Annotated in this window: 49 protein-coding genes and 1 pseudogene (2 of these 50 cut by a window edge); 17 read left to right on the forward strand and 33 right to left on the reverse strand. The window is 42.4% G+C overall.

What is annotated here, in order from left to right; genetic code table 11:
* The 7 genes from GBI66_RS11095 to GBI66_RS11125 form a co-directional block, all read right to left on the reverse strand.
* A protein-coding gene (locus GBI66_RS11095) for an MFS transporter (protein ID WP_151716127.1) crosses the window boundary here: on the reverse strand, positions 1-1,006 show its 5' portion. The gene continues 218 nt to the left of window position 1, outside the view; only the first 1,006 of its 1,224 coding nucleotides appear in the window; its start codon is at positions 1,004-1,006; its stop codon lies off the left edge, out of view.
* A gap of 308 nt (positions 1,007-1,314) precedes the next feature.
* On the reverse strand, positions 1,315-2,526 hold the full coding sequence (locus GBI66_RS11100; RefSeq protein ID WP_151716128.1) for an NAD(P)/FAD-dependent oxidoreductase: 1,212 nt from the start codon (positions 2,524-2,526) through the stop codon (positions 1,315-1,317).
* A 27-nt stretch (positions 2,527-2,553) separates the two neighbouring features.
* Positions 2,554-3,486: a VOC family protein gene (locus GBI66_RS11105; RefSeq protein ID WP_151716129.1), complete on the reverse strand. Its 933-nt coding sequence runs from the start codon at positions 3,484-3,486 to the stop codon at positions 2,554-2,556.
* An 11-nt stretch (positions 3,487-3,497) separates the two neighbouring features.
* Positions 3,498-4,262: an SDR family oxidoreductase gene (locus GBI66_RS11110; RefSeq protein WP_151716130.1), complete on the reverse strand. Its 765-nt coding sequence runs from the start codon at positions 4,260-4,262 to the stop codon at positions 3,498-3,500.
* A complete protein-coding gene (locus GBI66_RS11115; protein ID WP_151716131.1) occupies positions 4,255-5,322 on the reverse strand; it encodes an aromatic ring-hydroxylating dioxygenase subunit alpha in 1,068 nt (355 codons plus the stop codon). The genes GBI66_RS11110 and GBI66_RS11115 overlap by 8 nt, the downstream gene beginning before the upstream one ends.
* 17 nt (positions 5,323-5,339) lie before the next feature.
* Positions 5,340-5,639 (reverse strand): recombinase-like helix-turn-helix domain-containing protein, encoded by a 300-nt coding sequence (locus tag GBI66_RS11120; RefSeq protein ID WP_004772875.1) that lies wholly within the window; start codon positions 5,637-5,639, stop codon positions 5,340-5,342.
* A 25-nt stretch (positions 5,640-5,664) separates the two neighbouring features.
* Positions 5,665-5,970, reverse strand: a complete 306-nt coding sequence (locus GBI66_RS11125; protein ID WP_004772876.1) for a non-heme iron oxygenase ferredoxin subunit — start codon at positions 5,968-5,970, stop codon at positions 5,665-5,667.
* Between the two features lie 268 nt (positions 5,971-6,238).
* On the opposite strand from GBI66_RS11125, the gene GBI66_RS11130 reads away from it, so the two are divergent.
* A complete protein-coding gene (locus tag GBI66_RS11130) occupies positions 6,239-7,051 on the forward strand; it encodes an IclR family transcriptional regulator (RefSeq protein WP_123774846.1) in 813 nt (270 codons plus the stop codon).
* 62 nt (positions 7,052-7,113) lie between these two features.
* Here the strand turns inward: GBI66_RS11130 and GBI66_RS11135 are convergent, their stop codons facing one another.
* The 5 genes from GBI66_RS11135 to GBI66_RS11160 all read right to left on the reverse strand — a co-directional run bounded on the left by GBI66_RS11135 (position 7,114) and on the right by GBI66_RS11160 (position 12,582).
* Positions 7,114-7,920, reverse strand: coding sequence for an SDR family NAD(P)-dependent oxidoreductase (locus GBI66_RS11135; RefSeq protein ID WP_151716132.1), 807 nt, complete (start codon positions 7,918-7,920; stop codon positions 7,114-7,116).
* Positions 7,921-8,033: 113 nt separating this feature from the next.
* On the reverse strand, positions 8,034-8,489 hold the full coding sequence (locus tag GBI66_RS11140) for an SRPBCC family protein (RefSeq protein WP_151716133.1): 456 nt from the start codon (positions 8,487-8,489) through the stop codon (positions 8,034-8,036).
* Between the two features lie 239 nt (positions 8,490-8,728).
* Positions 8,729-9,001 (reverse strand): hypothetical protein, encoded by a 273-nt coding sequence (locus tag GBI66_RS11145; RefSeq protein WP_151716134.1) that lies wholly within the window; start codon positions 8,999-9,001, stop codon positions 8,729-8,731.
* Between the two features lie 825 nt (positions 9,002-9,826).
* A complete protein-coding gene (locus GBI66_RS11155) occupies positions 9,827-11,275 on the reverse strand; it encodes an NAD-dependent succinate-semialdehyde dehydrogenase (protein WP_151716136.1) in 1,449 nt (482 codons plus the stop codon).
* Positions 11,272-12,582 (reverse strand): 4-aminobutyrate--2-oxoglutarate transaminase, encoded by a 1,311-nt coding sequence (locus GBI66_RS11160; RefSeq protein WP_151716137.1) that lies wholly within the window; start codon positions 12,580-12,582, stop codon positions 11,272-11,274. Before GBI66_RS11160 ends, GBI66_RS11155 begins: the two co-directional genes overlap by 4 nt.
* 162 nt (positions 12,583-12,744) lie before the next feature.
* On the opposite strand from GBI66_RS11160, the gene GBI66_RS11165 reads away from it, so the two are divergent.
* On the forward strand, positions 12,745-14,253 hold the full coding sequence (locus GBI66_RS11165) for a PLP-dependent aminotransferase family protein (RefSeq protein WP_151716138.1): 1,509 nt from the start codon (positions 12,745-12,747) through the stop codon (positions 14,251-14,253).
* Between the two features lie 99 nt (positions 14,254-14,352).
* On the opposite strand, the gene GBI66_RS11170 is transcribed toward GBI66_RS11165, so the two are convergent.
* A complete protein-coding gene (locus GBI66_RS11170) occupies positions 14,353-14,820 on the reverse strand; it encodes an Lrp/AsnC family transcriptional regulator (RefSeq protein ID WP_151716139.1) in 468 nt (155 codons plus the stop codon).
* Positions 14,821-14,940: 120 nt separating this feature from the next.
* On the opposite strand from GBI66_RS11170, the gene GBI66_RS11175 reads away from it, so the two are divergent.
* On the forward strand, positions 14,941-15,801 hold the full coding sequence (locus GBI66_RS11175) for a DMT family transporter (RefSeq protein ID WP_151716140.1): 861 nt from the start codon (positions 14,941-14,943) through the stop codon (positions 15,799-15,801).
* A 33-nt stretch (positions 15,802-15,834) separates the two neighbouring features.
* Here the strand turns inward: GBI66_RS11175 and GBI66_RS11180 are convergent, their stop codons facing one another.
* The 3 genes from GBI66_RS11180 to GBI66_RS11190 all read right to left on the reverse strand — a co-directional run bounded on the left by GBI66_RS11180 (position 15,835) and on the right by GBI66_RS11190 (position 20,333).
* On the reverse strand, positions 15,835-17,226 hold the full coding sequence (locus tag GBI66_RS11180; RefSeq protein ID WP_151716141.1) for an amino acid permease: 1,392 nt from the start codon (positions 17,224-17,226) through the stop codon (positions 15,835-15,837).
* Positions 17,227-17,326: 100 nt separating this feature from the next.
* Positions 17,327-18,889, reverse strand: coding sequence for a CoA-acylating methylmalonate-semialdehyde dehydrogenase (locus GBI66_RS11185; protein ID WP_151716142.1), 1,563 nt, complete (start codon positions 18,887-18,889; stop codon positions 17,327-17,329).
* Positions 18,890-18,950: 61 nt separating this feature from the next.
* Entirely contained in the window at positions 18,951-20,333 is a 1,383-nt protein-coding gene (locus GBI66_RS11190) for an aspartate aminotransferase family protein (protein WP_171494302.1), read from the reverse strand.
* A gap of 96 nt (positions 20,334-20,429) precedes the next feature.
* Between GBI66_RS11190 and GBI66_RS11195 the strand changes: the two genes are divergently transcribed.
* Positions 20,430-21,350, forward strand: coding sequence for a LysR family transcriptional regulator (locus tag GBI66_RS11195; RefSeq protein ID WP_151716144.1), 921 nt, complete (start codon positions 20,430-20,432; stop codon positions 21,348-21,350).
* A gap of 68 nt (positions 21,351-21,418) precedes the next feature.
* Here the strand turns inward: GBI66_RS11195 and GBI66_RS11200 are convergent, their stop codons facing one another.
* From GBI66_RS11200 to GBI66_RS11225, 6 genes are all read right to left on the reverse strand, one after another.
* Complete coding sequence (locus tag GBI66_RS11200) at positions 21,419-22,786, reverse strand: MFS transporter (RefSeq protein WP_151716145.1); 1,368 nt, start codon at positions 22,784-22,786, stop codon at positions 21,419-21,421.
* Between the two features lie 90 nt (positions 22,787-22,876).
* Positions 22,877-24,163 (reverse strand): DcaP family trimeric outer membrane transporter, encoded by a 1,287-nt coding sequence (locus GBI66_RS11205; RefSeq protein ID WP_151716146.1) that lies wholly within the window; start codon positions 24,161-24,163, stop codon positions 22,877-22,879.
* Positions 24,164-24,412: 249 nt separating this feature from the next.
* Complete coding sequence (locus GBI66_RS11210) at positions 24,413-25,153, reverse strand: cyclopropane-fatty-acyl-phospholipid synthase family protein (protein WP_151716147.1); 741 nt, start codon at positions 25,151-25,153, stop codon at positions 24,413-24,415.
* A gap of 23 nt (positions 25,154-25,176) precedes the next feature.
* Positions 25,177-26,169, reverse strand: coding sequence for a biotin synthase BioB (gene bioB / locus GBI66_RS11215; RefSeq protein WP_151716148.1), 993 nt, complete (start codon positions 26,167-26,169; stop codon positions 25,177-25,179).
* 86 nt (positions 26,170-26,255) lie between these two features.
* On the reverse strand, positions 26,256-27,950 hold the full coding sequence (locus GBI66_RS11220; protein ID WP_151716149.1) for an AMP-binding protein: 1,695 nt from the start codon (positions 27,948-27,950) through the stop codon (positions 26,256-26,258).
* A gap of 113 nt (positions 27,951-28,063) precedes the next feature.
* Positions 28,064-28,681, reverse strand: a complete 618-nt coding sequence (locus tag GBI66_RS11225; RefSeq protein ID WP_004808114.1) for a TetR/AcrR family transcriptional regulator — start codon at positions 28,679-28,681, stop codon at positions 28,064-28,066.
* 148 nt (positions 28,682-28,829) lie between these two features.
* Between GBI66_RS11225 and GBI66_RS11230 the strand changes: the two genes are divergently transcribed.
* The 5 genes and pseudogenes from GBI66_RS11230 (at position 28,830) to GBI66_RS11250 (ending at position 35,344) form a co-directional block, all read left to right on the forward strand.
* Positions 28,830-30,002, forward strand: a complete 1,173-nt coding sequence (locus GBI66_RS11230) for an isovaleryl-CoA dehydrogenase (RefSeq protein ID WP_151716150.1) — start codon at positions 28,830-28,832, stop codon at positions 30,000-30,002.
* 24 nt (positions 30,003-30,026) lie between these two features.
* Positions 30,027-31,628 (forward strand): carboxyl transferase domain-containing protein, encoded by a 1,602-nt coding sequence (locus tag GBI66_RS11235; RefSeq protein ID WP_151716151.1) that lies wholly within the window; start codon positions 30,027-30,029, stop codon positions 31,626-31,628.
* 9 nt (positions 31,629-31,637) lie between these two features.
* A pseudogene (locus tag GBI66_RS11240) lies at positions 31,638-32,472 on the forward strand (enoyl-CoA hydratase/isomerase family protein).
* Positions 32,454-34,445 (forward strand): acetyl/propionyl/methylcrotonyl-CoA carboxylase subunit alpha, encoded by a 1,992-nt coding sequence (locus GBI66_RS11245; protein WP_151716153.1) that lies wholly within the window; start codon positions 32,454-32,456, stop codon positions 34,443-34,445. The pseudogene GBI66_RS11240 and the gene GBI66_RS11245 overlap by 19 nt, the downstream one beginning before the upstream one ends.
* The gene (locus GBI66_RS11250; RefSeq protein WP_151716154.1) at positions 34,442-35,344 is read left to right on the forward strand and encodes a hydroxymethylglutaryl-CoA lyase; all 903 of its coding nucleotides are present in this window, start codon (positions 34,442-34,444) and stop codon (positions 35,342-35,344) included. The genes GBI66_RS11245 and GBI66_RS11250 overlap by 4 nt, the downstream gene beginning before the upstream one ends.
* A gap of 241 nt (positions 35,345-35,585) precedes the next feature.
* Here the strand turns inward: GBI66_RS11250 and GBI66_RS11255 are convergent, their stop codons facing one another.
* Positions 35,586-36,524, reverse strand: a complete 939-nt coding sequence (locus GBI66_RS11255) for a LysR family transcriptional regulator (RefSeq protein WP_032812072.1) — start codon at positions 36,522-36,524, stop codon at positions 35,586-35,588.
* 202 nt (positions 36,525-36,726) lie between these two features.
* On the opposite strand from GBI66_RS11255, the gene GBI66_RS11260 reads away from it, so the two are divergent.
* A complete protein-coding gene (locus GBI66_RS11260; protein WP_151716155.1) occupies positions 36,727-40,194 on the forward strand; it encodes an indolepyruvate ferredoxin oxidoreductase family protein in 3,468 nt (1,155 codons plus the stop codon).
* Positions 40,195-40,295: 101 nt separating this feature from the next.
* On the opposite strand, the gene GBI66_RS11265 is transcribed toward GBI66_RS11260, so the two are convergent.
* The 4 genes from GBI66_RS11265 to GBI66_RS11280 form a co-directional block, all read right to left on the reverse strand.
* Positions 40,296-41,219 (reverse strand): glyoxylate/hydroxypyruvate reductase A, encoded by a 924-nt coding sequence (locus tag GBI66_RS11265; RefSeq protein ID WP_151716156.1) that lies wholly within the window; start codon positions 41,217-41,219, stop codon positions 40,296-40,298.
* A complete protein-coding gene (locus GBI66_RS11270; RefSeq protein ID WP_151716157.1) occupies positions 41,216-41,971 on the reverse strand; it encodes a class II aldolase/adducin family protein in 756 nt (251 codons plus the stop codon). Before GBI66_RS11270 ends, GBI66_RS11265 begins: the two co-directional genes overlap by 4 nt.
* A gap of 82 nt (positions 41,972-42,053) precedes the next feature.
* Positions 42,054-42,842, reverse strand: coding sequence for a 2-(1,2-epoxy-1,2-dihydrophenyl)acetyl-CoA isomerase PaaG (gene paaG, locus GBI66_RS11275; RefSeq protein WP_151716158.1), 789 nt, complete (start codon positions 42,840-42,842; stop codon positions 42,054-42,056).
* Positions 42,843-42,886: 44 nt separating this feature from the next.
* On the reverse strand, positions 42,887-44,689 hold the full coding sequence (locus GBI66_RS11280; protein ID WP_151716159.1) for an acyl-CoA dehydrogenase C-terminal domain-containing protein: 1,803 nt from the start codon (positions 44,687-44,689) through the stop codon (positions 42,887-42,889).
* 302 nt (positions 44,690-44,991) lie between these two features.
* Here GBI66_RS11280 and GBI66_RS11285 point away from each other — a divergent pair, with 302 nt between their 5' ends.
* A complete protein-coding gene (locus tag GBI66_RS11285) occupies positions 44,992-45,441 on the forward strand; it encodes a PaaI family thioesterase (RefSeq protein ID WP_101663641.1) in 450 nt (149 codons plus the stop codon).
* 20 nt (positions 45,442-45,461) lie between these two features.
* Here the strand turns inward: GBI66_RS11285 and GBI66_RS11290 are convergent, their stop codons facing one another.
* Genes GBI66_RS11290 through GBI66_RS11315 form a run of 6 tightly spaced genes read right to left on the reverse strand, consistent with a single transcriptional unit; the run spans position 45,462 to position 51,914 of the window.
* Positions 45,462-46,679 (reverse strand): MFS transporter, encoded by a 1,218-nt coding sequence (locus tag GBI66_RS11290; protein ID WP_151716160.1) that lies wholly within the window; start codon positions 46,677-46,679, stop codon positions 45,462-45,464.
* Between the two features lie 17 nt (positions 46,680-46,696).
* Positions 46,697-48,013 (reverse strand): outer membrane trimeric porin-like protein DcaP, encoded by a 1,317-nt coding sequence (gene dcaP / locus GBI66_RS11295; RefSeq protein WP_151716161.1) that lies wholly within the window; start codon positions 48,011-48,013, stop codon positions 46,697-46,699.
* 36 nt (positions 48,014-48,049) lie between these two features.
* Positions 48,050-48,703, reverse strand: a complete 654-nt coding sequence (locus GBI66_RS11300; protein ID WP_151716162.1) for a 3-oxoacid CoA-transferase subunit B — start codon at positions 48,701-48,703, stop codon at positions 48,050-48,052.
* On the reverse strand, positions 48,703-49,371 hold the full coding sequence (locus GBI66_RS11305; RefSeq protein ID WP_151716163.1) for a 3-oxoacid CoA-transferase subunit A: 669 nt from the start codon (positions 49,369-49,371) through the stop codon (positions 48,703-48,705). Before GBI66_RS11305 ends, GBI66_RS11300 begins: the two co-directional genes overlap by 1 nt.
* 47 nt (positions 49,372-49,418) lie before the next feature.
* Positions 49,419-50,702 (reverse strand): MFS transporter, encoded by a 1,284-nt coding sequence (locus tag GBI66_RS11310; protein WP_195805479.1) that lies wholly within the window; start codon positions 50,700-50,702, stop codon positions 49,419-49,421.
* Between the two features lie 57 nt (positions 50,703-50,759).
* Positions 50,760-51,914 (reverse strand): acyl-CoA dehydrogenase family protein, encoded by a 1,155-nt coding sequence (locus tag GBI66_RS11315; protein ID WP_092705456.1) that lies wholly within the window; start codon positions 51,912-51,914, stop codon positions 50,760-50,762.
* 311 nt (positions 51,915-52,225) lie between these two features.
* Between GBI66_RS11315 and GBI66_RS11320 the strand changes: the two genes are divergently transcribed.
* The 6 genes from GBI66_RS11320 to GBI66_RS11345 all read left to right on the forward strand — a co-directional run.
* Positions 52,226-53,014 (forward strand): enoyl-CoA hydratase, encoded by a 789-nt coding sequence (locus GBI66_RS11320; RefSeq protein ID WP_151716164.1) that lies wholly within the window; start codon positions 52,226-52,228, stop codon positions 53,012-53,014.
* Positions 53,015-53,043: 29 nt separating this feature from the next.
* Positions 53,044-53,805, forward strand: a complete 762-nt coding sequence (locus GBI66_RS11325) for an SDR family oxidoreductase (protein ID WP_151716165.1) — start codon at positions 53,044-53,046, stop codon at positions 53,803-53,805.
* Between the two features lie 61 nt (positions 53,806-53,866).
* Positions 53,867-55,390: a 3-hydroxyacyl-CoA dehydrogenase gene (locus GBI66_RS11330; RefSeq protein ID WP_151716166.1), complete on the forward strand. Its 1,524-nt coding sequence runs from the start codon at positions 53,867-53,869 to the stop codon at positions 55,388-55,390.
* Positions 55,391-55,404: 14 nt separating this feature from the next.
* Complete coding sequence (locus tag GBI66_RS11335; protein WP_151716167.1) at positions 55,405-56,610, forward strand: 3-oxoadipyl-CoA thiolase; 1,206 nt, start codon at positions 55,405-55,407, stop codon at positions 56,608-56,610.
* A 109-nt stretch (positions 56,611-56,719) separates the two neighbouring features.
* Positions 56,720-57,562 (forward strand): IclR family transcriptional regulator, encoded by an 843-nt coding sequence (locus tag GBI66_RS11340; RefSeq protein ID WP_151716168.1) that lies wholly within the window; start codon positions 56,720-56,722, stop codon positions 57,560-57,562.
* Between the two features lie 63 nt (positions 57,563-57,625).
* Positions 57,626-57,671, forward strand: partial view of an MFS transporter gene (locus GBI66_RS11345; RefSeq protein WP_151716169.1) — the 5' portion only. Its footprint extends 1,148 nt past the window's final position; the window shows 46 of its 1,194 coding nt (coding positions 1-46); its start codon is at positions 57,626-57,628; the stop codon falls past the right edge of the window.

The following is a 57,671-nucleotide window of genomic DNA, read 5'->3' on the forward strand; positions in this document are numbered from 1 at the left end:
CTGCGACACCAAAGCCCCAAGCCATTGCGCTTAAAGACATCGCTGCGATCACGAGAATTGGGTCAGTCATAATCACCATGACATACATAAAGATACCTGCCACCAACAGGCCACTGAAAACCTGAACAGCACGGCGGCCTAACTTGTCCGAAAGGAAAGCACCGATCACTTCACCAATCAGCATGGCAATAAATGGAAGGCTTGAATAAACACCAAATTCTTTCAGGTTAAAGCCCTTGTCCTGAATCAGATAAGAAGGCACCCAGCTATTTAAGCCCCATAGATAGGTCATCAATGCGATATTGAAAATACACACCAACCAGAATGCACGATTCTGTAGTAGTACCTTGGTGTTATGAATGTGCCCTTTGAAATTGACGCGTTTGCTGGTCGACTCCAATTCAATGGTTTTCTTGAGCTGTAAATGACGTAAACCAAATGCAATCGCAAGTAATGCAATGACCGTTAAACCCGCCATCACGAAGAATGTGGTATGCCAATCATGCTTTGCCAATACTGCAGCAGTAATTGGAAAACCGAGGAATGCACCAATCGGGGTTCCTAATAAAAACATGGTCGAAGCACGTGCTTGCTGACGGTCGGTATAAGTTTGCTTCACGATGGCATACGCCAGTGCAAATAAGGGTCCTTCAGCTAGACCAAGCAAAACGCGCAGGATCAACATGCCTGTATAGTTGGTGGTAAAACCCATACAGAACATGAGCAAGCCCCATGATGCGACGCTCCAGAACAGCATTTTCTTCGGGTTAAAAATATCGCCAAGGAAACTCAAAAATACCGAAGAGAAGCCATAAGCCAACAAGAAGCTGGTCATGAGCCATCCGAGTTTTGCCTTGTCTTCTGCAATTCCCATCGCACCTTGGAAGTGCGGGTCAGCAAACAAGACCGCGATACTAATTTTGTCGAAGAATGCCAGAACGACACATACCATTAGGACAAAAGCAGGAACCCAATGCTTTAATCCACTTTTCTCTTCATTACTCATACTTCATTCCTTCGATTGAGTCATGAACCGGACCTAGGGTCTGTTGACATTTCACAGATGCTTGCGACAGCAGACATTTTTTAGACGGTACAAGGCAGGTTTTGTGAAACTTAGCCACTCTAAGTAAACAATACCTAACGCTGTAGCGGCAAAAAATGTCTCTGTCCCGTAGGGTTATGGCTAAAACTTCCCTAAACTTCGTTATGAAACTTGACAAGGGGATCGCCATTGCCTGCATTTCATGCCTTGTTTATGTCGTTTTAGCCGATAACGCAATGCATGGTTGAAATGTCAACAGACCCTAAGCTTTACGGTTTTAATTTCATTACATTAAATTCAGGGTCTGCTAATAATTTTGGGTCTAACTCGGTATTCGACTGCATCCAGCGCTTTGCCAGTTTGACCAGTTTTGAATCATTGATTGCGATCATGTTCAACAACCGGTTTTGATCATCTAAATACAAATAACTGCATTGATCATCTGCGCCTTTTCGAACCACGATCTGCTCGGTTTTCTCAGGTTGATAAGTACCTAAAATCTGAATATTGAAGTGATACTGATCTGACCATAACCACGGAATATCGCTATATTCGGTTTCAATACCCAGCATTGATTTTGCAGCGGCAATGGCCTGATTCTGTGCATTTGCCCATGATTGGATGCAATATCCAAGCCCTGGATGAATCGCAACATCACCTGCGGCATAAATATCTTGGTCAGAAGTCTGCCCAAAACAATTCACCACAATGCCATCCTTGACGTCCAAGCCTGCATTCACGCCAAGCTCTTTGGCAATATCAGCACCTGCACCTACAACCACACAATCAAACAGCTCGCTTGCATTCGGATGATTGACCACTTCAACTTTTTGCTGACCTGCTTCAATCAAATGCAGATTTTTACTGTCTAAATGAATCTGAGTACCCTGTTGCTCATGCATACTTTTCAGAAAAGCAGAGACATCAGGGCTGACACTACGTGCGCAAAGAAGATCACCGTATTCAAAAATATGAACTTCTTTACCCTGTTTACGTGCGGTCGCCGCAATTTCCAAACCGATCCAGCCACCACCAATCACGGCTAACTTTTGCGAATGCTGCAAGATTTCGGCTAAACGCTCACAATCCTGAACATTGCGTAACGTCACCACATTGGGAATAAACTGCCACGTATTCACAGGAACACGCGCACGGCTACCTGTGGCAATCAACAATTTGTCATAGGGTAAAACCTGACCGCTTTCCAGAACCACCTGCTTCTGCTGGCGATCTACCTGAGTAGCAACTGCTGGCTTGTGCCATTGGATATTAAAATCCTGCACCTGCTCTGGAGAAAACAGATGCAAGCTTTCATAAGTGGCTTCTTTTGAAAGTACCTGTTTTGACAATGGTGGGCGTTCGTAAAACACACGGTCTTCATTTGAGACCACATGAATTTCACCTGAATATCCATTCTGGCGCAAAGTACTGACTGCCCAACCTGCTGCTTGTCCTGCACCCACAATTACGATTCTTTCCATAGCTTGTTCTCCCTGCCTGATCTGTACTTATGCAGGTTTAACCTGACGACGGGTATGATCATCCAGACCGCCTTCAATCGCCCATTCTGTAAAGAGTTCCAGACGATGTTCTTCGATGCGTGGTTGCCATTCTTCGGTCAGATAATCATCATTGGTGTAATACTCAAACGCACCACCAAGCGGTGAATTGACATACCAGAAGTAAGCTGAAGAAATCGGATGACGTCCCGGACCAATGAAAGTCGACCAATCCGAACGGTTCATGTGCAATCCGCCACCAATCACCTCATGAATATCACGCACCACGAATGCGACGTGATTGAGTCCTGCAGGTTTATTTGGCACTGAAAGCAAGAACAGATCATGGTGGAAACCTTTACCGCGACAGCGTAAAAATGCACCACGATTGCGATAAGCATCTGATAAGAAGAAACCAAGTTTCTCACGATAGAAATTTTCAGTTTTTGCTAAATCAGGTGTGAAAAACACCACATGACCAATCGCAACAGGTTGTCCTTTTTCATATACAGGACTTGCTGCATTGACACGTTGCACATTGCCATATTGGTTAATGCCTTCTGTTTTTAATGCAGGCAGCTCTTGGGTAAAACTCTTTTGAAAACGGATGGTCATGCCATTTGGATCTATGCATTGCACCATATCCGTACTGGCTTGATAACCCTCCACATCATTCAGACGAAGTGCTAAATTTGCCAAATCCTGTGCAACATCATCTAGCCCCCAAGTCACTTCACGTAAAGTTGAACCTGACTCAATGGCTTTTGGTAAACGATGATCATCACAATCAAATAAGTAAATCTTGCTGCCATTTTGTGTCTGGTAAAGATCAGTGCCTTCAATATCTGACTGACTTTGCTTGAGACCGAAATCTGTCAAAAATTTATTCGAAGCAGCTCTGTCTTCAACGCCAAACTTTAAAATCTCAATCCCTGTAATCATGAGATTACTCCTTAATTAAAGACAAAACCGCCATTTACTGGAATATTCTGTCCTGTCACAAACGAGGACAAATCTGATAGTAAATAAAGGGCTGTTCCGTTCAAATCCTGTGGTAATTGCTGACGTTGAATCGCACGACCGTTGACATATAAATCATGGCGCTCTTGCGGCACATAAGCTGTTGCTTCAACCAAAGTTAAGCCTGGTGACAACGTGTTAATACAAATATTGAATGGTCCAAGTTCTCTCGCCATGGAACGCGTCATTGCAGTCAAGGCACCTTTGCTCGCAACATAGGCCATGAGGTTGGGAGCACCCCACAACGCTGTATCCGAAGCGACATTAATGATCTTGCCTGCACTGGACTGTTTGAGATAAGGCACCGCAGCCTTGGTTACTAGCCAAGTCCCTTTCACATTAATGTTCATGACACGATCCCAAAGATCTGCGTCATAATCCATCATGCTTTTACCGCCAACATTGGTTGCAAGTGCGGCACAATTCACTAAACCATCCATTCCGCCCATGCGCTCAGCTGCTTGCTGAACTGCTTGCTGGATCGAGTCAGCATTTGCTAGATCAATGTTTACCGCATCGACCTTTAAGCCTTGTGCTTGCAAAGTAGCAGCTTCTTCTTGTACCAGATCAGTCAAGATATCAGCCATGACCACTTGAGCGCCTGCTTCCGCAATCGCTTGTGCAAAGTCTCGACCCAAGCCTCTTGCCGCACCTGTGACAAGGACTTTTTTGTCCTGTAACAATGCGACATTAACCATGAACTTCTTCCTGCATTTCAATACGGTTTGAGGTATTGAGTGCTGCAATTTTCTTTAACTGTTTTTCCGCTTCTTTTTTCATTAAACGGCGTAAACGAGAGAGTCCGACATCATGTTGATAAAGGAATTCGTGTTGACGGGCATTCGGTGCAAGATTTTCTAAAATAATGCGATCCTGTTCCAATACATCCCAATGCAATTTTTCTAAATGGTTGCGGTAAAGGAAGCGCCAGACATTACGTTGCCAGCCACTGACTTTACGACAGCGCCAGAAAAATACACGGGTATTGTTGGCATCAATTGGCGTTGCATAACCCACGATCCAAAACTCGCCGCCTGGGCCAAAGTCTTTACGATACGGAATCGAGAGACGTAACCAGCTTGCACCCGTATTGGCATATTCAACCCAGTCAAAATTCACCCCAACCTGGCCTTCTTTCTCAAAAACAAAACCATTTGGCGTTGAACGGTGTTTCATTTCCGCAGTACGGTCGCCCTCTGCCATTGAGTGTGAGGTGCAATGCAAATAGCTACCGTGCATCGGATCCATGACATTATCAATCGCATACTGATGATTTACTTTCCAGTCCGCCTGACATAAGAATGAACTCCATTCTTCACTTGCCAGTTGTTCAGGAAAATCTAGCGGCTTAGGTGCTTCATTAGCATCGATACCAAACCACATGAAAATTGCACCATGCTGTTCAATCACAGGATAGCTTTTGACACATGAAGTGCCTTTCATTGGACAATCATGTACAGCAGGCACATCTTCCACCACGCCATCATGGCGAACTTCAACACCGTGATACCAGCAAGCCACACGATTGCCCAGATTCCAGCCTAAAGAAAGACGTGCGCCACGATGCGGACAGCGATCTTCCAAAGCATGAACCTGACCTTCTGCGTCACGCCAAACCACGATATTTTCACCTAAACGGGTAATACCGACTGGATTTGCAGCCACTTCCCAGCTTGCTAACACAGGATGCCACTGATCACGTAAACCTAAATCTAAATACTCTTCTACACTTGGAGTAACTGATACTGCTGCGTTCATCACTATTCTTCCTTGAATTAATAACCTAAACGTTGCATTTCTTCTGAGAACTTTTCAGAAGTCCAAAGCTCACCAGATTCACAGCGAAAACCTTGCTGGTTTAAAGACTGGACTAAATCAGTGAGTTCAGTGACGCCTGTAGAAAAGGCTTTGATGAGATGTTGAACAAAATCCTGTTCATAGACAGTTGGCTCTTTATAACGTGTTTGCCAAACCAGCAGCTCTGCCTGTCCCGGTATCTGAATATTGTTAATCCCTGCTTCGGTCGCTGGCGTGGCATGAATCCAGTTCGCTAGCTTCTCATTAAAAGTTTTCATGAGATTCCATCCTTTAAAATAAAACTTATAGTTGAATTTGAACGTCCTGCCCTTCAACACGTACTGGATAGGTGCACAAATCACGGCATCCTGGTCCACTCTTCAACTCACCTGTCTGGATATCAAAAATCGCCTCATGCAATGGGCATTCCACTGTTTGATCTTCGATAAAGCCTTCTGTTAACAAGGCAAAGGCATGTGGGCAAACATTCTCGATGGCAAAGTAATTATCATCGATGAAAAATACGCCAATTTTCTTACCGTCGACTTCAATGGCTTTCGGCTCGTCTTCGGTGATGTCGTCTTGCTGACAAACTGAGATCCAACTCATCCTTGCATCCTCATTTGTTTTATATATAAAACATTATTTGATATAATAAACTTTAGATAAGAATACTCCTATGATGATTTTTCTGTCAAATTAAATATATTTTTAAAATTCAATAACTTGATTTTTAGAACACATTCTTTTACGTTTTACTAAAAAAATTTTGTTTTATATATAAAAAAATATTTAAACAATCTATTTGCAGTTACAATAGAATCCTAAGAAAACGAAATGTACTGATTTGCGATTTTTTGATAGGAAAATTGAACACATGAATTCAACAATTGAAACAGACTCCCAAGAATCTGATGCAATAAAAAATGAGGAACGCTATTTAGTCCCTGGCTTAGTGCGTGGTTTGGCAATCTTGCAAGCGTTTAACCAGCAAACCCAAGAAATGACTATTACTGAAATTGCCGAAATTTTAGATGTGAACCGGTCTAGTGCGTTTCGACTGATCTATACTTTGGAGTCTTGTGGCTTTCTGAGAAAAGCATCACAAAAAACCTATGCACTCGATTCAAAGGTTATGGAGCTTGGTTTTAATAGCCTAGCCAAACAGTCGTTACTAGACTTGGCAACACCGCTAATGAAAGAGTTACGCGATCAGACTCAACTTGCAGTGCATCTTTCTATATTAGAAGGTACACATATTGTCTTTATTAATAATATTCAATCCAATGGCACATTCACCAGTAATATTGGTCTAGGTACGCGTTGGCCCGCGCATGCAACCGTGATTGGACAAATGCTGTTAGCGGATCTAACCGAAACAGAAATTAAAGAGCGCTATAAAGGTTTTAATCAATGGGACACTTTTTCAGAGTTAACCCCGACCAATCTTAAAGCATTGTTACAACGCCTGAGTTTCGTTAAAACCCAACGCTCTATGGTGAGTTGGGGGCATTACAATCACGACATGGCTGCCTGTGCTGCTCCGATTTATAAACAATCTACCCATAAAATGGCTGCCGTTTTATCTGTTAGTTGCCCACTCGGTAGTTATGATGAACACTATTTTAGAAATGATGTTGCCGAGGCGGTTATTCAAACTGCAGAAAAAATTTCTAAATTTATTTATTAATGATGAAAAGCAGCACACGCTGCTTTTCTTATATCAAAAAATCGATAACCAAATTTTTGAACTTAAGCATCCGTTTTTAATTTACTTTTTAAGCGCTTATCCATTAACTGAAACAGTGGTCTAGACAGATTCATCATCCATGTCGGCGTCGTATTTAATAATGCATTGGCAACCAGTCCCGCTTTACTACTGACCCGATAAGCTTTTCCTTCTATTGCTTTTACAATCCATCCCGCTGCGGCAGGCGTATCCAGCATTTTCATATTTTTATAAATAGCTGTTTTCGATGACATTGGCGTTCTGACCATCGGAAAATACACGATACTGACATCAATTCCTTTGTCCTTTAATTCCATCGACAAAGAACGTGAAAATGACTCTAGTGCAGATTTACTGGCAAGATAGGCCGAAAACAAAGGAATTGGAACCTGCGTCGACATGGTTGAAATATTCACGATATGCCCTGCACCATTTTTCAGAAAATGAGGTAATAAATGCAGTGTCATATTCACAGCAGCAAAATAATTAATCTGCATGGTACGTTCATAATCATGTAAACGATCCAGCGATTCAACAATTGGACGTCTAATTGAACGTGCAGCGTTATTTACTAATACATCAATCTTTTGATGTTCAGACAATATTTTATCTAAACAAGCTTTAAGCTGCTCGGGATCGGTGATATCCGCTGGATAAATAGAGGCTTTACCTGATTGAAATTGAATCGTTGTCTGAATCTTCTGTAACTCATCAATACGACGTGCAATAAGGCAAACTGTTGCTCCTGCTTGAGCAAGTTGAATCGCCGCCTCTGCGCCAATCCCACTTGAGGCACCTGTAATAATGATCGTCTTTTTACTTAAATTCATTATGATTCCTTAATTACGATATTACCGAACATCCTGATACAAAGCTTCTAACAGCAGTAACTTCAGATCAATGTTTGTGTTCATTCTTTTTCTTAAATGACATGCTAGAAAAATTACAGTTCTTTAATCTTAAATTGATTCATTTGAATTGCAATTTTTTTCAAACCACGTGTAGCCGAAGACTTGAGCTGCATAAGGGCAATGTTGGTAACTATAGGAATTCTGCTGTCTAACCAAATCGTATAGGTTAAATTTGTGCAATTGCCAGCCTTTTCAAATTCCAATCGGCCTAAATGGTAAGAAAACAGATTATTTTTTAACATTCTATATTCAATCAGCTCATTGGACATACTTTGAGTGATTTGTTCTTGGATCGGCTTGAATGGTCCTATCCCCATTTTTCGAATTGAGCCCACACCATCGCTATTTTCAACATCCTGAGACGATTTTATCATTACAGATTGAAGCGGCCACAAAACCGTATTGAATGTTCGGTGTTTAGAAAAAAGTAGAAAAATAAAGTCGATTGGTGCATTGAAGCTCTGTTTCATCACTACATATTTAGGCATCGGATCTATCCCTTTTCAAAACATGTTCCAGACATGACTGCTTTACCCATAAAATTGAGGTAATGCCCTTTTCATATGGATAAAATTTATTGATTTAAATCTAGCCATGTTTTTTACATTTAAATTTTGGCAATATTTATATTTTAATTATAAATCTCTGGCACGATATAACTTGACACTTTTTTAATTCTTTGACTTTGCGTGCCATTTTCACACTATAAAACACCTAAATTTTTAATCTATTTAGATGAACACTCACACATACCAAACATATTATATACAAAATACACAGGTGCATCTTCAGGGTAAACATCAGTGTCTTTCACAATACATAAAATTCCGTCACTCAGTATGATCAGCAGGTCTTTATTTCGGCTGACAACAGCACCTTTTTTTATTGTTTTATTTATATTATCGATATTTTGTATGAAAAAAACTTTTCGACCTGATTTAATATGACTTGGAACAATCTTTTTGTACAGACCACAATTCTTGCAAATCCATTTCTTCACTATCAAATCTCAAAACAAAAGAGTCATCATATTAAAAATAAAGAAAGATAAATAAACATTAAGAACACTAAAATTAACCATAAGATCTTTTTTTTTCATCCCAACAATCACAATAAATCAAGTAGACACATAAAACATAAAATAAAGACAAATTAGGACAAAATCTTAGAAAAACAGCATTCTTTTGTAAATAAAACTATAATCAAACAATAAAAATATAGAGGTTAATTTTATGTCAGAAATAGAAAGCATATCTATATACATAACAAACTTATTAAACAACCTCTCTAAACTAAAAAAGATAGACTACCATCAAGCTGAGAAATATTTTACTCAAGACTTCCATTACATGAACAAAGATCAAACTCTTATAAAAAATTCGATCTATCATTTTCTGGAAAACTTAAATGATAGTGAATGTAGATATGAAATTCAAAAAATTAAACTATTATCTAAAAATATCTATTTAGTTCACTTAAAATACATTAATGGTAGAGTCGAAAAAATTTACCACAACGCTCTTCTTATCTATGGCGTGTCGATTCTAATCATAAAAAGAATTGAAGATCGATATCTTATCTCTGATGCAATTGAATTTAAAAATGATCAAGGTTCTCCAATTTACTCAGTCTTAGAGAAATTTAGCTAAATCAATATCAATAAAAATCTACTCGTCCATTCCGTATTAAATGGCTTAAATAGAAAACCTAAAAATTTAGGCGTTTTAAATATTTAGTTTGAGGAAGTAAATCTATCTCAGTAAACAATAAAAGCCCAAACTGCTGGGTCCAAGCAGTTTGGGCTTTTAACTGTTATCGTTACAGCTTAAGAAATATCAACACACATATATTTCAGTTCCAGATATTCCTCAATCCCAAATTGAGAACCTTCACGACCTAAACCTGACTGTTTAATTCCACCAAAAGGTGCAACCTCATTGGAAATCAGTCCTGTATTCACACCCACCATACCATATTGCAGTGCTTCGCCTACGCGCCATTGGCGTGCCATATCTTTGGTAAAAATATAACTGGCCAAGCCAAACTCAGTGTCATTAGCCATCGCGATGGCTTCCGCTTCATCATTAAAACGGAATAAAGGTGCTAATGGACCAAAGGTCTCTTCTTTAGCAACCTTCATCTGCTGAGTGACGTCTCTTAAGATGGTGGGTTCAAAGAAGGTTTTACCCAATGCATGCGGTTGACCACCAGCAATAATCGAAGCACCCTGACTCACTGCATCGGCAATATGTGATTGCACTTTTTCAACCGCATCTTGATCAATTAATGGACCTTGGGTAACACCGTCTTCACGCCCATCACCGACACGAAGTTGCTGTTCAACTGCTACTTTTAAGCGCTCACAAATGGTTTCATAAATCCCAGCCTGAACATAAATACGGTTGGCACAGACACAGGTTTGCCCGCTATTACGGAACTTACTAACCATGATCCCCTGTACAGCACGTTCAACATCTGCATCATCAAAAATAATGACTGGCGCATTACCACCAAGTTCTAAAGAAAGCTTTTTGATGGTTGGCGCACATTGTTTCATCAAAATACGACCAACATCGGTTGACCCTGTAAAGCTGAGTTTACGTACCGTATCACTTTCACATAATGTTTGCCCGACAGTAACCGCATCACCACTAATCAAAATAAATAGATCAGTAGGTAAGCCAGCTTGCTCTGCCAGTACCGCTAAAGCATAAGCCGTTAATGGAGTCTGTTCCGCAGGTTTGACCAGCATTGAACAACCCGCAGCCAAAGCAGGTGCAATTTTTCGGGTGATCATCGCTGCCGGGAAATTCCACGGCGTAATCGCGGCTGTTACCCCTATCGCTTGCTTAAGTACAATCAAACGCTGTTGTGATTGAACAGGTGTTAACACTGAACCATCGACACGGCGCGCCTGTTCTGCAAACCAACGAATAAACGAGGCTGCATAAGCAATTTCACCACGTGCTTCAGCCAGTGATTTACCTTGCTCTGCGGTCAAAATTTGCGCCAAAATTTCGCGCTGCTCTAAAATCAACTGATACCATGCCAGTAGAATATCCGCACGGACTAAAGCCGTTTGCTGCTGCCACTGAGCTTGGGCAACTGCCGAGCGAGCAATCGCAGCTTCAACTTCGGCTTGGTCTGATGCTTTAACCCATGCCAAAGCTTGACCTGTCGCTGCATCATCAACCACGAAATAGTTCCCAGTCTGAGCTGCATCAAAACGAATGTCTGGATGCTTTAATAAGACCTGTAAATTTTTATCAATCATACTTCAGCCCCTGCAAGCTGTTGTAATGCAGGTTGTTGTGCTGCAATTGCATCTTGGATAATCACCAAGGCTTGATTGAACTGAATCTCAGGAATCGTCAATGGATATAAGAAACGAATCACATTGCCATGCTTACCACAAGTTAAAAGCAATAAGCCCTGATCCATTGCATATTGCTGAATCGCTTTCGCCACTTCGGGTTTTGGCTGACCTGTTGCATGATCACCAAACTCAACCGCGACCATCGAACCTAATGCACGAATATCGATGATATCGCTCGAATATTTCTGTGCTGCTTTGAGCATTGCAACTAATTCTTCACCGAGTACATTGGCACGTTGGCATAGCTGTTCTTCTTCAATCACCTCAATCACAGCAGTGGCCGCGGCAATGGCAAGTGGATTACCCGCATAAGTACCACCTAAACCACCTGGATTCGGTGCATCCATCACTTCTGCACGACCGACCACACCTGACAATGGAAAACCACCTCCCAAGCTTTTGGCCATAGTAATCAAATCCGCTTTTACAGGATAATGCTGCATTGCAAACAATTCTCCAGTACGCGCAAAACCGGTTTGCACTTCATCTGCAATTAAAAGAATACCGTGCTCATCACAAATCTTGCGCAGTTGCTGCATAAATTCAACTGGGGCAACATTGAAACCACCTTCACCTTGTACAGGTTCCAATACAATTGCAGCCACGTCATGTGCTGCAATATCTTCGCTAAAGATTTCCTCTAAACTAATCAGTGCATCTTTAACCGTGATGCCTTTAGAAGCAACTGGGTAACGTGCATGGAATACCCCGGCTGTCATCACACCAAAGTCTCGTTTATAGGGTGCTGTTTTGCCTGTCATGGCCATGGTCATAAAAGTACGACCGTGGAAACCTCCACCAAAGGTAATAATGCCATGACGACCCGTTGCAGCGCGGGCGATCTTCACGGCATTCTCAACCGCTTCGGCACCCGTAGTGAAAAATGCGGTTTTGGCAGGACCATCAATTGGCGCACGTTCATTAATCCGCTCAGCCAAAGACACATAACTTTCGTAAGGTACAATTTGATATGCTGTATGGGTAAATTTATTCAGTTGTTCCGAAACTGCAGCAATCACCTTTGGATGGCGATGCCCAGTATTTAAAACTGCTATTCCACCTGCGAAATCAATATATTCGTTGCCTTCCGTGTCCCACAAAGTCGCATTGCTGGCACGTTCAGCATACCATTGACACATCACGCCAACACCACGTGGAGTTGCTTGCTGTTTACGAGCATTTATTGCAATATGCTTTGCATCCATTTTGTTACCTCTGATACGACAAAAAAATAATCTTTTTGAGCATTTAAATTGCTTCATGGCAATGTATTGCTGAAACAATCCTAAAATGCGTTATAAGTACCTAATGTGTACCTTTTAAATGGAATAGACGAGAGCCACTTTTGGACTAAAGGAGAGAGCCAATTGCGTACCCTGTTAGGAGACTACCTGTTACAGCACTTACAACAGGCCAGCGAAGGTACCTTACCCGCTCGGGTTTTTAATTGTTTAAGGGATGCTATTTTGGAAGGTATTCTTGCACCCAATACTCGTCTTCCTGCTTCACGTGATTTAGCAAATGAATTACATGTTTCGCGTAATACCGTACTCAATGCCTATGAGCAATTACGTGCCGAAGGCTATATTCAGGCACATACAGGTCGAGGTACTTGGGTATCAGAAACACTACCTGAAAGCTATATTCAGGTCAGCACAACACCAACCTATGCTGCTGCAACCAAAGAAGAAATAACACACACCCTATCTCATCGTGGGGCAAGTTTACTTCAACATGCCGCTGCCTCCCCGTATCAATGGGGCGCCTTTGTGCCCGGTGCACCCGATGTGACTGAATTTCCGCATGCTGAATTTAATCGGATCAAATCGCGTCTCAGTCGACAGCCTGAAATTGCCAATCTGATCTATAGCAATGCTGGGGGATGTATTGAATTACGCCATGCATTAGCGGATTATTTACGCATTGCTCGTTCAGTCAATTGTGAAACAGACCAGATTATTATTACTGAAGGCATTCATCAGGCGGTTGATCTGGTGTCACGTGCTTTATGTGATTTAAATGATCATGTATGGATTGAAAATCCAGGCTATTGGGGTGCTAAGAATATTCTTCGTATCAATGGCTTAAATATTATTCCAATGCCTGTCGATGCCGAAGGGATTATCCCAGAAGAACAACCATCCATACCCCCTCGCCTGATTTTCGTCACCCCCTCTCATCAATATCCTTTAGGTTCTCACCTGAGTTTAGCTCGCCGCAGAAAATTGCTGGATTTGGCTAAACAGCATGGCAGCTGGATTATTGAAGATGACTACGACAGTGAGTTCCGTTTTTCAGGTCAACCTTATCCGTCATTACAGGGTTTGGAGGACAATCCTCCCGTTATTTATATTGGAACCTTTAGTAAAACCATTTATCCAGCCTTACGTATTGGCTATATGGTGGTTCCGAAAAATTTGGTACAGCCCTTACGAACGATTTCAGCTGAACTGTATCGAGGCGGTCACTTGCTCACTCAACGCGCCTTAGCTGAATTTATTCGTGAAGGACATTATGCAGCTCATATCCGCCGGATGCGCCTGCTGTATAGCAAAAGACGTAAGTTTCTGGTTGAACTGATTCACCGTTATCTGGGCGATGTGTTTGTACATGAGTTTAATCATGATGCTGGGCTACATCTGGTACTCAAATTACCTGATCATGCCAATGATGTTGAAATATCTGCACTGGCACTTTCACGCGGGGTAAATGTTCGCCCATTGTCACAATATTATTCGGGTGTGGATACGCCAATTCAATCAGGGCTATTGCTTGGCTTTGCCTGTGTTCAAGAACAAGACATGACTTTTGCCTTTAGTATTTTACGTCAATGTCTGATCGAAAATGGTATTGAGCTTTTTCCGCAGAACCGTTGATCACAATAAAATAGCACTTGGTTTAGGAGATCTAGGCAACAGTCCTTGTATGGATTCACACCTCAACCAAGTGAAACTGAATCAGCAGTTCAATCCGAATTAAAAACAAAGATCTAAACTGACTTTAACCCGATCTAAAACAATTAAGGTTCGATAGGTTTTTACATCCTGATTATCTGCAAAATGCTTTCTCACGGAAACTTCAAAGTGAGATAAGTTATTGGAGATCATAATCATGATAAAAGACACACCGCCATTGACGAAATAACATTGCTGGATTTCTTCAACTGCCGCAAAGTATTGCTTTGCCCGATCCATCACCACTGAACGATCTTCGCTTAAACGGACCTCGATAATGGATGTGACTTTCTCTCCAAATCGCTTTGGATTCAGTACCGCACAATTCTTTTCAATAATTGCTTCCTGTTCCATTCGAACAATACGTCTCTGCACCGATGCCTGAGACAATCCGATCTGTTCAGAAATCTGCCGATGTGAAATTTTATTATCCTGCTGCAATATTCTTAAAATTGCATAATCAAAATGATCGAGTGAAAGTTCTACCATGAATTAATTCCTCATCTTTGTTCGATAATAGAGTGAATTACTCATTTGTTTCAATCAATAAGCACTATTTAATCATCATTCTAGAACTAAAATCTCATGATCAATCCATTGGTCATCGACATGCATGCTTCTGTTCAGAATAAACAAGAATTTGCCTTAGCTGCAGCATGCCTATCGCTTGCATCGGTACAAATTGGGGCTGCAATTGCGAAAACCCTATTTCCGATCTTTGGTGCCGAAGGGGTTGCGCTGATTCGTTTAAGTTTCTCGGCCCTGTTGTTGTGGATGATTTTCAAACCGTGGCGTACTTTCCATAGCGAGATGGATTGGAAAAATCTGATCATTTATGGGCTGATTCTGAGTTTAATGAATCTTATGATTTATAAGGCTTTTTCACATCTGTCGATTGGTATTGCTATTTCAATTGAAGTCTTGGGCCCACTCACCGTTGCAATTGTCATGTCAAAACAGAAACAGGATTTGCTTTGGGGTGTCTTATCATTTATCGGTCTGATGTTATTACCTTTGGGCAGTACCAATCAGAATTTCAGTTATATCGGCATGTTTTATGCGCTTGCTGCAGCATTCTGTTGGGGCATGTATATCATTTACGGTACCAAAGTCGCCAAAGGAGGCAGCAATACGGTGGCGATAGGCATGTTGGTGGCCACTCTATTTGCGCTGCCCTTTGGTATCTCTGATCTGACTCAGCTATTTCAGTCTTATTGGATTTTGCTGCTCTGTGTTTTGGTATCGCTGCTTTCCAGTACCATTCCGTTCTTGCTGGATATCTTTGCAATGAAAAAGCTCGAACCGAAAGTGTTTGGAATTTTACTGAGTGCCTCTCCTGCGGTCAGTGCCCTTGCCGGTTGGCTGATCTTAAAAGAACATCTCAACCCGTATCAAATCACGGGCATTGCCATCATTATGCTCTCCTGTGCGGGTTGCTCCTATTTCTCCTATAAAAACAATAAGGCCTAAACTTTAAAGCACAGGCCTTATGATCATATGTTATCAATCTAGACGTATTGCGACGCTTCTATTTGTTTTTTTCTTTCGGGTCACAATCAGTCCACAAATCACCACCAGAGAAGTGACACTTAAAGATAAAGTGGTTTCATAGCTATATTGAGGTGACAAGAACATATAGCCCAACACGCTCATAATCACCATAATCACAAACCAAGTCAGCCATGGAAATAACCACATTTTAAAAGGCACAGCAGCGCCAACTTTGTCTAATTTTGTTCGCAACCGTAGTTGTGAAACGGCAATGACTAAGTAAACCACCAATGCAATCGAACCCGTAGTTGACAGTAGAAATCCAAATACTTGTCCGGGAAATAAATAATTCACTGCACAACAAATCAATCCTATCAATGTCGATGCAAATACCGCGATGGTTGGCACACCTGCTGCATTAATTTTGGTGACCATTTTTGGGGCTTCTTGGCGTGCACCCAATGCAAATAGCATACGTGAAGAGGTATAAACAGCAGCATTCATACAACTCGCCACTGCAATAAACACCACGGTATCCATAATTAACTTGGTTTGAGGAATATTCAAACTGACCAAGACATACTGAAAGGTGCCCAATTTTTGTAAGTCGGGTGAACGCCAATCGACCAAGGCAACTGCCAGGAAAATTGAAACCACGAAGAATAAGATAATCCGATACAGGACTAAATTAGTCGCTCGTTTGATTTTCTCTTCAGGATTTTTAGACTCCGCCGCAGCAATCGAAAGAATTTCGATACCAAAGAAGGAGAATGCCGAGATCAAAATCGCAGATAGAACACCACCCATGCCATGCGGCATAAAACCGCCATTTGAAAATAGATTGCCCACACCACTGACATCTTTGGCTAAGGGCCACAGTCCAAGCACAGCTGATGCACCAATCACAATAAATGCAAGGATCGCAATCACCTTGATCAACGCAAACCAAAACTCAAACTCGCCAAAACTTTTGGTACTAAAGAAGTTTGCCAAACTCAGCAGAATAATAAATGCAAAGGCATAAATTGCACTGGATACCTGTGGAAACCAAGCATGCAGAATTTCGGCACCTGCAATGGCTTCAATCGGGATCACTAAAACCCAAAACCACCAATACAACCAACCCACACTAAAACCCGCCCAAGGGCCAATTGCTTTACGGGCATATGTTGAAAATGAACCTGTATCTGGTTGTGCCACGGCCATTTCACCGAGCATACGCATGACCAGAAAAACTAAAATACTTGTAATAATATAAGCCAATACTGCAGCTGGGCCTGCTTTGGCAATGGCAGCAGATGAACCGACAAATAAACCTGCACCAATGACACCACCAATACTGATCATAGTGACATGGCGGTTCGAAAGTCCTTCACCTAATTTTGTTGTTTTTGCACTATTCATATTTTATTCCTTAAAAATACGTCTCAAAAAAACCGTTAATTACATGTTTAAATTCCTATAAAAATAAAAGGGAAACCAATGGTCTCCCCTCTAGCAAAAATTAATTTAAAGTAGGCATAGCAAATTGTTTCGCCTCACGAATTTGTGCAGATGGCCAACGTTGGGTGATTGTTTTACGACGGGTATAAAAACGCACGCCATCTGGCCCATAGGCATATAAATCACCAAACAGTGAACGCTTCCAGCCGCCAAAACTGTGATAGGCAACAGGGACTGGTAAAGGCACATTGATCCCGACCATGCCCACTTGGATATTATTGCTAAAATAACGCGCCGCTTCGCCATCACGGGTATAAATACAGGTGCCATTGCCATATTCATGGTCATTGATCAACTGCATGGCTTCTTGCATGGTCTCGACACGGATCACCTGTAATACAGGCCCAAAAATTTCTTGCTGATAGCTGGTCATCTCTGCTGAAATTTGATCAATCAAGGTCGGCCCGACAAAGAATCCATGTTCATAACCGACAGGTTTGGCGTCTCGACCATCCACCACAATTTTTGCGCCTTGCTGTTCTGCACTTTGAATATAGGCTTGTACCTTATCTTTATGCATTTGCGTGATCAGCGGCCCGAAATCATTATTACTATCGGCATAATGTCCAAACTTCAACTTTTGCATTTCTTGCTTGAGCTTCGCAATCACCACATCGGCCACTTCATCACCAATGGCCACCGCAACAGACAAGGCCATACAACGCTCACCCGATGAACCAAAGGCAGCCCCCAGTAAAGAGGTCACCACATTATCAATATCGGCATCGGGCATGATAATCGCGTGGTTTTTTGCACCACCTAAGGCCTGACAGCGTTTTCCTGTCGAGGTGGCAGTCCGATAAATATATTCCGCGATTGGTGTTGATCCAACAAAGCTGATGGCTTGGATTTTAGGATGATTTAGTAAAGCATCGACGGCTTCTTTATCACCATTGGCCACACTAAACACCCCATCTGGCAAGCCCGCCTGTTTAAGTAACTCAGCCAAATAGAGTGCAGCTGAAGGAGCCTTTTCCGAAGGTTTTAAAATAAAGCAATTACCACAGACAATCGCCATCGGGAACATCCACAACGGCACCATTACAGGGAAATTAAAAGGGGTAATCCCTGCAACCACACCTAAAGGTTGAAACTCACTCCAAGAATCAATATCTGGACCAACATTTTTAGAATATTCGCCTTTTAAAAACTCAGGCGCGCCACAGGCATATTCCACATTTTCAATGCCACGCTGCAATTCACCTTTGGCGTCATGGCAAATCTTGCCATGCTCCTGTCCAATCAATTCACACAGGGTTTCAGCATTTTCTTCCAGTAACTGTTTGAACTTAAACATCACCCGCGCCCGTTTGATCACCGGTGTATCGCACCATGCAGGGAATGCCTGTTCTGCAATCTGCACCACCTGATTCATTAACGCTGTATCCGCCAATGCAACTTCTTTACTGATCTCACCCGTTGCCGGATTATATACCGCTTGTTTTCGACTGGATTTGGTGACCAAACCGCCTTGAATAAAATGCCCAATCAATTGAGGGGTTGATGTTTGAGCTGAATCCGTATTGTTGAATTCATCGGCATTAAAATGTTCTAAATTATTCATCTGTATTCCTTGTCTCTGTGTATTATTTTCCGTTTGCTTTTGGCGGGTACTCAGCCAAGCTTTATTTCACTTGGTAAAGGGTTTCACCCACAGCATTGATCAACCGTGATAATTGCGCTTCGGTGCTATTAAACATTGGACCAAACTGAATGGTGTCTCCGCCAAAACGCACATAGAAACCGGCTTTCCACAACTTCATACCAATTTCAAATCCACGAATGGTGGCATCGCTATCTCGTGGCGCAAGCTGTAACGCCCCAATCAAACCGCAATTGCGAATATCAATCACATTCGGTGCACCTTTTAATTCATGAATCAGTTTTTCAAAACTTGGGGCCAAAGCCGCAGATTGAGTAATCAGATTTTGATTTTCCAATACATCTAAAGTGGCTAAAGCAGCCGCACAGGCAACGGGATGCCCTGAATAGGTATAGCCGTGGGTAAATTCAACTGCATGTTCAGGCAAGTCTTGTTGCATAAAGGCATCATAGATTTCGCGGCTTGCGACAACGCCGCCTAATGGAATGGCGCCATTGGTAATTTGTTTGGCGAAGGTCAGAAGATCAGGCGTTACATCGAAATATTCAGCCGCTGTCCATGTGCCCATGCGCCCAAAGCCCGTAATCACCTCATCAAAGATCAGCAGGATATTGTGTTGATCACAGATTTCTCGCAGGCGTTTTAAATAACCTGTTGGCGGCACAATACAACCTGCCGAGCCCGAAACCGGTTCAACAATCACTGCAGCAATATTCGATGCATCATGTAGCTCAATCAGCTTGAGCATTTCATCGGCCAGTTCAATTCCACCTGTTTCAGCGCAGCCTTTGCTAAAACTCAGATGCGCTTGCAAGGTATGTGGTAAATGATCTACATCCATCAATTGACCGAACATTTTACGGTTGCCACCAATACCTCCTAGGCTTGTGCCTGCCACGTTGACCCCATGGTAGCCACGAGCACGTCCAATCAATTTGGTTTTGCTCGGTTGACCTTTAATGCGCCAATAAGCTCTTGCCATTTTGATCGCAGTATCTGCTGACTCAGAACCCGAATCGGTAAAAAATACATGCTGTAGCTGTTCAGGCATGTGCTGCACAATTTTTTCAGCCAGTTGAAAAGATAATGGGTGTCCGAATTGAAATGCAGGTGAATAATCCAATTTTGCCAATTGGCGACTCACTGCTTGTTGAATTCCAGGCAAACTATGCCCTGCGCCGCAGGTCCATAATCCTGACAATGAGTCATAAATCTCACGCCCTGCGCTGTCGATTAAAGATGAGCCTTTGGCAGCCACGATGATGCGTGGATCTTGATGAAAGTTACGATTGGCGGTAAACGGCATCCAATGCGCTTGATAATTTAACTTCATAGCAGCGTCTGAAGGACTGGCTTCCAATGCATCATCACGGTCATTTGTGGTGTCAATATCAAACATAATCACTCTTCTTGTTTTGGGCTTATGTTTGGAGTGTACAGCGCGTTATAGTTTTGATAAATTCAAATGGTCTTGAGTTTAGATATAAAAAAGCAAAACTAAATGAAGCCTAAAAAATTAAATCAAGTGACTGATTTTGATATAAAACTGCTTAAAATATTTAAAACGGTGTGTGACTGCCACAGCTTTAGTTCTGCTGAAAGTCTGCTTGGAATTAGTCGTTCTGCGATTAGTCTGCATATGAGTGATCTGGAAAATCGGCTCGGTATTCGACTGTGTCAGCGTGGTCGAGCAGGCTTTGCCCTAACCGATGAAGGTCGTGAAATTCTGGAATATATCGAAGTCCTCACTGCTTCGATTGAAGACTTTCGAGCCAAAATCAATCAAATGCATAATCAGCTCAAAGGTGAATTTAATATTGGGATCATTAACAATTTGGTCACCATGCCCAGCGCCTATATCACCAATACCCTCGCGCTATTGGCTGAAGAAAATCCTGAGGTGGTGATTAATATCAGTATGAGTACCCTGTCTGATATTGAATGTCGTGTCATGGACAGTCGCCTACATGTCGGTGCAATCCCCTTAGTCACTCCATTGTCTGGATTGGATTATTTTGATTTGTATAGTGAAAAGTCTTTGCTCTACTGCGGTAAAAATCATCCGCTGTACCTGCATTTAGGTGATCTACACACTGCTGATTTAAAAAACTGGCAAGCTGTGCTTCCCAACTATGCAATTACCGCAGAAGCATCAAAATTACATCAACTTCTGGATTGTTCAGCAACGGCCACAGACCGTGAAGGCATCGCCTTTCTGATCTTAACAGGAAAATTTCTCGGTTTTTTACCTGATCATTATGCGAGGAAATGGGTGGAAGATGGTTTTATGCAACCGATTTTACAGGACCTGATGCATTACAGTACCCCGATCTGTCTGATCACCCATAAAGGCAAAAACTACAATATGATTTTAAAAACCTTTATGGATATCCTAAAAACCAGAATCATGTCGTTGACTTAAGCAAAGGCAGAATACAAAAGTCGACGAACTAAGCTCATCGACTTTGTTTTATCAAGCATGATGCATTGCTATGCTTCGCCTGTTTCAACGATGTTTGTCGCTGGATTGACTGTGCTTTTACTCCCATTGTCTGACTCATGCCGTTTCAGCACCAACACCGCAAAAATCGCAATAATGGCTGGGATGGCAATCATCACAAAGTTCATCTTATGTGGTAGACCTAAGGTCAGCAGCATCCCTGTTAGAATCGGCCCGACGATAGCGCCAATTCGGCCAACTGCAGATGCACAGCCAATCCCTGTCGAGCGAACACTCAATGGATAAAATTGCGCCACATAACTATATAAAAGGATTGAAGTGCCAATAGTTGCAGCGCCTGCAATCGTCACCAAACCGTATAGTATATAAGCTGGCGAGTTATAACCTAGCCCGATCAGGGCAAATACACCCGCAACAAACATGGTTAAAATCACAGGCTTTAAGTGGAATTTATCTGACAGTATCCCACCAAAAATTGCCCCAAGCATGGCCCCGACATTCAACGCCAATAGGAATAGGATACTTTTACCCAATGAATAACCTGCTGCTAGCATTAGTTTTGGCAGCCAACTACTCAATGCATAGACCATCAACAAGCACATAAAGAATAATAGCCAGAACATCAGTGTACTTAAAGCACGACCATGTTGAAATAAAGCTTTGGCAGAACTGCCGGTATCCAGATGATCGTCATTCAAGCATAAGCGTGTCTCACGACTTAATGCCTGCTCTGGTGCAATTTTTTGAATGATGGCATGGGCTTGCTCAGTCTTACCGCTTTTCACTAAAAAGGTCAGTGACTCAGGTAAGAACTTCCATAAAATCGGTAACAACAATAATGGAATGCCGGCGATCAAAAACATGATTTGCCAGCCTTGGCTTTCAACTAAATAACTGCCCAACAATGCCGAAATAATCCCACCAATGGCATAGCCACTAAACATGCTCCCAACCAAGGTACTGCGTATCCGTTTCGGTGCATATTCAGAGGTTAACGCCACCAGATTCGGCATCACGCCGCCAATGCCTAAACCGGCTAAAAATCTTAAAATCCCAAACTCAAAAGGCGTCGATGCAAATGCACCCCAAAAGGTAAAACCACTAAAAAAAGTCACACAAATCAAGATCACATTTTTGCGACCGATTTTATCTGCCAAAGCCCCGAATAGCATGGCACCAAACATCATTCCACATAAAGCGGTACTGGCCAACATACCCGCCTGTACCGCGGTGAGTGACCATTCCTGCATCAGCACAGGTAAAACCACACCATAAATAACCAGATCATAACCGTCAAAAATAATAATCAGTAAGCACCAAAGCAAAATGCTCCAGTGAAAAGGGGTAAATTTTGCTTGGTCAATAATTGCATTGACATTCAACGTCGATGTTGCCATTTAATCATCTCCTCTATGAGATAAATTCTTGTTCATTTTTAAAAAGACATACTGCACCCTAAAGAAAAAACAGATTATTCAAGGTCTTGATTAAAAATCGTAACTCGCCATCATATTGAAGCGGTTATCAATCCCGTTACGGCCATCAAAGGTTTCACGCTCGCCATAGACATACTCCACCCCCAAGGTAATCGGTTTATACGGGTTGTACATGGCATTGATCCAGCCCTGCCAAAGTTCCTTGTTTTGAGTTGCATTATTTTTTTGAATTTCAGCGAAGGTATTGTCATCCTTGGCTTTCATATAGCCATAACCCAAGGTTGAGCGAAGCTTCGAATTAAATTGATGGGTTAGACCTGCTGAAATGGTGTCGAATTCATTGCTCTGAATATGATTTTTATCATCAATTACATAGCTGTTATTGGTCCAAAGCAGGAAGCGACCATCACCTTTGACATGGTAATAATCGGCTTTTAAGAAGGTTTGTGGTGTCAGCTGATATTTACCGCCGAGCCCTACACCCCATGCCCATTCTTCGTCATTGCTGGTTTTTTTCTCGGCCATAAAAGTACGACCTGACAACAATGAACCATTGGCAAATTTATGGTTCAACTGCCCCACTAAAGCAGGCAATCGCATTTCATTATCAGGGTCAGAAGTTGCGGTATATTTAGGATCTTCAATTGCGACAGCAAAACTGGTATTGGCTGATAAATTATCGCTATAACGTACCAACGGAGAGCGTTGTAATGCCCCACCCACATAGGTTCCCGCATCAATGGTTTCTGGATAATATTCAGGCGCAATAAAAGTAGACCAAGTCTGACCGATCAACCATTTATCAAAGGTTAAATAGGCATGACGAATACGGAATTGATCACGTGTGCTGCCGCCAAAAAAATCCATTTCCAGCTTGCCACCAACATCACCTACAGTTGTAGGCGTTTTAAAATTTAAACCCAAACGGGTGACATTGACGGTTGAATGTAAACGATCTTTTTGTTGAGCTTCCTCGGCAGTATGTTCCAGTGGTACGCCACTGATATTGTTATACATGGTCGATGCACCTTTGGCCTGATAAGAAGCATCGGCACGGAGATAACCATATAAACTGACTTCAGCCCCGCCTTTGCTGATATTCAGTTTTGGAGCTTGTGCTTCCGTCACCTGTGGCGCAGCAGCTACGGCAACTGGAGCTGTCGATTGTGTCTGAGCAGGTTGTTTTACATACTGTTGCAGCATGGCGCGCAACTCTTGAACTTCTTGTCTGAGTTGTGCAATTTCAGCACTTTCTGTTCCCGAATAAGCAGAGGACATGGCCGTTAAAACTGCCGTTGCCAATATGCTTTTTTGTACCGTTAAAATAAACTTTTTCATTAAAATCAATTTCCTTTTCGGCTGATCTTAAAACTAGGTTTAAGATCATTCTTTGTTTGTGTTTTTCCTTTGTCGCACAGATGTACCACATCACATTTTTTATTCTAAAAATTCAAACCATTGATTTATTGAGATTTCACCTCCTATCTAAGTGAATAACCACTTTTTTAAAGACAACAGAACCTTGCAGCGGCAATTGCAGCCACTGTTAAAAAACATCGGTTAGAAGCTAAAAATTAAGTTGCTGTTTTAATGTTGAATTCCTTGTTGAGTGAAAACAGCCTTACCAGAAAGTTCCGAGGTCAAAATATCCTCCTGTTTTTTCTGGGCAATCAGTCCCTGATAAGTTAAAACTTGGCTAAAACCTTGCACCTGTTCAAAACCAGTACTGCAAAGAAGTTGCTGATAGGCGTCAAAAGTGAGCGTGAAAAAGTCGTGCCCCAAACGCTCCATCATGGCTTGACTCTGCTCGACACTCAGACCATTGCTCTGACACAGCAGTGGCAATGCTTTCAATTGTTGAGTAGCTTCACAGGCCATCAGGTCGTATGTCATGAGCAATCCATCCGCTTTTAATCGCTGTGATATTTCAGCAAAGAAACTCGGTTTAAGCGCATGCGGCACAAAATGCGCAACTAAAATAGACAAGGCCGCATCAAATTTTGGCTGTGTAGACAATGCAGCTGTTTCACCATGAATAAATTGCACTCGTTCGGACTGACCCAGTGCCTGAATCAGGGCTTGTGCTTTCTGCAACATACTTAAAGAAGGATCAACAGCCGTAAAAGTCCACGTCGGATGCCGTTTCAATAAATATTCAAGCTCATAGCCAGTGCCACAACCAACAATTAAAATCTCTGCGTCTACACTTAAAGCGGATTGTAAAATTGCATCGACTTGTTGATGCATCAGCTCATAACCCGGAATCAGACGACGGATATGATCGTCATATCGTTCCACAACTTTTTGACTGTTAAAATCTTTCGCCATTTGATCCTCTATTTTTAAAAGCCTTAAACGGTCAGCATTGCATCAACTGATAACTGCTTTATAGAAAGTTTACTCGCTTCGATACTTAAGCCCAATTTTTGAAATAAGGCTTGGTCACGATTTTCACCCGCATTGGCAGTGGTCAACAGTTTTTCACCTGAGAAGATCGAATTGGCACCTGCCATAAATGCCAGAGCTTGATCTGAATCGGTCAATGCTTCACGGCCTGCAGAGAGTCGAATGTAACTTTGCGGCATGATTAATCGTGCCACTGCAATGGTCCGAATCCATTCAATCACATCCAGTTTTTCCACTTGAGCCAATGGTGTCCCTTCTATCGGCACCAGCATATTGATCGGTACAGACTCGGGATGTAGCGGCAAAGTTGCTAACTCGTGTAAAAGACCAATCCGATCCTCTCGGCTTTCACCTAAACCGACAATACCACCGCTACAGACTTTCAACCCTGCCTGACGAACATGATCTAATGTATCCAGTCGATCATCAAAGGTTCGAGTGCTGATAATGTGGGAATAATATTCCCGCGAGGTATCCAGATTATGGTTGTAATAATCCAGACCTGCATCTTTTAAACGCTCCGCCTGAGAGGCATTCAACATGCCCAAGGTCATACAAGTTTCCAGTCCCAAAGCTTTGACCTCACGCACCATGTCCAGTACATAAGGCATATCGCGCTCGTGTGGATTGCGCCATGCAGCCCCCATACAAAACCGAGATGCGCCTGAGGCTTTGGATTTTTGTGCCTCTTGAATGACTTTCTCGACGGCAATGCGTTTTTCTGCTTCCAGTTTTGAATCATAACGCGCTGATTGCGAACAGTACTTACAATCTTCAGGGCATTTGCCAGTCTTAATAGACAGCAAAGTACTGACCTGAATCGTATTCGCAGCAAAATATTGTCGGTGTAACTGTTGTGCCTGAAACAGCAAATCTAATAAAGGCTGCTCATACACAGCCTGTATTTCTGCACGTGACCAATCATTTCTAATCTTCATTTCTTGATCCTGATACCCTATGTTTAGATGGCAACCACAACATCAAAGCTCCTCCTCAGCCCCAATACACAAAGGAGGAATACGGTTTAATCAAAAATTTCAGCAGTCAAATTCAGCTCTACCCGCATGATTTCCCGCAATTTAAATTTCTGTGCTTTGCCTGACGCGGTCATTGGGAACTCATCAAAAAACTTAACGTAACGTGGCACTTTATTATGTGAAATATGCTCTTTGCAAAAACTACGAATACTGTCTTCATTGCTTTGGTGATGTTCATGCAAAATGATGCAGGCGCAGAGTTCCTCCCCATAACGCATGTCAGGTAGACCAATCACTTGCACATCACAGACATCAGGATGGGTATATAAAAAGTCTTCGATTTCTTTGGGAAACAGGTTTTCACCCCCACGAATCACTACATCTTTAATTCGACCTTTGATTTTGACAAAGCCCTCACTGTCCATTTCGGCAATATCACCCGTATGCATCCAGCCTGCTGCGTCGATCACTTCTTTGGTTTTTTCAGGTTCATCCCAATACCCCGCCATTACGGAATAACCACGTACGCAAAGTTCACCCAGTGTTCCTTGCGGCACAATTTCGCCCTCCAAGTCGACAATTTTGACTTCCAAATGCGGATGAACATGCCCAACCGTGCTAACGCGTTTATCAATTGAATCATCAATATAACTCTGCACACTGACTGGAGAGGTTTCGGTCATGCCATAACAGATGGTGATTTCAGACATATGCATACGGTCAATCACACGCTGCATAATTTCTCTCGGGCATGGACTGCCTGCCATAATGCCCGTTCTTAAACTGCTCAAATCAAATTCGGCAAATTGCTCATGTTCCAAAATGGCAATAAACATGGTCGGCACACCATAGGCTGCCGTACATTTTTCCTGCTCAATGGTTTTTAAGCTTTCCAACGGATTAAACACTGATGCAGGATAAACCATGGTAGCACCATGGGTAATACAGGCCAGATTGCCCATCACCATGCCAAAACAATGGAATAAAGGCACCGAGATACAGACTCGATCTTGGGGGGTTAAGCCAATCCCTTCACCAACAAAATAACCATTATTCAAAATATTATGATGCGTCAACATGGTTCCTTTCGGATTACCTGTTGTGCCAGAGGTAAATTGGATATTAATGGTTTCATCAAACTGCAACTGCTTGGCTAAGCGTTGTAATTCATCGAGCTGAGATTGATTTGGGGTTTCGAGCAAATCACTAAAACGATGGATGCCTATATGCTGTTGCTCATCAATTTTAATGACATATTTTAAATGCGGTAACCGAGCTGCGTTCAATACCTTACCAGGACTGGACGCGAGTTCAGGTGCAATCTTGCTCAGCAATTCTTGATAATCTGTGGTCTTGAATTGTGAAGCGATAACCAAGCCTTTGCAGGAGACTTTATTGAGTACATATTCCAGTTCATGACTTTTATAGGCAGTATTTAGATTCACCAAAATAATACCTGCTTTAAATGCGGCAAATTGGGTCACGGTCCATTCCACACAGTTAGGCGACCAGATCGCCAAGCGATCCCCTTTTTTCAAACCCAGCTTGAGCAGACTACAGGCAAATGCATTCACTTCATGCTGTAGTTCTTTGTAGCTTAAGCGTCGGTTCTGATGTGAACTGACAATCGCCTCTTGCTCAGCATATTGCTGGCAGGCTTGATCAAATTTATCTCCAATCGTCATCCCCAACAGGGGCTGCGAGCTGGTTCCAGAGGCATAGCTTAACCGTACATGTTGCATTGAATCATTCTCCTTGATTCTTTTTTAATTCTGTTCTTACCTGATCTAATTGTTGTAACTGCAACTATTCTTCAAACTACCTGTTGTTGTGATGTTAAACCGTTTTGTCTGCCCTACTTTTTCTGTACTGCATCCACACAAAAGTCAGCAATCTGTTTGGAAAAATAGTCTTTGTGCGCATGATCAAACTTGGTATTTTGTGCTGGATCCAACGGTTCAACCACCACATAGGTCATTGCCCCGACCACACACATGGCGGTTGTGTTTAAGTCATCCAAAACAAATTCACCACTTGCATTTCCATCTGCAAGGATTTTTTTAATACTTTGTTTAATCAACTGCTTTACCCGAAAACGCTCATGTTCAACGCTTGAATCCACGGGTTCAAACATGAGTGCATATGCCAGCTGCGGACTGTTCAAGGCCCGTTTTACAAAGGTCGCGACTGCCTTGTGCAATTTTTGTTGTGCGGTCAGATCACTTTCTGTGATGGCATCAATCACCAACAGTTCGGTATTGATGGCTTCTGACAAGACCTCAATTAACACCTGACTTTTATTGTCAAAGTAGCGATACACCAGACCACTTGAGACCCCTGCTTGCTCAGCAATGGTTTGTATCTGTGCGTCTTTGAACCCTCCCTCTGAAATTAATTTTCTGGCTGAACTCAAAATCGATTTACGATTTTGCTCCATCCGCTCCTGCATTAAAGTTGATCGTTTATAGCTCATAAATTTTATTCTCTAACAAATAAAGTGAATTGTAAATCATTTTATGAATCACTATTCACTTTTTTAAAAATTCATTGTAAGGTAGTTCCTAAGCACACACAACAACGCTTAATGGAACAACAAATATAATCACTGGGATGACAACACAATGAACCTACGTAGCTTGAACTTTGGTCTGGATGAAACGTTAATTGCTCTACAAGATTCGGTTGCTGCATTTTGTGCAAAGGAAATTGCACCTATTGCACAACAAGTCGATCAGGACAATGTATTCCCTGCTCATCTCTGGAAAAAGTTTGGAGACATGGGATTGATGGGCTTAACCGTTTCTGAAGAATATGGCGGCACCAATCTAGGCTATCTGGCACATATCATTGTCTTACAAGAAATTTCACGTGCATCCGCATCCATTGGTCTTTCTTATGGTGCACATTCTAACTTGTGTATTAACCAGATTAACCGCAACGGCAGCGAGCAACAAAAGCAGAAGTATTTACCCAAACTGATTTCAGGTGACTTTGTTGGTGCTTTGGCGATGTCTGAACCCAACGCAGGTTCGGATGTGGTCAGTATGAAACTACGTGCTGATCAAAAAGGCGATCACTTTGTTCTCAATGGTTCAAAAATGTGGATCACCAATGGCGGCGATGCTGATGTATTGGTGGTGTATGCCAAAACTGATCCACATGCAGGTGCCAAAGGCATGACCGCCTTCCTAATTGAAAAAGACATGCCCGGCTTTAGTCATGGTAAGCATTTAGACAAACTCGGGATGCGTGGCTCTAATACCTATCCACTATTTTTTGACAATGTAGAAGTGCCTGCTGAAAACGTACTTGGTGGCGTTGGCAATGGTGCCAAAGTGCTAATGAGTGGTCTGGACTATGAACGTGCGGTTTTAAGTGCTGGGCCTTTAGGCATTATGGATGCGTGTTTGGATGTAGTGATTCCCTACCTGCATGAACGTGAACAATTCGGTCAGGCCTTGGGTGAATTTCAACTAATGCAAGGCAAACTGGCGGATATGTATTCCACTTGGCTGGCGTGTAAAGCCTTGGTCTATGCAGTTGGTGCGGCCTGTGACAAAGCCGATCATGACCGTAGTTTACGTAAAGATGCGGCCAGTGCAATTCTATATGCAGCAGAAAAAGCCACATGGATGGCGGGTGAAACTATTCAAACGCTCGGTGGTAATGGTTATATCAATGAATTTTCGGCTGGTCGTTTATGGCGTGATGCCAAACTTTATGAAATTGGTGCAGGAACTTCGGAAATTCGCCGCATGCTGATTGGCCGCGAACTGTTTAATGAAACCAAATAATAACCATAATTCAGGATGCAGCTTATGAACCAATTACACAGCAAAATTAATGTTCGAAGTGAAGACTTCAAAACCAATCAACATGCCATGCAAACATTGGTCAGCGATCTGAAACAAGTGGCTCAAAAAGTCGCACTTGGTGGTGGCGAAAATGCCCGCCAAAAACATTTGGCCAGAGGCAAACTTTTACCACGCGATCGTATTGATCAACTGATTGATGTCGGCACCGCTTTTTTAGAAATTGGTCAGTTGGCTGCTTACAAGGTATATGAAGATGACATTCCTGCTGCGGGTGTGATTGCAGGTATTGGTCAAGTCAATGGTGTGACCTGCATGATCGTCGCCAATGATGCAACCGTCAAAGGTGGCACCTATTATCCATTGACGGTGAAAAAGCATTTACGTGCGCAGGAAATTGCAGAGCAAAATCACTTGCCATGTATTTATCTCGTCGATTCAGGCGGTGCATTCTTACCGATGCAAGATGAAGTCTTCCCTGATCGAGATCATTTTGGGCGTATTTTTTATAATCAAGCGCGTATGTCGAGCCAAGGCATTGCACAAATTGCGGTGGTGATGGGCAGCTGTACCGCTGGCGGTGCTTATGTCCCTGCTATGTCTGATGAAACCATTATTGTACGTAATCAAGGTACGATTTTCCTCGGTGGCCCGCCATTGGTCAAAGCTGCAACGGGTGAAGTGGTCAGTAGTGAAGATTTGGGTGGTGGAGATGTACATACCCGCCTCTCAGGGGTTGCCGATCATTTGGCTGAAAATGATGAACACGCGCTTGCGATCGCCCGTAACATTGTTGCCAATCTGAATAAAAAGCCCAATGAATTAAACAAGCAAATAGATGAACCACTATTTGATGCCAACGAACTTTATGGGGTTGTGCCCAGTGATGCGCGTAAACCTTTCGATGTCCGTGAAGTGATTGCCCGCATCGTAGACGGCTCGCGCTTTGATGAATTTAAAGCACGTTTTGGCTCAACTCTGATCACAGGTTTTGCCTCTTTGTACGGTATGCCTGTTGGCATCATTGCCAATAACGGGATTTTATTTTCTGAATCTGCACAGAAAGGCGCACACTTTATCGAGCTATGTACTCAGCGTAATATCCCATTGCTGTTTATCCAAAACATCACTGGCTTTATGGTCGGTCGTCAATATGAGAATGAAGGTATTGCCAAAAATGGTGCCAAGTTGGTGATGGCGGTTGCCACAGCCAATGTACCGAAACTGACTTTGATTATTGGCGGTTCTTTTGGTGCAGGTAACTATGGCATGTGTGGACGTGCTTACTCACCACGCTTTTTATGGACTTGGCCAAACTCGCGCATTTCAGTGATGGGTGGTGAACAGGCTGCCAGCGTGTTATCAACCTTGAAACGTGATCAGATTGAGCAAAAAGGCGCACAATGGTCAGCACAGGAAGAAGATCAATTTAAACAACCGATCCGTGAACAATATGAACACCAAGGCCATCCTTACTATGCCTCTGCCCGCCTTTGGGATGATGGCGTGATTGATCCTGCTCAAACACGTCATGTGCTGGGGCTGAGCCTTGCTGCTGCGCTGAATGCACCGATTCAACCGACCAAATTCGGCGTGTTCCGTATGTAAGAGGTGTCTATGAGCTATCAATTTTTACAACTGGAACAACACGGTCAAGTGGCCTATGTTTGGCTAAACCGCCCTGAACTGCACAATGCCTTTAATACTACGCTGATTGAAGAATTACATGCCTGCTTTAACAGCTTAAATCAGCGTGATGATGTGCGTGTAGTGGTCTTGGCTGGACGTGGCAAAAGCTTTTCAGCAGGTGCCGACCTGAACTGGATGAAACAGGCAGGCCAAGCCTCTTCCTCAGAAAACGAAGCCGATGCGATCAAACTTGCACAGATGCTAAATGCACTCGCAACTTTGAAACAACCGACACTTGCGCGTGTGCATGGTATTGCCTTTGGTGGTGGCATGGGTTTGGCATCGGCCTGTGATATTTGTATTGCCAGTACTGACGCCAAATTTGCGACTTCAGAAGTTCGACTTGGTCTTGCGCCATCTACCATCAGTCCCTATGTGATTCGCGCCATTGGTGCTCGGCAAGCTTCTCGTTACTTCTTGACGGCAGAGCGTATTTCAGCACGCGATGCCAAACAGATTGGCTTGGCTCATGAAGTCGCCGATGCCGAAGACTTAGATCAAAAAGTTCAAGAAATCATTGATGCATTGCTGCTCGGTGGACCTCAGGCGCAGGCTGCATCGAAACAATTAATTCAGATGGTCAGCCACCAAACGATGAGTGATGATTTACTCAAGCAGACTGCACAACATATTGCTCAAGTTCGTCAAGGCAGTGAAGCCAAAGAAGGACTCAATGCCTTTTTAAATAAACAACAACCTGCGTGGACTTCCACTCTCCAATAACAACAATTCAGGACGATCACAATGTTTGAAAAGATTCTAATTGCGAACCGTGGCGAGATTGCCTGCCGTGTGATTCGTACTGCAAAAAAACTCGGTATTGCAACGGTTGCGGTGTATTCAGATGCAGATGCCAATGCACAGCATGTTAAATTGGCCGATGAAGCGATTTATATTGGGCAATCCCCTGCCACACAAAGCTATTTACAGGTGGATCGTATTATTCAGGCGGCGATTAATACGGGCAGCCAAGCAATTCACCCTGGTTATGGTTTCCTGTCTGAAAATGACCAATTTGCCCTCGCTTGCCAACAACACAATATTTGCTTTATTGGCCCACCTGTGGATGCGATTTTAGCCATGGGTCTCAAAGCCACCTCTAAAGCCTTGATGGAAAAAGCAGGTGTGCCATTAACACCGGGTTATCACGGAACCAATCAAGAGGCTGAGTTTTTAAAACAGCAAGCCGATGCAATTGGTTATCCAGTACTGATCAAAGCCAGTGCTGGCGGTGGTGGTAAAGGCATGAGCTTGGTCGAGCGTAGTGAAGATTTCTTGCAATCCTTAGCCTCATGCAAACGTGAAGCTAAATCCAGCTTTGGTAATGATGATGTCCTAATTGAACGCTATGTGATTCAACCACGTCATATTGAAGTACAAGTCTTTGGCGATACGCATGGTAACTATGTGCATCTGTTTGAACGTGATTGTTCGGTACAACGTCGTCATCAAAAAGTACTTGAAGAAGCTCCTGCACCGCAAATGCCCGCTGAAAAACTGGATGCCATGCGTCAGGCTGCGATTGATGCTGCCCGTGCAGTGGATTACGTCGGTGCGGGTACAGTCGAGTTTATTGTGGAACAGGATGGTACCGCCTATTTCATGGAAATGAATACCCGTCTACAAGTCGAACATCCCGTTACCGAAATGATTACCGGTGAAGATCTGGTGGAGTGGCAACTGCGTGTCGCCGATGGTGAACCGCTACCGAAACTGCAACATCAATTACAGATTTATGGTCATGCACTTGAAGCACGTATTTATGCTGAAGAACCCGAAAAAGGCTTCCTGCCTGCCATTGGCAAAATTGACTATCTACACTATCCAACGCAAAACCAGTCTGTCCGTGTTGACAGCGGTATCGTAGAAGGTGATGAAATCACCACCTATTACGACCCAATGATTGCAAAATTAATTGTATGGGGCAAAAACCGTGAAGCGGCTTTAATCCAAATGCAACATGCGCTCAGTCAATTCCACGTCGATGGTTTGGGAAATAATATTGCCTTTCTGGAAAAAGTTGTACGTTGTGATTCATTTAAACAAGCCAAACTGGATACCAATCTGATTCAGCGTGAGCATGATTTCTTGTTCCGCCCTGAACAGATTAAACCTGAATTGGTGGTCGCCACGGCCTTTATCGAATTTTTAAGTAAACTCAATCACAATCGCTCTAGCCAAAAACAGTTATGGCAAGCACAACCACTATGGCGTTTAAATATTGCTTTTCAGCAAACCATTAAACTGAACTATCTAGATCAGAATATTCACATCAAGCTGAGTGCGGCTGAACAGGGTTTTAATGCGGAATATAACGGTGAAAGTTACCAGATTTCTGGACAATTACTGGATGCACATAGCGCTGTGATTCATCTCAATGGCACCCAACAAAAACTGTCTTTTAACCAGAGTCAGCAAGGCATTACCCTGTTCCATAATGGGGAAAGCCATAAATTTGCTTATATTCGTCAAGATTATCATCAGGACGATAGCCAAGCAGATCAAGGCCATCTCAAAGCACCCATGCCGGGTGTAGTGACTCAGGTTCTGGTCGGCGCTAATCATAATGTCAAAAAAGACGATATCCTGATGACGCTTGAAGCCATGAAAATGGAATACACCATCCGTGCACCGCAAGATGGCGTGATTGTTGATGCCTATTTTCAGGTGGGTGATCAGGTCAAAGCTGGCGATGAACTGGTGGAATTTCAGCCTTTACAGGAGGAAGTTGCATGAGTGAGTTTGTCAAAATCGTGGAAGTTGGACCCCGAGATGGTCTGCAAAATGAAAAACAGGCATTGACCGTCGAACAACGTCTAAACTTCATTCATGATCTGATAAATGCTGGACTAAAATCGATTGAAGTGGGTTCCTGTGTGTCTGCCAAATGGGTGCCGCAAATGGCACAAAGCGATGAGCTGTTTAAGCAGCTCCCGCAAGGTACCGATCTGAATTTAAGCCTGCTCACCCCCAATATCAAAGGCTTTGAGGCTGCTCAGGCGGTGGGATGCAAGGAGGTTGCGGTATTTACCGCAGCTTCTGAAAGCTTTACCCGTAAAAATATCAACTGCTCAATCGACGAGAGCTTTGAAAAATTCGCTGATGTGCTAAGTGCAGCCAAAGCACAGCATATCCGTGTGCGTGGTTATGTCTCTTGTATCGTGGATTGTCCTTATGAAGGTGCGATTGCACCTGAGCAAGTGGTGAACGTGGTTAAACGACTGTATGACATGGGTTGTTATGAAGTATCTTTGGGTGAAACCATCGGTACCGCCACACCAGATCGAGTCAAAAAAGTTTGGCAAGCCTGTCTGGCGGAACTCGACAGCAAAGTTTTAGCAGGGCATTTTCATAATACCTATGGCATGGCGATTGCCAATATTTACCTGTCCTTACAACAAGGCATTCGTGTGTTTGATTCATCCCTTGCAGGACTGGGTGGCTGCCCTTATGCCAAAGGCGCTTCTGGCAATGTTGCGACCGAAGATCTGTTTTACTTACTCTCCCATATGGGCTTTGAAACGGGGATTGATTTAGAAAAACTGATGCAAGCCAGCCAAAATATTAGCCATGTCTTAAACCGAAAAAGCTTATCCAATTACAGCAATGCCTACTGGCAAACAAAGTGTGCTTAGTGTTACCTAGATTCGGATTCACTTATCGTTTGGCAACAAGCTTAATCAATTAAGTTTGCTCAGCTGATTAGCTCTCACCTTTTTCTCGTTCCATGTCGATCGTGGGACGAAACTCGTCTATGCGATTTATTGAAATATAATATTTATCTCTGTACGAAATGCCTCTTTCTAAAGAAGCATTTTCTAGTTTTAATTTTAATCCTTATTCTTTTGATCCTTTTCTAACACGCCTCAAAATTATTTATAAAAAATAATCCGTATCCATTTGGATTTTTGGCGAAATATGCTGCTCGACCCACTCCAGCCATGCCCGTGTTTTTGCATCCACAAAATGACGCGATGGCAATAAGGTATACACCCCGATATCAGGTGATCGCCAAGCAGGTAAAATACGGCGCAGTCGCCCTGCTCGAATCGCATCAATCGATGAGAAGGTCGGCAATAATGCAATGCCCATATCCTGTTGTACAACATCCAGCAACAACTCAGGCGTATCGGCAATCAAGGGACCATTGATATCAATCTGATAAGAACAGCTGTTTTCACTGACCAAATGCCATTGCGGAGTAATCGAAGGGTTAACCAAGCGCAAGCATGCATGCTTTTGCAAATCATCCAAGGATTGAGGTTCGCCATACTTTTCCAAGTATGCAGGTGATGCACATAACACCGAAAAAATCGTACCAATTCGACGTGCCACAAACCGTGAATCTGCCAATGACTCGGTGAGATATAGGCTGACATCAATGCCCTTGCCTAACAAATCAGGCACATTTTGCGAAGTCCGATATTCAACCGTAAGATCGGGATAGGTTTGACAGAAATCCGCCATCATCGGCGCCAGATAATGATGACCAAAACTGGCCATACTCAACACGCGCAACCGTCCTTGTGGTCTGGCTGCCATGCCCATGGCTTGTGCTTCGGACTCCTCCACCATCGCCAGTACTTGGCGACACTGCTCAGCATAGTTTGCACCAATTTCGGTCAAGGCATGCTGGCGGGTTGATCGTTGTAGTAGTTTTGTACCTAAACGCCCTTCTAATTCGCTAATTAATCGCGAAACTTGCGCAGTTGTCAGTTCCATCTGTTCAGCGGCAGCCGTGAAACTCCCGCTATCAATCACTTTCAGGAAGGCATGCATTGCATGTAAAAGTCCACCATCAAGATTTTTGCGCATAACGTAAATATCTTTTTCTAAATTACGCATTGTTGCACCAGTCTGGATCAACCACAATGACAAATATGTACATTGATTGAGCAGTTTTTTTTAGCAAACGCCGCTGATCAGTCTTTTTCAAACATGTACTTACTCCAAATATTCAACTGGATGTTGAAAAAAGAAAGTAGCCAAGACTACACACAATTCTAAGGAGACATAAATGAATATAGCGACAAAAGTTACTCCAAAAATGATCGCTACTAAAGATGTATCACTGGACGATAAATATATCAGTGATCACGGTTCGGCCTATATGACAGGCATTCAGGCACTGGTTCGGTTACCTCTAGCACAGACTCGCCGTGATGAATTGAACGGGTTGCATACTGCCGGCTTCATTTCAGGTTATCGCGGTTCCCCTGTCGGGAATTATGATAATTTCCTTTGGCAAATTGGAGGCATACTTAAAGATCACCATGTGGTCTTTCAACCTGGTATCAATGAAGACCTTGCAGCGACTGCCATTTGGGGCACGCAACAAGCCAACCTTGCAGGTCAGGGTAAATATGATGGTGTGAGCGCATGGTGGTATGGTAAAGGCCCAGGTGTAGACCGCTCAGGCGATGTGCTCCGCCATGCCAACCTTGCAGGAACGGCCAAACACAGTGGCGTGGTTGCCCTGTTTGGTGATGACCATTCCTGTAAATCATCCACCGTTCCACACCAATCTGAACATGTGATGATGGGTTGTGGCATTCCAATTTTCTATCCAACTTCGGTGCAACATATTCTCGATTTGGGCGTCCATGCGATTGCCATGTCACGTTTTGCTGGGGTTTGGACCTCAATGAAACTGGTCAGTGAAATCGTTGAAACCTCAGCTTCGGTCATTGTCGACCTCGATCGTGTCACACCTATTTTACCTGAAATCGAGTTGCCTGCCGACGGCATCCATATCCGCTGGCCAGATCATGGCATTCAACAAGAACAACGACTCTATCAATATCGCTTACCCGCGGTATTGGCCTATGCGCGTGCCAATCAACTGAATCAAATCACATGGCCATGTGAGCATGCCCGTATTGGTATTGCAGGCAGTGGTAAAGCTTATCTCGATACCATTGAAGCCTTGCGTATTCTCGGCATTGAAAATGAAACCGCGCAACAACTTGGGCTACGGGTCTATCAAGTCGGTTTAATCTGGCCTTTGGAACCACAAGGTCTGCGTGAATTTGCTAATGGTTTACAAGAACTGATTGTGGTTGAAGAGAAACGTCCGATTCTGGAAACACAAATTAAAGATGAATTATATTCCCTGCCTGATGAGCAACGTCCACATGTGATCGGCAAAGCGATCCATGGCAAAGGTGAATGGAGTACCTCATTTGAAGAAGCACCGCTGATTGGGCATTACGAGTTTCAACCTGAACCGATTGCCAAAATGCTGGCAGCACGATTTTTACAGTTAGATTTGCCTGAAAGTTTAAGACAGCAAATCCAAAGTCGTGTCGATTTGCTACATAAAGCTGAGCAAGAATCACGCCGCGTACTGGATTTGGCCGAGCGTAAACCGTATTTCTGTAGCGGTTGTCCACATAACACCTCAACCGTCGTACCAGAAGGTAGTCGTGCACTTGGCGGCATCGGTTGTCACTATATTGCAGTGTCACTGGATCGCGGCACCGAAACCTTCTCACAAATGGGCGGTGAAGGTGTAAGTTGGGCGGGTGCCTCACATTTCACCAATGAAAAGCATATTTTTGCCAATCTTGGTGATGGCACCTATTTCCATTCAGGCTATCTGGCAATTCGACAAGCCATTGCAGCCAATATCAATATCACCTATAAAATCCTCTATAACGATGCGGTTGCCATGACCGGTGGTCAGCATGTCGATGGACATTTGAGTGTCGCGCAACTGACCCGCCAGCTTGATGCGGAAGGGATTAAAAAACAGGTCATCGTAACGGATGAGCCAGAGTTGATTCATGCAGAAGAACATCTTGCGCCCAATGTAGAAATCCGCCACAGAAATGATTTGGATACCGTGCAACGTGAATTGCGTGAGATTTCCGGTGTGACCGCTTTAATCTATGTACAAACCTGTGCCAGTGAAAAACGTCGTCGCCGTAAACGTGATGCTTATCCTGACCCTGCTGAACGTCTTTATATCAATAGTGATATCTGCGAAGGTTGTGGCGATTGCTCCAAAAAATCAAATTGCCTATCTATTGAACCTGTAGAAACGGCTTTGGGTACCAAGCGTCAGATTAACCAGAGCAGCTGTAATAAAGATTTCACCTGTGTAGAAGGTTTCTGCCCAAGCTTTGTCACCGTTCATACCCGTGATATGAAACGCCCAGCCAAATTTGAAGGTTTTGCGACTGGTTGGCCTGAACGTCCCATCATTCCTCAACTTGTTGATACGCCGAATCGTATTATGGTCGGTGGTGTGGGTGGAACGGGAGTGGTCACAGTTGGAGCTTTACTGGGGATGGCCGCGCATCTGGAAGGTAAAGCCACCCGCGTCATGGACATGGCGGGATTGGCGCAAAAAGGCGGTACGGTTTATTCCTATATTCAAATTGCCGCAGATGATACACAAATTTCATCGACCAAAATTCCAGAACATCAATGTGATCTATTGATTGGTGCCGATGCAATTGTGGCGGGCAGTAATGCCGCGCTATCCCGCTTAAAACAAGATGCGATGGTGATCGTCAATGAAGATAGTTCACCCACCTCTGACTTTATTAACAAACGTGACTGGTATGCACCGATTAACGATTTAATTGATCGTCTGCGTGGTCGTGTCCACAAAGAAAATCTGCTCTCCTTACCTGCTGCACGAATCGCAACACAGGTTTTAGGCGATGCCATCTATGCCAATCAAATCCTCTTGGGGATGGCATGGCAATCAGGGCAAATTCCACTGTTACGTGAAAGTATTGAAAAAGCGATTCAACTGAATGGTATGGCAATTGATAAAAACCTTGAAGCCTTCCGTATTGGATGTCACCTTGCCAGTGACCCAGATCTGGCGAAGCGTCTACTCGACAGTTTGCCAAAACAGAATGCGCCGCAAACGCTGCCAGAACTGATTCATGATCGTTCAGTCCGTTTGCAAGATTATTGGAATGATGCTTATGCTGATACATACAGAAATCTTGCAGAACAAGCGTCTAAAATGTTGCCTGAAGCGCTTGCAACCACAATCGCCACACAGCTGTATCGTGTAATGGCCTATAAAGATGAGTATGAAGTTGCCCGCTTGCTGACAGGTGCTAGCTTTAAAAAATCAATCGAATCGCAATTCGGGCGTGGTGTGCGTTTATCCTACCACCTCGCACCACCTACACTGGGGACCAATGTACGCAAACGTATTTTTGGTTACTGGATGCGTTTCCCGATGATGCTACTTGCCCGCTTACAATGGCTGCGTGAAAGTTTCTTTGATCCATTTGCACGTCAACAAGAACGCCAACATGAACATGCATGGCGTGATCGTTACATTGCCTTTGTTGAAACCCTAATCTCATCGCCAAACAGCTATGATTTGTCTATTGCAGAACAAATCGCTGAATTACCTGCTGAAGTCCGAGGTTTTGGACATATCAAAATGCAAGCCATGCAAGCTGCAAATCAACGTTGGGATGAACTTTCTAACAAGCTCATCAATACACCTTAATGATTCATTCAACCACTGACTGAGCCGATATAAAAGATCGCTCAGTCCGCTTCCTCAGCCAGTAACAGCTAAGCATAATTAGAATCGGCTGAATTCATCGATTAATAGCCCTTTAAGGTATCTACCTGATTTAATAATGCTTGCCCCTGAATAACACGCTGATCATTTTCTAAAATTTGATTCACCACAACCGACCAAGGTGCATGTGAAGCAACATGTGGCGTGATCACCACTTTTTCATGTTGCCAAAGTGGATGATTTTCAACTAAGGGTTCTTTGCTAAAAACATCCAGAATCGCGCCACGTAAACGCCCAGAATCCAGATAATTTATTAAATCCTGCTCAACTAGGTGCTGACCACGACCACAATTGATGATACAGGCCTGTTCAGGAAGCTGATCAAATAAAGATTTTGATAAAATACCCTGATTACTTTCCGTAAGTGGCAATAAATTAATCAGAATTTCAGCTTGCCCTAAAAACGTGTCAAAGTCTTCATCACCTGCATAACAGCTCACATGTGCAATATTTTTCGGGCTACGAGACCAACCAGATACTTGATAGCCGAGCGCAGAAAATTGCTCGGCCATATATCCACCCATTTGCCCCAAGCCCATAATTCCAATTTTCAATTCAGCATGTTCTCGCTGTGGATACTGCCGCCAACGTTGTTGCCGCTTTTGTACAAATGCCTGATCAAAAAAACGTTGATAATATAAAACGCCCCATTGCAAATAATCGAACATTCCCTTTTGATGAAGCTGATCAACCACTCGGCATACTTTATATTGTGTGCCAATTCGATCTAAATTGAGGTGTTCAACGCCCGCCGCCATCGAATGAATCAATTTTAATTCAGGCAACTTTTCTAAATGATCTAAATCTGGAAACCACGACACAGCAGTCGTTGCATAAATCGCCTGTGCGCTGTCGGCTAGGCAATATGAGCCTTGTGGTGCGTATTGTAAAAATGCATCTTCAAGCCATTTTTGAACTTTTGGTACAGTGGTGGAAATCACAATCATGTGCAGTATTCCTCACGCTGCTGTTCAATTAAAGACAAGGCCGCATTCCAGGCATTTAAAATAATCTGTTCCACACCTTTTGATTCGAACTGCTTGGTTGTATGTTCACATACCAGTTCGGAAGGAAAATGCAATTCTGCCCCACCTGCCAGTGCCTTGATTTGTGCCTGACATGCACGCTCTAGAAAGTAAATTTCATGAAATGCACGCTGCACATTATCGCCAGTTGCCAACAATCCATGATTTCTTAAAATCATGACACGATGATTACCCAGATCCTGCACCAGTCGTGTCCTCTCTTCAGTTGATAGTGCGACCCCTTCATACTCGTGATAACTGACTTTTTTATAAAATTTTAGTGCGTGTTGCGATATTGGCAACAAACCGTGCTTCTGTGCTGAAACTGCAATTCCATCTGCGGTATGAGTATGAATCACACAGTGAACGTCGGGACGAGCGGCATGCAATGCTGAATGAATAACAAAACCAGCAACATTGACCGTTTTACCTGCATCATAATGTTCTACGATATTGCCTTCACCATCAATTTTAACCAAATCAGAGGCTTTCATTTTTTCGAATGGAATACCGTAGTGATTAATCAGAAAATGTCCATTCTCATCTGGTACACGTAGGCTGATATGGGTATCAATAAGATCTGTCATCCGATAATAAGCAATTAACCGATATAAGGCTGCTAACTGACAGCGAGCATCCCATTCATTTGCCGATACAATCTCTTTTAGACTCATGTTATATCCCTATTCGAAGTACTTTCGACCTAAAGTACTGTTTTCATTTTCCAGAACTAAATATTATTAATATCTGATACTTCTAGCTAAAGTCTGGTTTTCTCTTTTCCATAAAGGCAGCCACTCCTTCTTTATAATTATCTGATTGTCCTGCAATACGTTGAAATTCACGCTCCAGCTGCAATTGCTCAACAAAGCTGTTGTCTGTGGCGCGGTTTAAAGCTTGTTTAATCAATGCAATCGAACTACTGGGTTGCTCCGCTAACTGTTCAGCCAATGCAGTAACACTCGCCTCGAAAAGTTCATCTTCATAAACCTCCCAAATTAGTCCCCAATTCAAAGCTTTTTGAGCAGATAACTGATCACCCAACATGGTGAGCCCTTTTGCACGAGCCAAACCGATCAAATGCGGTAGATTCCATGTGCCACCTGCATCAGGAATTAAACCAACTTTGCAAAAAGACTGTATAAATGAAGCAGACTGTTTAGCCACCACCAGATCACAAGCCAAAGCCAGATTGGCGCCTGCACCAGCAGCCACACCATTCACTGCAGCGATTATAGGTTTAGCCATATCTGTAATTTTAAGTACCAGAGGATTATAGAACTTTTCTAAAGCCGCACCTGCATCATAATCTGGCGCAGCTATGACATCATGACTTCTTGATCTTAAATCCTGTCCAGCACAAAAACCTTTACCTACGCCAGAAATCACAATAACTTTTACTTCTTTTGCAACCGCCCACAGATCTAAAACTGCCGCAATTTCAAGGTGCATTTGTTCATTGAAACTATTCAGCACTTCTGGGCGATTAAGCGTCAAATAACCGACACGGTTGTGTTGATGAATCAAAATATGTTCAAAATCCATTTCTCGCTACTCTCTGAAAAAAATTTACAATCCGTGGACCAGACTCAGAATGAAAAAGCGTCTTCATCAAGTTCCATCACTGACTCTGCTCCAGAAGCAATAGAAGCCGCATGTGCTTGTGTACGATGTAATAGCTTCTGAAAGAAGAACTTCGCTGTGCTGAGCTTGGCCTGATAGAATTTTTGTTCTTGCGTGCCATCAGCCAATTTTTCATGGGCAACTTGCGCCATACGTGCCCAGAGATAGGCGAATACCACATAGCTGGAAAAATACAGATAATCAACTGAAGCCGCACCAATTTCTTCAAGATTTTGCTTGGCTTTTTGTGCAACGTCTTCGGTAATAGATAACCACTGCTGCTTCAATTCAGCCAGTTTTCCCGTATAAGCAGACAATGCTGTGTTTGATTGATTTGTCGCAATAAACTGCTCAATTAAATCGGTCATGTTTTTTAGCAGTTTTCCTTCAGACTTCAACACTTTACGCGCCAGTAAATCTAAAGACTGAATTTCAGTGGTGCCCTCATACAATGTTGAGATACGTGCATCGCGTACAATTTGCTCCATCCCGTGTTCAACAATAAAGCCATGCCCACCAAAGACCTGCACCCCATGCTTGGCGGATTCATTCCCCGATTCAGTTAAAAATGCTTTAGCTATCGGAGTTAAAACGGCCAATAATTCATCCGACATTTTTCGTTGCTCTGGATCATCTGAAGTCTCAACAATATCGACATGCTGAGCCAGAAAATAGGCTAATGCACGTCCACCTTCTGAAAATACTTTTTGAGTCATTAACATGGAACGTACAGCAGGATGAACAATAATGGGGTCCGCATTTTTATCAGGACATTTTGCTCCAGATAAAGAACGCATTGCCAAGCGATCTTTCGCATAAGCTAATGCACCTTGAAATGAAATCTCAGAGGCAGCGAGTCCTTGTACAGCAGTCCCAATACGGGCGGTGTTCATAAAGGTAAACATACAGTTAAGCCCACGGTTTTCAGGGCCAATTAGATAACCTTTTGCAGCATCAAAATTTAAAACACAGGTTGCGTTACCATGAATCCCCATTTTATGTTCAATCGCGCTACAAACGACTTTATTATGGTCCAGCACATGACCATCATCACTCACATTAAATTTAGGTACAATAAATAAAGAAATACCTTTAGTCCCTGTGGGTGACTGAGGCAAACGGGCTAAAACAATATGAATAATATTTTCAGAAAGATCATGTTCCCCTGCGGAAATAAAAATCTTTTCTCCTGTTATGGCATAACTCCCATCTAAATTCGGCTCAGCCTTGGTACGAATCAAGCCTAAGTCTGAACCAGCATGTGATTCGGTTAAACACATGGTTCCGGTCCAAACGCCACTAATGAGTTTAGTTAAAAACTTTTGTTTTTGTTGCTCGGTGCCATGATGCTCAATGGTTCTCATTGCGCCATGAGACAAGCCTGGATACATCGCCCACGCCCAATTAGAACCACATAACATTTCAGAAATAGCGATCCGCAACAATGTCGGTAAGCCTTGCCCACCATATTCCGGATCGGCCGTTAACGAGGTAAAACCTAACTCAGCATATTTTTGGTAGGCTTCTTTAAAACCTTTCGGAGTTGTGACTACGCCTTGATTTAAATGACACCCTTCCTGATCACCATTTTGGTTAATCGGTGCCAACTCATTTTCACAAAAATCTGCTGCTGCTTCTAAATATTGATCAATTAATTCTCGATTTACGCTTTCCTGATATTTGCTTAAACCTTGATAGTTCTGTTCTGTTTGAAGCATTTCATGCAGCACAAATTGCATATCGCGTAATGGAGCTTTGTATAAAGGCATAGTTTTTCCCTTTCACGTTACTGCCTGTGTGATAAGCAGATATCGTTTTTTCCTTGAATAGACTTTTATTATTTCAACTACAAAAATATCAAAAAATTTCTTATAGCAAAATATATTTTCACTAATTTAACAAAATTATCGTAACTTCCATATAAAGAAAAAACATAAGCACATGTTTTAAAATATAAATATAGAATAAAAAGTAATTATCACTGCTTAATCAGAATAAATTTTAATTTTGTATTGCAAAATTTTATTCCGTAAAAATACAATTTATAGTATTGTGGTTAGATTGCTTAATCATCCAAGGACGATTCATGGAAAGCCCGAAATATACAGGTCTTGAGTTTTTAACCGCTTTAAAAAATGGTGAGATATCTCCTTCTCCTATGGCTCACACGATTCCCATGGAACTCGTTGAAGTTTCCGAAGGTAAAGCGACTTATAAAGTTACCCCTCGCAAAGAACATAGAAATATACAAGGCGGTGTACACGGCGGCTTCTGCGCCACGGCTCTGGACACCGCTACAGGTAGTGCAGCTCACACTTTACTTGAACATGGCGTTGGCTATGGAACCATTGATTTAAATGTTAAAATGATCCGTCCCATGCAAGTTGACACGTCTTACTATGCGACAGCCGAGTTGATTAATGCAGGCCGTAATATTATTAGTACCGAAGGTAAAATCGTAGATGAAAGCGGCAAAGTGTATGCCTTTGCCTCGGCAACCTTAATGATTATTCGCAAATAATAAAATATTGAAGCTCCTGCTTATGGAGCTTTTTCTTGCTTTGCAATCTTGCCCATTTCATGAAAATCTAAGCGATCAATCAAGAAACTCGTTATTGCCATCGCCATACCTAAAGCAACACACGCTTCCCATCCCCAATGTTTCCACGCATACACTGCAATAAAAGAACCTAAGGCGGCTCCGCCAAAATATAAGGTCATATAAATTGAATTAATACGGGAACGCGCTTCCGCCGAAATTCGATAGACTAGATTTTGATTTAAAACATGAAATGCCGACAAACCGAAATAAGCCATAACAACTCCAACAGCGTAAGCAACTAGAGACTGCTGTGCAAAAAATAGTGGTATCCATGCACTTATTAATAGCCCCAAACAAATCACTGCAATTTTATTTTCAAGCCCTGCCGCAATTTTCTTACCTGCCCAAGGGGTCGCAAATACGCCAGCCAGTCCAACAATCCCAAATAAACCGATCTGGAAATCGTTAAAGTGATATGGTTCATTGGCCAAAATAAAAGTCATGGTAGTAAAAATCAGAGCCAAAATACCAAAGCCAATCCCTCCGGCAAAACCACGGCGTAATAAATGTGGTTGGTGAACAGCTAATGAAAATAATGAACCATAAATCTGTAGAATATTGAGTTGATGGGATTTACGCGCAATTGGTAACTTCCCCCACATTACCCAAGCAAACACCAAAATGACGATTCCGCTAATTAAATAAACCGCATGCCAAGACCAAACTGTAGAAAGTAAGCCTGCAATAGAACGCGCCAATAATATTCCCAAAAACAAACCACTCATGAGAGTACCTACAACTTGAGGGCTTTTTTGTGGGCTAGCTAATCCTGCGGCGAAAGGAACTAAAACTTGAGTTGCAATAGAAAAGAATGTCGCTAAAAAGGTAAAGCCATATAAAACTGGCAAGGTTTGACTTAAGGATAGCCCTACTTGTGCAAGGCCTGTACAACACATAAGCAAGCAAATATAACTTCGCTTTTCAAAAAAGTCGCCTAAGGGAACCAATATAAAAAGGCCAACTGCATATGACAGTTGGCTAATTACAATGGTTAAAGCAACTTGATCGGCATTGACTTTTAATGCTTCTGCAATTGAATAGATTAAAGGCTGGTTATAATAGTTTGAACCCGCACAAATTCCACATGTCATCGCCATGATAAAAATAAAGCTTTTTGACAATATCGCGTCTGTATCGAGCCGAGCTATTTTATCCATATTCCCTTGCCTTATTTTTAAAACTTATACATCGACACAAAGTTAAGGCGTGACACATCCGCCGTTCTGCCATCAAATACCTCACGTTTTCCTTGATGATATTCCATACCAATATCGATTTGCTCGGCGGGTGAATAGAAGACATTGACGGCGTAATCGGTTAAGCGTTTGTTAGCATCCTGATTCAGCTTGGCATATTCAGTGTTATCGTCATATTCAAATAGCGAAGCTGATACATTGGCACGCCATTGATCATTGAATTTATAAGAATAACCGAGATTAAAACTGTTTAACTTATTCATTAGTAAATCGGTTTTATCCTGATCTAAAGAGAAATCCCCCGCTGCATTCAATGCCGTAGCATTCGCCAATCCACTTTGGGTGGTATAAGGCATGAACTTCTGATCACCCACAATATATTGATAGTTCGCCTGAACAGATTGCTGCGGATCAAGTTGATATTTGAGTCCTGCACCCGCCCCCCAACTCACTTTTTTAACCGTATCTTTTGCCACATCTACAGATTTCTCGTTCACAAAGCCTTGAGCTAATGCCATTAACGGTCCTTGCTTAAATGTATATCGCCCCGTCAATGTTGGAAAAGCGGAAACTCGTGAACCCGTATATTCAAATGCTACTTTCAAATCATGATTCTGATCAATTTTCCAGTCATAACGCACCTGAGGTGTCCGTGTATATGATGTACCGATAAACTGGGTGTAATCGACCGATTCCGTTCGGGTTTCCATATTCGACATCAGTGACCAGGTTTGACCAAAGGTCCAGTCTTTATAGGTAAAATAAGCATGGCGAATACGAAACTTCCCATCACCAGTTCCCATGTTAGAGCTATCAAAGAAATCGGCTTCAATATTTCCCGTCACATCTTTATTTGGGCTATTAAAGTAAACGCCCAATCGGCTTGCATTAATCATGGCATCCGAACGGGAATGGTTTGAGCGTTGCGCGCTTTCAAATGGAGTTCGATAGATACTGCTTGTGGTTCTGCCGCCTGAATCTGGAGAAGACTTAAAATCAACTGCTGCATCTAGTCGGGCAATACCGTAAACCTTCACATTATCCGTCCAAGTGACCCACGAAGGAGCAATCAGCTTCTCTGTTACAGTCGCTTTAGTTTTTTCGATGTTCTCTTCGATCTTTACTTGTTTGACCTGTAAATTATTTTGAGTTTGTTTTTGAGCAGTAAGTTCTGCTTTTAATCTTTGCAGCTCGGTTTCTAGCAAATTAATTCTTTGTTCTGTCGTATCTGAAGAATTTGCAAAAATAGTCCCTGAGGCCGCAGCGCAAGCTGCAGCTAAAATTAATTTTTTCATCTTTTAATCCTTAAAGAAGCTTTTTTCCGTGTGTATTTAGGCTACACATGCATCGATTAGCTCACAGTCTGTGACTGCTTGTAATTCATCAAAAGTTAAGCCTTCCACCATTTCCGTGACATAAGCTTTTTGGTCTTTGAGTTCAATAATGCATAAATCGGTATAAATACGATTGACACACTGCTCGCCTGTCATTGGGTATGTGAGTTCTTTTACAATTTTGGACTCACCTTTTTTAGTGACATGTTCCATATAGACATAAATCGTTTTTGCACCGACCGCCAAATCCATAGCACCACCAACTGCTGGTACATCATCTGCTTTACCAGTATGCCAGTTTGCTAAGTCTCCATTTACCGCAACTTGGAATGCCCCAATTACGCAAATGTCCAAATGACCGCCACGCATAATATCAAACGAGTCACCATGATGCATAAAGCATCCACCATCCAATAAGGTGACAAGTTCTTTTCCTGCATTCACTAAATCTTCATCTTCTTCCCCTGGTTGTGGCGGTGGACCAAAAGCCAAAACGCCATTTTCCGAATGTAAAAAGATTTCTTTGTCTTTTGGCAAAAATTTAGCAACGTTGGTCGGTAAGCCAATGCCTAAATTGACATAGGAACCTTCTGGAATATCATTGGCAATGAGTTTGGCAATATCTTCACGAGAACGCTTTTGAACTGACATTAGATATCTCCTACTTTTACAACGTGCTGAACAAAAATTCCTGGTGTAATAATGCACTCTGGGTCAAGCGTTCCTAGCTCTACGGTGTCGTTCACTTGAACAATTGTGGTCTTGGCGGCTTTTGCCATAATTGGGCCAAAATTTCGCGCCGCTTTGCGGTAAGTTAAATTGCCCCACCGGTCGGCTTTATCGGCATAAATCAGTGCAAAATCAGCTTCAAGTGGATATTCAAGTACATAGTTTTTACCGTTAATGGTGCGGGTCTCTTTACCCTCGGCAACTTTAGTTCCATAGCCAGTCGGAGTAAAAACAGCACCTAAACCAGCACCCGCTGCCTGAATACGACATGCCAAATTCCCTTGCGGAACCAGTTCCAACTCAATTTTTCCCGCTCGATATAAGTCTTGAAAAACGGTTGATCCAGCAGATTTCGGAAATGAACAAATCATTTTTTTAACACAGCCAGCAATAATGAGCTTGGTTAAACCACGATCACCAGAAGCCGCATTGTTATTTACAATGGTAAGTTCTTTTTTTCCTAAATCAATTAAGGCTTCAATTAATTCAGCAGGTTGCCCCGTTACACCAAACCCGCCTGTCATGATGGTTGCTCCATCAGGAATCGCTTTTAAAATCGGTTCAATGTCACTGGTGATTTTATTTATCATCTCACTTGTCCCTTTTCATCCTTAATTTAAGGTGACAGATTGATCTGTCACTCTGCCTTTTGCGGGTTAAATAGTCGGTCTTTGATAAATAACAATGGAATTACCCCGCAGATAAAATAAGCCGCAGCCATCACCAAAAGCCCTAAGCCAATAGAACCGTTCTGTGATAAATAACCAATTGTTAATGGAGAGAAAATAGAAAGCACTTTGCCAATGTTATAAGCGCCGCCCACTGCCGAACCTCGGATAGACGTCGGAAAGCTTTCGGTCATATAGGTGGCATTAATTGCGTATGGAATACCGTAAAGGAAACCGAAGAACAGCATCATCCATAAAATATTGGTTGGTGTATTTAAATAGACAATGACCGGAATAAATAAAGCTGTACCAATGGTTCCGAAAGCAAATACAGCGCGACGTCCTAATTTATCGGCAACAATCCCTGCAATCACTTTAGCAAACATCATAATCAGGAAAGTACCGACCATATACATGGCCATTTCTTTAAATTTGATGCCAAGATCAGACTCTAAATAAGCAGGTAACCAGTTACTTACGCCGTAATAGCCAAACTGCAATGCGCCCGTACTAATAATCCAAAGCACAAACATAGTGCCATGTTTCTTATCTTTTAAAATTTCAAGATATGGGTTTTGACGTTTTTTAGGTTGGCTACTTTGAGCGACTTCTAACGCTTTTAATTGACGAGATTTTTTCCATGATTCAGGTTCAGGTACGCAAAAGTGCATTAAAACTGACAAAACCACAGGCGTAATTGCAATCCAATAAAGGAAACGCCAGCCATGTTCAGGAATAATATGCCCTGCCAATAAAGTCGCTAACAAAGAACCTAAGGTATAACCCGTCATGAGAGTAGCCAAAACAGTCGAGCGATGTTTGGTTGGCACCATTTCTGACATTAAAATATTACAAGCAATATAGAGCGCGCCTAAGCCCATCGCTCCAAAAGTTCTTAAAACTGCAAATTGCATATAAGAATCAGTAAAACCCAGTGCGCTGGTTAAAACTGAAGAATAAGCAATAAAGAACACAATAATGCGGACCCGCCCAAAACGGTCACATGCCCAACCACCAATCAGGCCACCAATTGCTGAACCTAAAAGTGTTAAACTGCCTAACGTTCCAGCTTGTACACCGGTTAAATGAAATTCTGTTTTAAGACTGGTCAGGCTCAATGCCAAAAAACCTAAGTCTGCCCCATCACACAACAATGTTAAAAAAGCGAATATAAATGCGGTAATCCAAATTTTTTTTGGTGTCTGGATAGCTTCACTGCTAGCCGTATTTTGTGCAACTGTTTCTGTTGTCATGTCCATATCCTCTGAAGGAACATGAGGCATCCAATGCCTCATGGCATTTATTTTTTATTAGGTAGTCGCTTCCCTAATCATGTTCTTGGCAATAATAATTTGTTGAACTTGCGTGGTTCCTTCATATAAACGGAACAAACGTACATCACGATAAAAACGCTCAATGGCATATTCACTGATATAACCTGCACCACCGTGAATCTGTACACAGCGGTCAGCAACGCGTCCACACATTTCAGTTGCAAACATTTTCGCGCAAGATGCTTCTGTGCTAATGTTTTCGCCATTATCACGGCGACGGGCTGCATCTAGGACCATGCATTTAGCCGCATAAATCTCGGCTTTTGAGTCAGCAAGCATCGCTTGAATCAACTGGAAGTTCGCAATGGGCTGACCAAATTGTTTACGCTCAATTGCATAGTGCAATGCGTCATTTAACATACGCTCAGAAACACCCACACTATATGCACCAATGTGCAAGCGCCCTTTATCAAGCACTTTCATGGCCGTTTTAAAACCGACACCTTCTACCCCACCAATCAGTGCAGAAGCAGGCACACGGCAATTTTCAAAAATGACATCACAGGTGTGCGAACCCTTTTGCCCCATTTTTTGGTCAATTTTGCCCAACGTGATGCCTGGTGTATTGGCCTCAACTAAAAAAGCTGAAATGCCACCAGACCCTTTAATTTCAGGATTGGTTCGAGCCATTACAGTAAAAGTTGCAGCATGAGGTGCATTGGTAATAAAACGCTTAGTGCCGTTTAACACATAAAAATCGCCATCTTTTACGGCACTGGTTTTTAAAGAGGCCGCATCAGAACCAGATTCAGGCTCGGTTAAACAAAATGAACCAATAATTTCGCCACTTGCGTAACGCGGTAAATATTTTTGCTTTTGCTCTTCTGTGCCATCAATCAAAATCGCACTAGAACCAATACCATTATTAGTGCCAATTAAAGAGCGAAAAGCTGGTGAAGTTTGTCCAAGTTCAAATGCAACTCTAACTTCTTCTTCCATGGTGATGCCTAGGCCACCATATTCTTCTGGAATTGTGAGGCCGAACAAACCAAGCTCACGCATTTGCTGCACAATGTCATCTGGAATTTTGTCTTTCTCTACCACTTCGTTTTCACGAGGGATCAATTCATTTTTTACAAAATCTCGAATTGTTGAAAGTAACTGCTCCAACATCCCTTCATCACGGATCATCTGTGATCTCCCTTTTTATGTATTTCCATCGTACCCCTCAGCTATCTCCAGCTTGTCTGGATACCATGTTTTAAATCTTGTTTACTGCGGACATGTTTCATAGTACGAGAACAAAAACACAAATTTCAAGCTTTTTTGAAAATTAATTTCGTTTAACGAAATTTAAAAATACACCATTACGTAATATCAAGCACTTAGATTGTTTTACAATTCATAATCGTTAGAACAAACTAAATAAGACTTGAAATAAATTCCAAAATAAGCATCATAAAAGGAATATAGTTTTGATATGCGAAACAAGGAATTCAAAAATGAGTGTATTAACAGGGAATAATTTCGTAGAAGTTGACTTTTCTATTCAAAAAGTAGCGATTGTAAAAATAAACCGACCTGAAGCAAAAAATGCACTGAATACAGAGCTTCGTAAGCAACTAGCACAAGCTTTTACCGAATTAACTTTTAATGATGAGATCAATGCGATTGTGCTCACAGGTGGTGAAGAAGTCTTTGCAGCAGGTGCAGATCTAAAAGAAATGGCAACCGCAACGTCCACAGAAATGTTATTACGTCATACCGAACGTTACTGGAACGCGATTGCTCAGTGCCCTAAACCTGTGATTGCTGCTGTAAATGGTTATGCATTAGGGGGGGGCTGCGAACTTGCAATGCATGCTGACATTATTATTGCAGGTAAAGGCGCAATCTTTGGTCAACCAGAAATTAAAGTCGGGTTAATGCCAGGTGCTGGTGGTACACAACGTTTATTCCGTGCGGTTGGTAAATTCCATGCCATGCGCATGATTATGACGGGTGCCATGGTAAGAGCCGAAGAAGCTTATATCATTGGTCTTGTTTCACAAGTCACAGAAGATGATCAGACGATTCCAACTGCGATTCAAATGGCGCAAAGCCTAGCCAAAATGCCTCCTATTGCCCTGCAACAAATTAAAGAAGTTGCGCTGATGAGCGAAGACGTTCCATTAAATGCAGGCTTAACCCTAGAACGGAAAGCATTCCAGTTGCTGTTTTCTACCGAAGATAAAAATGAAGGTATTCAAGCTTTTATTGAAAAACGTAAACCGTCTTATCAAGGTAAATAATTTAAAACGATAATAACAAAGGAATGAAAATGAGTAGAAAAGTATTAATTAGTGCAGGTGGTTCAGGGATTGGACGATGCATTGCCGAGGCATTTTTAAACAATCAGGATGAAGTTTTCGTTTGTGATATTAATGCTAAAAGCCTAGAACAGTTTCAGAAAGACTATCCAAAGCTGCATATGCATACGTGTGATTTGGCTGACCATGAGCAAGTTAAACTCATGTTTAGCCAAGCAATTCAGAAACTTGGTGGTATTGATATTTTAGTCAATAACACAGGCATTTCAGGCCCGACCGTTGCAGCAGATGAACTAAGTTTTGAAGATTGGAATACGGTCATTAATTTAAACCTGAATAGCACTTTTTTAATTACCCAGTTAGCTATTCCCTATTTAAAGCAAGCACAGGCAGGCGTGATTATTAATATGTCGTCTATTGCTGGCCGCTTAGGCTATCCATATCGATTGGCCTATTCCACCTCAAAATGGGGACTGATCGGTTTTACCAAAACGCTTTCTATGGAACTCGGTGCAGATAATATTCGAGTTAACGCTATTCTTCCGGGTGCAGTAGATGGTGATCGGGTTCAGCGCGTATTACAGGCCCGTGCCGACGTAGCCCATACCTCACTTGAAGACGTGACCCAAAATGCACTGAAAAATCAGTCCCTCAAATATTTTGTCAATCCAAAGCATATTGCAGATTTGTGCCTATTTATAGCATCAGACAGTGGTCGCTCTATTTCAGGTCAAATCTTACCAATTGATGGTGATAAACAATGCTTAAGCTAAATCACCAAACCCTATTTTTCCGTTTAATTTCAAATATAGATTACTCATCAGGATGATCGACATGACTTATGATATTAAAAGCATGGCTGTGATTGGTGTCGGTATTATGGGCAGTGGCATTGCTCAAATTGCTGCGCAGTCAGGTCATACCACTTATTTATATGATGCCAAAGCAGGTGCAGCAGAACAGGCCAAAGAAAAACTAGCTGCCACATTTCAAAAGTTAGTCGACAAAAATAAAATTACACTTGAGCAAGCAGCTCAGGCAAATAGCCATTTAGTTGTTGCTCATCAAATTGAAGATTTAAAAAATTGCGATCTGATTGTAGAAGCAATTGTTGAACGTCTAGATATCAAACAGAGCTTGATGCAGCAGCTTGAAGACATCGTTTCAGATAATACCATTTTAGCCTCGAACACCTCTTCTCTATCTATTACAGCGATTGCGGCAAACTGCAAAAAACCTGAACGTGTTGTGGGTTATCACTTTTTTAACCCAGTTCCACTCATGAAAGTGGTTGAAGTCATTCGTGGTTTAAAAACTGACCCACTTATTATTGATGCCTTAAACGATCTGTCTCGTGCATTTGGTCACCGCCCTGTTGTTGCGAAGGATACCCCTGGATTTATTATTAATCACGCTGGCCGAGCTTATGGAACAGAAGCGCTTAAAATTTTAAACGAGAACGTCTGTGATATTAGTGAAATTGACCGAATTTTACGTGACGGCGTTGGTTTTAGAATGGGTCCTTTTGAATTACTCGATTTAACTGGCCTTGATGTTTCTCATCCAGTCATGGAGTCGATTTATCACCAGTACTATGAAGAAGCCCGTTACAAACCAAATCCACTGACCAAGCAAATGCTAGACGCCAAGCAACTTGGGCGTAAGGTTAATCAAGGTTTTTATAACTATGAAACCGGTTCAAAAACAGGTGAACAACCTGCGAAGTTTGTAGAGCGTTTAGCGCAATATCCAAAAGTTTGGGTAACGGCGGATTTCCCTGAAGATAAAAAACAGCTTGAAGATTATTTAACTCAGCAAAATATTGCCATAGACACTCATCCTGAACCACAAACAGATAGTTTATGTTTACTCGCTTGTTATGGTGAAGATACAACTCAAGCGGCTACTCGCCTTGGAGTTAATCCAAAACAAGCTGTTGCTATAGACATGCTTTATGGCACTGCAAAGCATCGTACCTTAATGCCTTCACTCATTACCAAACCTGAATATCGTCAGGCAGCTCACTCTATTTTCAATCTAGATGGAAATCTGGTGAGTATGATTAATGAAAGTATTGGCTTTGTTGCGCAGCGCGTTTTGGCAATGGTCATTAATTTAGGCTGTGATATTGCACAGCAAAATGTTGCTACTGTAGATGATATTAATGCAGCGGTACGTCTTGGCTTAGGCTATCCATTTGGTCCAATTGAATGGGGCGATCAAGTCGGCAGCCAAAAAATCTTACTCATTCTAAACCGTATAACCGCACTTACGCATGACCCACGTTACCGCCCTAGCCCGTGGTTACAGCGTCGTGTCGCACTTCATTTACCTCTTACTTTTACTCACGAGTCTTGAAAAGGAATTTCTCAATGTTAAATGCATATATTTATGATGGTTTACGTAGTCCATTTGGCCGTCATGCAGGTGAACTTGCCTCAATTCGCCCTGATGATTTAGCTGCAACTGTCATTCAAAAGTTGCTTGAAAAAACTGGTGTGCCGGGCGCGGATATTGAAGATATAATTTTAGGTGACACCAACCAGGCGGGTGAAGATAGCCGTAATGTGGCACGAAATGCACTATTACTTGCGGGATTACCAGTCACTGTGCCGGGCCAAACAGTAAACCGCCTATGTGCTAGTGGTCTAGGTGCAGTAATTGACTCAGCACGTGCGATTACTTGTGGTGAAGGCGAACTGTATATTGCAGGTGGTGTAGAAAGTATGTCACGCGCACCCTTTGTAATGGGTAAAGCGGAAAGTGCTTATAGCCGTGATGCAAAAATTTATGACACCACAATTGGCTCTCGCTTTCCAAATAAAAAAATTATTTCTCAGTATGGCGGTCATTCAATGCCTGAAACGGGTGATAACGTTGCAGCCGATTTTGGTATTAGCCGTGAGCAAGCAGATTTATTTGCAGCTCAATCACAAGCCAAATACCAAAAAGCCAAAGAAGAAGGTTTCTTTGCTGGTGAAATCACCACGATTGAAGTATTTCAAGGCAAAAAACTACCTCCTAAACTCGTTTCAGAAGATGAACACCCTCGCCCAAGCTCAACTGTTGAAGCTCTCACAAAGTTAAAACCACTCTTTGAAGGTGGTGTGGTCACTGCTGGTAATGCCTCAGGTATTAATGATGGTGCAGCAGCCCTATTGATTGGTTCAGAAGCTGCGGGTCAAAAATATGGCTTAAAACCAATGGCAAAAATTTTGTCGGCAGCGGCAGCTGGTATTGAACCACGTATTATGGGTGCAGGCCCTATTGAAGCCATTAAGAAAGCAGTTGCGCGTGCTGGCCTTACTTTAGATGACATGGATATTATCGAAATTAATGAAGCCTTTGCTTCACAAGTTTTATCTTGTCTAAAAGGCTTGAACGTCGATTTTAATGACCCACGCGTAAATCCAAACGGCGGTGCGATTGCGGTTGGTCATCCACTTGGTGCATCTGGCGCTCGTCTTAGCTTAACAGTAGCTCGCGAATTAATTCGCCGTAAAAAGAAATATGCTGTGGTGAGCCTTTGTATTGGTGTAGGTCAAGGTCTTGCAATGGTGATTGAAAACGTTGCATAAACGTTGAACCCGATATCCATTCATCACAACAGCGCAGTGATGAATGGATTTATTTTGCAGAGCGAAATATAATGGCAAAACTATTGCTTTAATTATATTTGAGGATCGAATGTCTCAAAACATGGAAACTGAAAAACCAATAAATTTTGATGAGATACGTTTAGATCCTATTTCGCATATACATCGGGAAAACAACCCGCAATTTATTGCTTCTTTAGCACGCGGTTTAGAACTTTTAAGATGCTTTTCTGCAAATAATCAAGTGCTTGGTAACCAAGAATTAGCAAAAATGACAGGTTTACCTAAACCAACCATTGCACGTATTACCAATACCCTTGTGTCATTAGGTTATTTAAAACAATTGCCTAACTCGACCAAATATACATTAGATATTGGTGTCTTATCTTTAGGATATGCAGCATTATCTAATATCTCAATTCGTAATATTGCTCATCAATATATGGAAGAGTTGAGTCAGTATGTTCAGGCCCCTGTGGCGATGGCAACGCGTGACCGATTAAATATGGTGTATATCGATGTTGTACAAATTGAAACTGCATTAAATATGCGCCGTCCAATTGGGTCAACCTTACCACTGCATAGTAGTTCAATGGGTCGGGCTTGTTTGGCTGCAACTCCTGAACGTGAGCGCAACTTTCTACTCGATGCACTGAAACAAAAGAATTACGAAAACTGGCCAGCCATAAAACGTTCTTTAGAACGAGCTTTCCGTGATTACCAAGATTATGGATATTGTTTGTCTTTAGGCGAGTGGCATAAAGAAGTGAACTCGGTGGCTGTACCTTTGGTCAGCTCAAAACATGGTCTTTATGTTTTTAACTGTGGCGCGCCAAGTTTTCATTTAAATCCAGAAAAACTTGAAGGTGAAATTGGACCACGTTTAATCCACATGGTGCACAATATTCAAGATGCCTTGAATGAAACGCACTAACAATCGTGCTTAAAATAATCATGGTTGTGTTGATTAAAGTTCCACTTTCATTATGACTAAGGCATGATGAAAAACGCACTCTATACCCCAACCATTATTTTAATGGCGA

This window comes from Acinetobacter sp. TUM15071, assembly GCF_008980925.1.
In the GTDB taxonomy this organism is placed as follows: Bacteria; Pseudomonadota; Gammaproteobacteria; order Pseudomonadales; family Moraxellaceae; genus Acinetobacter; species Acinetobacter dispersus.

Coding starts and splice junctions, on each gene's coding strand:
- GBI66_RS11195 (WP_151716144.1), top strand. CDS start 20,430: ATGAAGCCTAAAAAATTAAATCAAGTGACTGATTTTGATATAAAACTG.
- GBI66_RS11110 (WP_151716130.1), bottom strand. CDS start 4,262: ATGGTTAATGTCGCATTGTTACAGGACAAAAAAGTCCTTGTCACAGGT.
- GBI66_RS11245 (WP_151716153.1), top strand. CDS start 32,454: ATGTTTGAAAAGATTCTAATTGCGAACCGTGGCGAGATTGCCTGCCGT.
- GBI66_RS11155 (WP_151716136.1), bottom strand. CDS start 11,275: ATGATTGATAAAAATTTACAGGTCTTATTAAAGCATCCAGACATTCGT.
- GBI66_RS11225 (WP_004808114.1), bottom strand. CDS start 28,681: ATGAGCTATAAACGATCAACTTTAATGCAGGAGCGGATGGAGCAAAAT.
- GBI66_RS11325 (WP_151716165.1), top strand. CDS start 53,044: ATGAGTAGAAAAGTATTAATTAGTGCAGGTGGTTCAGGGATTGGACGA.
- GBI66_RS11315 (WP_092705456.1), bottom strand. CDS start 51,914: ATGATCCGTGATGAAGGGATGTTGGAGCAGTTACTTTCAACAATTCGA.
- GBI66_RS11140 (WP_151716133.1), bottom strand. CDS start 8,489: ATGCCTAAATATGTAGTGATGAAACAGAGCTTCAATGCACCAATCGAC.
- GBI66_RS11160 (WP_151716137.1), bottom strand. CDS start 12,582: ATGGATGCAAAGCATATTGCAATAAATGCTCGTAAACAGCAAGCAACT.
- GBI66_RS11330 (WP_151716166.1), top strand. CDS start 53,867: ATGACTTATGATATTAAAAGCATGGCTGTGATTGGTGTCGGTATTATG.
- GBI66_RS11200 (WP_151716145.1), bottom strand. CDS start 22,786: ATGGCAACATCGACGTTGAATGTCAATGCAATTATTGACCAAGCAAAA.
- GBI66_RS11255 (WP_032812072.1), bottom strand. CDS start 36,524: ATGCGCAAAAATCTTGATGGTGGACTTTTACATGCAATGCATGCCTTC.
- GBI66_RS11235 (WP_151716151.1), top strand. CDS start 30,027: ATGAACCAATTACACAGCAAAATTAATGTTCGAAGTGAAGACTTCAAA.
- GBI66_RS11260 (WP_151716155.1), top strand. CDS start 36,727: ATGAATATAGCGACAAAAGTTACTCCAAAAATGATCGCTACTAAAGAT.
- GBI66_RS11230 (WP_151716150.1), top strand. CDS start 28,830: ATGAACCTACGTAGCTTGAACTTTGGTCTGGATGAAACGTTAATTGCT.
- GBI66_RS11170 (WP_151716139.1), bottom strand. CDS start 14,820: ATGGTAGAACTTTCACTCGATCATTTTGATTATGCAATTTTAAGAATA.
- GBI66_RS11310 (WP_195805479.1), bottom strand. CDS start 50,702: ATGACAACAGAAACAGTTGCACAAAATACGGCTAGCAGTGAAGCTATC.
- GBI66_RS11340 (WP_151716168.1), top strand. CDS start 56,720: ATGTCTCAAAACATGGAAACTGAAAAACCAATAAATTTTGATGAGATA.
- GBI66_RS11135 (WP_151716132.1), bottom strand. CDS start 7,920: ATGAATTTAAGTAAAAAGACGATCATTATTACAGGTGCCTCAAGTGGG.
- paaG (WP_151716158.1), bottom strand. CDS start 42,842: ATGGATTTTGAACATATTTTGATTCATCAACACAACCGTGTCGGTTAT.
- GBI66_RS11180 (WP_151716141.1), bottom strand. CDS start 17,226: ATGAATAGTGCAAAAACAACAAAATTAGGTGAAGGACTTTCGAACCGC.
- GBI66_RS11115 (WP_151716131.1), bottom strand. CDS start 5,322: ATGAACGCAGCAGTATCAGTTACTCCAAGTGTAGAAGAGTATTTAGAT.
- GBI66_RS11265 (WP_151716156.1), bottom strand. CDS start 41,219: ATGATTGTGATTTCCACCACTGTACCAAAAGTTCAAAAATGGCTTGAA.
- GBI66_RS11300 (WP_151716162.1), bottom strand. CDS start 48,703: ATGTCAGTTCAAAAGCGTTCTCGTGAAGATATTGCCAAACTCATTGCC.
- dcaP (WP_151716161.1), bottom strand. CDS start 48,013: ATGAAAAAATTAATTTTAGCTGCAGCTTGCGCTGCGGCCTCAGGGACT.
- GBI66_RS11210 (WP_151716147.1), bottom strand. CDS start 25,153: ATGGCGAAAGATTTTAACAGTCAAAAAGTTGTGGAACGATATGACGAT.
- GBI66_RS11125 (WP_004772876.1), bottom strand. CDS start 5,970: ATGAGTTGGATCTCAGTTTGTCAGCAAGACGACATCACCGAAGACGAG.
- bioB (WP_151716148.1), bottom strand. CDS start 26,169: ATGAAGATTAGAAATGATTGGTCACGTGCAGAAATACAGGCTGTGTAT.
- GBI66_RS11250 (WP_151716154.1), top strand. CDS start 34,442: ATGAGTGAGTTTGTCAAAATCGTGGAAGTTGGACCCCGAGATGGTCTG.
- GBI66_RS11175 (WP_151716140.1), top strand. CDS start 14,941: ATGCATGCTTCTGTTCAGAATAAACAAGAATTTGCCTTAGCTGCAGCA.
- GBI66_RS11280 (WP_151716159.1), bottom strand. CDS start 44,689: ATGCCTTTATACAAAGCTCCATTACGCGATATGCAATTTGTGCTGCAT.
- GBI66_RS11105 (WP_151716129.1), bottom strand. CDS start 3,486: ATGATTACAGGGATTGAGATTTTAAAGTTTGGCGTTGAAGACAGAGCT.
- GBI66_RS11305 (WP_151716163.1), bottom strand. CDS start 49,371: ATGATAAATAAAATCACCAGTGACATTGAACCGATTTTAAAAGCGATT.
- GBI66_RS11130 (WP_123774846.1), top strand. CDS start 6,239: ATGAATTCAACAATTGAAACAGACTCCCAAGAATCTGATGCAATAAAA.
- GBI66_RS11335 (WP_151716167.1), top strand. CDS start 55,405: ATGTTAAATGCATATATTTATGATGGTTTACGTAGTCCATTTGGCCGT.
- GBI66_RS11270 (WP_151716157.1), bottom strand. CDS start 41,971: ATGAGTCTAAAAGAGATTGTATCGGCAAATGAATGGGATGCTCGCTGT.
- GBI66_RS11185 (WP_151716142.1), bottom strand. CDS start 18,889: ATGAATAATTTAGAACATTTTAATGCCGATGAATTCAACAATACGGAT.
- GBI66_RS11100 (WP_151716128.1), bottom strand. CDS start 2,526: ATGGAAAGAATCGTAATTGTGGGTGCAGGACAAGCAGCAGGTTGGGCA.
- GBI66_RS11220 (WP_151716149.1), bottom strand. CDS start 27,950: ATGCAACATGTACGGTTAAGCTATGCCTCTGGAACCAGCTCGCAGCCC.
- GBI66_RS11120 (WP_004772875.1), bottom strand. CDS start 5,639: ATGAAAACTTTTAATGAGAAGCTAGCGAACTGGATTCATGCCACGCCA.
- GBI66_RS11290 (WP_151716160.1), bottom strand. CDS start 46,679: ATGGATAAAATAGCTCGGCTCGATACAGACGCGATATTGTCAAAAAGC.
- GBI66_RS11320 (WP_151716164.1), top strand. CDS start 52,226: ATGAGTGTATTAACAGGGAATAATTTCGTAGAAGTTGACTTTTCTATT.
- GBI66_RS11205 (WP_151716146.1), bottom strand. CDS start 24,163: ATGAAAAAGTTTATTTTAACGGTACAAAAAAGCATATTGGCAACGGCA.